The organism is Microlunatus ginsengisoli (assembly GCF_039537205.1).
Taxonomy (GTDB): domain Bacteria; phylum Actinomycetota; class Actinomycetes; order Propionibacteriales; family Propionibacteriaceae; genus Microlunatus; species Microlunatus ginsengisoli.
Genome location: NZ_BAABAB010000017.1, coordinates 115,344 through 173,014, shown reverse-complemented (window position 1 = coordinate 173,014; position 57,671 = coordinate 115,344). Strand labels below are relative to the sequence as shown.

55 protein-coding genes and 1 pseudogene (2 of these 56 cut by a window edge) are annotated in these 57,671 nt (G+C 70.7%); 44 read left to right on the top strand and 12 right to left on the bottom strand.

Features of this window, described 5'->3' with window-relative positions:
- The 7 genes from ABD747_RS13310 to map all read left to right on the top strand — a co-directional run.
- Positions 1-704, top strand: the end of a protein-coding gene (locus ABD747_RS13310; protein WP_344805240.1) for an ABC transporter ATP-binding protein. It extends 1,336 nt beyond the left edge of the window; the window shows 704 of its 2,040 coding nt (coding positions 1,337-2,040); its start codon lies beyond the left edge, outside the window; its stop codon occupies positions 702-704.
- Positions 705-957: 253 nt separating this feature from the next.
- Positions 958-1,788, top strand: a complete 831-nt coding sequence (locus tag ABD747_RS13305) for a VOC family protein (protein WP_344805238.1) — start codon at positions 958-960, stop codon at positions 1,786-1,788.
- Positions 1,789-1,910: 122 nt separating this feature from the next.
- Positions 1,911-3,551, top strand: coding sequence for a molybdopterin-dependent oxidoreductase (locus tag ABD747_RS13300; RefSeq protein ID WP_344805236.1), 1,641 nt, complete (start codon positions 1,911-1,913; stop codon positions 3,549-3,551).
- A 239-nt stretch (positions 3,552-3,790) separates the two neighbouring features.
- The gene (locus ABD747_RS13295) at positions 3,791-4,924 is read left to right on the top strand and encodes an NAD(P) transhydrogenase subunit alpha (RefSeq protein ID WP_344805234.1); all 1,134 of its coding nucleotides are present in this window, start codon (positions 3,791-3,793) and stop codon (positions 4,922-4,924) included.
- A gap of 150 nt (positions 4,925-5,074) precedes the next feature.
- Positions 5,075-5,443 (top strand): NAD(P) transhydrogenase subunit alpha part 2, encoded by a 369-nt coding sequence (locus tag ABD747_RS13290; RefSeq protein ID WP_344805232.1) that lies wholly within the window; start codon positions 5,075-5,077, stop codon positions 5,441-5,443.
- Positions 5,440-6,825, top strand: a complete 1,386-nt coding sequence (locus ABD747_RS13285; protein WP_344805230.1) for an NAD(P)(+) transhydrogenase (Re/Si-specific) subunit beta — start codon at positions 5,440-5,442, stop codon at positions 6,823-6,825. The genes ABD747_RS13290 and ABD747_RS13285 overlap by 4 nt, the downstream gene beginning before the upstream one ends.
- A 59-nt stretch (positions 6,826-6,884) precedes the next feature.
- Positions 6,885-7,649: a type I methionyl aminopeptidase gene (map, locus tag ABD747_RS13280; protein ID WP_344805228.1), complete on the top strand. Its 765-nt coding sequence runs from the start codon at positions 6,885-6,887 to the stop codon at positions 7,647-7,649.
- Positions 7,650-7,769: 120 nt separating this feature from the next.
- Here map and ABD747_RS13275 read toward each other — a convergent pair whose 3' ends face one another.
- Positions 7,770-8,927 (bottom strand): L,D-transpeptidase family protein, encoded by a 1,158-nt coding sequence (locus tag ABD747_RS13275; protein WP_344805226.1) that lies wholly within the window; start codon positions 8,925-8,927, stop codon positions 7,770-7,772.
- A gap of 325 nt (positions 8,928-9,252) precedes the next feature.
- On the opposite strand from ABD747_RS13275, the gene ABD747_RS13270 reads away from it, so the two are divergent.
- The 11 genes from ABD747_RS13270 (at position 9,253) to ABD747_RS13220 (ending at position 17,475) form a co-directional block, all read left to right on the top strand.
- Positions 9,253-10,437 (top strand): pyridoxal phosphate-dependent aminotransferase, encoded by a 1,185-nt coding sequence (locus tag ABD747_RS13270; RefSeq protein ID WP_344805224.1) that lies wholly within the window; start codon positions 9,253-9,255, stop codon positions 10,435-10,437.
- A 343-nt stretch (positions 10,438-10,780) separates the two neighbouring features.
- Positions 10,781-11,494 (top strand): RNA polymerase sigma factor, encoded by a 714-nt coding sequence (locus ABD747_RS13265; RefSeq protein ID WP_344805222.1) that lies wholly within the window; start codon positions 10,781-10,783, stop codon positions 11,492-11,494.
- Positions 11,495-11,878: 384 nt separating this feature from the next.
- Positions 11,879-12,433, top strand: coding sequence for a hypothetical protein (locus ABD747_RS13260; RefSeq protein WP_344805220.1), 555 nt, complete (start codon positions 11,879-11,881; stop codon positions 12,431-12,433).
- 401 nt (positions 12,434-12,834) lie between these two features.
- Positions 12,835-13,215 (top strand): hypothetical protein, encoded by a 381-nt coding sequence (locus ABD747_RS13255; RefSeq protein ID WP_344805218.1) that lies wholly within the window; start codon positions 12,835-12,837, stop codon positions 13,213-13,215.
- Positions 13,216-13,265: 50 nt separating this feature from the next.
- Positions 13,266-13,448, top strand: coding sequence for a hypothetical protein (locus tag ABD747_RS13250; protein ID WP_344805216.1), 183 nt, complete (start codon positions 13,266-13,268; stop codon positions 13,446-13,448).
- Positions 13,449-13,452: 4 nt separating this feature from the next.
- Positions 13,453-13,827, top strand: coding sequence for a TadE family protein (locus ABD747_RS13245; RefSeq protein WP_344805214.1), 375 nt, complete (start codon positions 13,453-13,455; stop codon positions 13,825-13,827).
- The gene (locus ABD747_RS13240; RefSeq protein WP_344805212.1) at positions 13,824-14,255 is read left to right on the top strand and encodes a TadE/TadG family type IV pilus assembly protein; all 432 of its coding nucleotides are present in this window, start codon (positions 13,824-13,826) and stop codon (positions 14,253-14,255) included. Before ABD747_RS13245 ends, ABD747_RS13240 begins: the two co-directional genes overlap by 4 nt.
- On the top strand, positions 14,252-14,674 hold the full coding sequence (locus tag ABD747_RS13235; RefSeq protein ID WP_344805210.1) for a pilus assembly protein TadG-related protein: 423 nt from the start codon (positions 14,252-14,254) through the stop codon (positions 14,672-14,674). Before ABD747_RS13240 ends, ABD747_RS13235 begins: the two co-directional genes overlap by 4 nt.
- A gap of 14 nt (positions 14,675-14,688) precedes the next feature.
- Positions 14,689-15,417, top strand: a complete 729-nt coding sequence (locus tag ABD747_RS13230) for a hypothetical protein (protein ID WP_344805208.1) — start codon at positions 14,689-14,691, stop codon at positions 15,415-15,417.
- Between the two features lie 7 nt (positions 15,418-15,424).
- Positions 15,425-16,207 carry a hypothetical protein gene (locus ABD747_RS13225; protein WP_344805206.1) on the top strand — a complete coding sequence of 261 codons (783 nt, stop codon included), beginning with the start codon at positions 15,425-15,427 and terminating at the stop codon, positions 16,205-16,207.
- A gap of 2 nt (positions 16,208-16,209) precedes the next feature.
- Entirely contained in the window at positions 16,210-17,475 is a 1,266-nt protein-coding gene (locus tag ABD747_RS13220) for a CpaF family protein (RefSeq protein WP_344805204.1), read from the top strand.
- Positions 17,476-17,521: 46 nt separating this feature from the next.
- On the opposite strand, the gene ABD747_RS13215 is transcribed toward ABD747_RS13220, so the two are convergent.
- Together ABD747_RS13215 and ABD747_RS13210 are read right to left on the bottom strand one after the other, a co-directional pair.
- Positions 17,522-19,903, bottom strand: a complete 2,382-nt coding sequence (locus tag ABD747_RS13215; protein WP_344805202.1) for a tyrosine-type recombinase/integrase — start codon at positions 19,901-19,903, stop codon at positions 17,522-17,524.
- Positions 19,900-20,973, bottom strand: coding sequence for a tyrosine-type recombinase/integrase (locus ABD747_RS13210; protein WP_344805200.1), 1,074 nt, complete (start codon positions 20,971-20,973; stop codon positions 19,900-19,902). Before ABD747_RS13210 ends, ABD747_RS13215 begins: the two co-directional genes overlap by 4 nt.
- A gap of 222 nt (positions 20,974-21,195) precedes the next feature.
- On the opposite strand from ABD747_RS13210, the gene ABD747_RS13205 reads away from it, so the two are divergent.
- The 6 genes and pseudogenes from ABD747_RS13205 to ABD747_RS13180 all read left to right on the top strand — a co-directional run.
- Positions 21,196-21,414, top strand: coding sequence for a hypothetical protein (locus tag ABD747_RS13205; RefSeq protein ID WP_425562524.1), 219 nt, complete (start codon positions 21,196-21,198; stop codon positions 21,412-21,414).
- Positions 21,411-22,304, top strand: a complete 894-nt coding sequence (locus ABD747_RS13200) for a type II secretion system F family protein (protein ID WP_344805198.1) — start codon at positions 21,411-21,413, stop codon at positions 22,302-22,304. The genes ABD747_RS13205 and ABD747_RS13200 overlap by 4 nt, the downstream gene beginning before the upstream one ends.
- Positions 22,301-23,191, top strand: coding sequence for a hypothetical protein (locus ABD747_RS13195; protein WP_344805196.1), 891 nt, complete (start codon positions 22,301-22,303; stop codon positions 23,189-23,191). Before ABD747_RS13200 ends, ABD747_RS13195 begins: the two co-directional genes overlap by 4 nt.
- Positions 23,192-23,254: 63 nt before the next feature.
- Positions 23,255-26,608, top strand: a complete 3,354-nt coding sequence (locus tag ABD747_RS13190; RefSeq protein WP_344805194.1) for a LysM peptidoglycan-binding domain-containing protein — start codon at positions 23,255-23,257, stop codon at positions 26,606-26,608.
- 90 nt (positions 26,609-26,698) lie between these two features.
- Positions 26,699-27,268 (top strand): dihydrofolate reductase family protein, encoded by a 570-nt coding sequence (locus tag ABD747_RS13185; RefSeq protein WP_344805192.1) that lies wholly within the window; start codon positions 26,699-26,701, stop codon positions 27,266-27,268.
- A gap of 105 nt (positions 27,269-27,373) precedes the next feature.
- Positions 27,374-28,471 (top strand): annotated as a pseudogene (locus ABD747_RS13180) (MFS transporter); the annotation flags it as partial.
- Positions 28,472-28,713: 242 nt separating this feature from the next.
- On the opposite strand, the gene ABD747_RS13175 reads toward ABD747_RS13180, so the two are convergent.
- Positions 28,714-29,019, bottom strand: coding sequence for a metal-sensitive transcriptional regulator (locus ABD747_RS13175; RefSeq protein ID WP_344805391.1), 306 nt, complete (start codon positions 29,017-29,019; stop codon positions 28,714-28,716).
- Positions 29,020-29,566: 547 nt separating this feature from the next.
- On the opposite strand from ABD747_RS13175, the gene dnaB reads away from it, so the two are divergent.
- The 6 genes from dnaB (at position 29,567) to ABD747_RS13145 (ending at position 37,113) form a co-directional block, all read left to right on the top strand.
- Complete coding sequence (gene dnaB, locus ABD747_RS13170; RefSeq protein ID WP_344805389.1) at positions 29,567-30,913, top strand: replicative DNA helicase; 1,347 nt, start codon at positions 29,567-29,569, stop codon at positions 30,911-30,913.
- Between the two features lie 78 nt (positions 30,914-30,991).
- Entirely contained in the window at positions 30,992-32,707 is a 1,716-nt protein-coding gene (locus ABD747_RS13165) for an RNA-binding domain-containing protein (protein WP_344805190.1), read from the top strand.
- A 336-nt stretch (positions 32,708-33,043) separates the two neighbouring features.
- Positions 33,044-34,651: an MFS transporter gene (locus ABD747_RS13160; protein WP_344805188.1), complete on the top strand. Its 1,608-nt coding sequence runs from the start codon at positions 33,044-33,046 to the stop codon at positions 34,649-34,651.
- Positions 34,648-35,844, top strand: a complete 1,197-nt coding sequence (locus tag ABD747_RS13155) for a sensor histidine kinase (RefSeq protein WP_344805186.1) — start codon at positions 34,648-34,650, stop codon at positions 35,842-35,844. Before ABD747_RS13160 ends, ABD747_RS13155 begins: the two co-directional genes overlap by 4 nt.
- The gene (locus ABD747_RS13150) at positions 35,841-36,464 is read left to right on the top strand and encodes a response regulator transcription factor (RefSeq protein ID WP_344805184.1); all 624 of its coding nucleotides are present in this window, start codon (positions 35,841-35,843) and stop codon (positions 36,462-36,464) included. The genes ABD747_RS13155 and ABD747_RS13150 overlap by 4 nt, the downstream gene beginning before the upstream one ends.
- 13 nt (positions 36,465-36,477) lie before the next feature.
- Entirely contained in the window at positions 36,478-37,113 is a 636-nt protein-coding gene (locus tag ABD747_RS13145; protein WP_344805182.1) for a M23 family metallopeptidase, read from the top strand.
- Between the two features lie 16 nt (positions 37,114-37,129).
- Here the strand turns inward: ABD747_RS13145 and ABD747_RS13140 are convergent, their stop codons facing one another.
- A complete protein-coding gene (locus tag ABD747_RS13140) occupies positions 37,130-37,897 on the bottom strand; it encodes an alpha/beta hydrolase family protein (RefSeq protein ID WP_344805179.1) in 768 nt (255 codons plus the stop codon).
- Between the two features lie 25 nt (positions 37,898-37,922).
- Between ABD747_RS13140 and ABD747_RS13135 the strand changes: the two genes are divergently transcribed.
- Both ABD747_RS13135 and ABD747_RS13130 read left to right on the top strand, forming a co-directional pair.
- Positions 37,923-38,813: a ribonuclease HI family protein gene (locus ABD747_RS13135; protein WP_344805177.1), complete on the top strand. Its 891-nt coding sequence runs from the start codon at positions 37,923-37,925 to the stop codon at positions 38,811-38,813.
- A gap of 121 nt (positions 38,814-38,934) precedes the next feature.
- Positions 38,935-39,687 (top strand): nucleotidyltransferase domain-containing protein, encoded by a 753-nt coding sequence (locus ABD747_RS13130; RefSeq protein WP_344805175.1) that lies wholly within the window; start codon positions 38,935-38,937, stop codon positions 39,685-39,687.
- Positions 39,688-39,703: 16 nt separating this feature from the next.
- Here the strand turns inward: ABD747_RS13130 and ABD747_RS13125 are convergent, their stop codons facing one another.
- From ABD747_RS13125 to ABD747_RS13110, 4 genes are all read right to left on the bottom strand, one after another.
- Positions 39,704-40,186: an SRPBCC family protein gene (locus ABD747_RS13125; protein ID WP_344805173.1), complete on the bottom strand. Its 483-nt coding sequence runs from the start codon at positions 40,184-40,186 to the stop codon at positions 39,704-39,706.
- Entirely contained in the window at positions 40,183-40,521 is a 339-nt protein-coding gene (locus tag ABD747_RS13120) for an ArsR/SmtB family transcription factor (RefSeq protein WP_344805171.1), read from the bottom strand. The genes ABD747_RS13125 and ABD747_RS13120 overlap by 4 nt, the downstream gene beginning before the upstream one ends.
- A 117-nt stretch (positions 40,522-40,638) precedes the next feature.
- Positions 40,639-42,018 (bottom strand): cytochrome P450, encoded by a 1,380-nt coding sequence (locus ABD747_RS13115; protein WP_344805169.1) that lies wholly within the window; start codon positions 42,016-42,018, stop codon positions 40,639-40,641.
- Between the two features lie 213 nt (positions 42,019-42,231).
- Positions 42,232-43,077, bottom strand: coding sequence for an SMP-30/gluconolactonase/LRE family protein (locus tag ABD747_RS13110; protein ID WP_344805167.1), 846 nt, complete (start codon positions 43,075-43,077; stop codon positions 42,232-42,234).
- 198 nt (positions 43,078-43,275) lie between these two features.
- Between ABD747_RS13110 and ABD747_RS13105 the strand changes: the two genes are divergently transcribed.
- Both ABD747_RS13105 and ABD747_RS13100 read left to right on the top strand, forming a co-directional pair.
- Positions 43,276-44,424, top strand: a complete 1,149-nt coding sequence (locus ABD747_RS13105) for an alanine racemase (RefSeq protein WP_344805165.1) — start codon at positions 43,276-43,278, stop codon at positions 44,422-44,424.
- Positions 44,421-45,728: a D-arabinono-1,4-lactone oxidase gene (locus ABD747_RS13100; RefSeq protein ID WP_344805163.1), complete on the top strand. Its 1,308-nt coding sequence runs from the start codon at positions 44,421-44,423 to the stop codon at positions 45,726-45,728. The genes ABD747_RS13105 and ABD747_RS13100 overlap by 4 nt, the downstream gene beginning before the upstream one ends.
- A gap of 15 nt (positions 45,729-45,743) precedes the next feature.
- Here ABD747_RS13100 and ABD747_RS13095 read toward each other — a convergent pair whose 3' ends face one another.
- Positions 45,744-47,066, bottom strand: a complete 1,323-nt coding sequence (locus ABD747_RS13095; RefSeq protein WP_344805161.1) for an RNA polymerase sigma factor — start codon at positions 47,064-47,066, stop codon at positions 45,744-45,746.
- The gene (locus ABD747_RS13090) at positions 47,063-47,437 is read right to left on the bottom strand and encodes a YciI family protein (protein ID WP_344805159.1); all 375 of its coding nucleotides are present in this window, start codon (positions 47,435-47,437) and stop codon (positions 47,063-47,065) included. The genes ABD747_RS13095 and ABD747_RS13090 overlap by 4 nt, the downstream gene beginning before the upstream one ends.
- 399 nt (positions 47,438-47,836) lie before the next feature.
- Here ABD747_RS13090 and ABD747_RS13085 point away from each other — a divergent pair, with 399 nt between their 5' ends.
- From ABD747_RS13085 to ABD747_RS13075, 3 genes are all read left to right on the top strand, one after another.
- Entirely contained in the window at positions 47,837-48,331 is a 495-nt protein-coding gene (locus tag ABD747_RS13085; protein WP_344805157.1) for a DUF3592 domain-containing protein, read from the top strand.
- 141 nt (positions 48,332-48,472) lie between these two features.
- Positions 48,473-49,360, top strand: a complete 888-nt coding sequence (locus ABD747_RS13080; protein WP_344805156.1) for an ABC transporter permease — start codon at positions 48,473-48,475, stop codon at positions 49,358-49,360.
- Entirely contained in the window at positions 49,335-50,144 is an 810-nt protein-coding gene (locus ABD747_RS13075; RefSeq protein WP_344805154.1) for an ABC transporter ATP-binding protein, read from the top strand. Before ABD747_RS13080 ends, ABD747_RS13075 begins: the two co-directional genes overlap by 26 nt.
- Before the next feature lie 40 nt (positions 50,145-50,184).
- On the opposite strand, the gene ABD747_RS13070 is transcribed toward ABD747_RS13075, so the two are convergent.
- Positions 50,185-50,586, bottom strand: coding sequence for a hypothetical protein (locus tag ABD747_RS13070; protein ID WP_344805152.1), 402 nt, complete (start codon positions 50,584-50,586; stop codon positions 50,185-50,187).
- An 88-nt stretch (positions 50,587-50,674) separates the two neighbouring features.
- On the opposite strand from ABD747_RS13070, the gene ABD747_RS13065 reads away from it, so the two are divergent.
- The 7 genes from ABD747_RS13065 to ABD747_RS13035 all read left to right on the top strand — a co-directional run.
- On the top strand, positions 50,675-51,700 hold the full coding sequence (locus ABD747_RS13065) for an LCP family protein (protein ID WP_344805150.1): 1,026 nt from the start codon (positions 50,675-50,677) through the stop codon (positions 51,698-51,700).
- 1 nt (position 51,701) lies between these two features.
- Positions 51,702-53,117: an MFS transporter gene (locus tag ABD747_RS13060; protein WP_344805148.1), complete on the top strand. Its 1,416-nt coding sequence runs from the start codon at positions 51,702-51,704 to the stop codon at positions 53,115-53,117.
- A 255-nt stretch (positions 53,118-53,372) separates the two neighbouring features.
- Positions 53,373-55,442 carry a cytochrome c oxidase assembly protein gene (locus ABD747_RS13055; protein WP_344805146.1) on the top strand — a complete coding sequence of 690 codons (2,070 nt, stop codon included), beginning with the start codon at positions 53,373-53,375 and terminating at the stop codon, positions 55,440-55,442.
- A gap of 34 nt (positions 55,443-55,476) precedes the next feature.
- Positions 55,477-56,076 (top strand): hypothetical protein, encoded by a 600-nt coding sequence (locus tag ABD747_RS13050; protein WP_344805144.1) that lies wholly within the window; start codon positions 55,477-55,479, stop codon positions 56,074-56,076.
- A gap of 71 nt (positions 56,077-56,147) precedes the next feature.
- Positions 56,148-56,915, top strand: coding sequence for a YcnI family copper-binding membrane protein (locus tag ABD747_RS13045; protein ID WP_344805142.1), 768 nt, complete (start codon positions 56,148-56,150; stop codon positions 56,913-56,915).
- On the top strand, positions 56,912-57,493 hold the full coding sequence (locus ABD747_RS13040; protein ID WP_344805140.1) for a copper resistance CopC family protein: 582 nt from the start codon (positions 56,912-56,914) through the stop codon (positions 57,491-57,493). The genes ABD747_RS13045 and ABD747_RS13040 overlap by 4 nt, the downstream gene beginning before the upstream one ends.
- Before the next feature lie 157 nt (positions 57,494-57,650).
- Positions 57,651-57,671, top strand: partial view of a DMT family transporter gene (locus tag ABD747_RS13035; protein ID WP_344805138.1) — the beginning only. It continues 879 nt past the right edge of the window; 21 of the gene's 900 nt are visible here — the first part of the coding sequence; its start codon is at positions 57,651-57,653; its stop codon lies off the right edge, out of view.

The window sequence follows — 57,671 nt, the reverse complement described above, 5'->3', positions numbered from 1 at the left end:
TCGTCGGCCCGACCGGCGCGGGAAAGACGACCCTGGTGAACCTGATCATGCGGTTCTACGAGCTGGACGCGGGCCGGATCACGCTGGACGGGGTGGACATCGCCGCAGTCCCCCGGTCCGCCCTCCGGGCGAACATCGGGATGGTGCTGCAGGACACCTGGCTGTTCCACGGCACCATCCGGGACAACATCGCCTACGGCCGCCCCGACGCGACCGAGGCCGAGATCCACGCGGCCGCGGAGGCGACGTACGTCGACCGCTTCGTGCACTCGCTGCCGGACGGATACGACACCGTCATCGACGAGGAGGGCAGCAACATCAGCGCGGGCGAAAAGCAGCTGCTGACCATCGCCCGCGCCTTCCTGGCCGACCCGGCGCTGTTGATCCTGGACGAGGCCACCAGCTCGGTGGACACCCGCACCGAGGTGCTGGTGCAGCGAGCGATGGCGGCACTGCGCTCGGATCGCACCAGCTTCGTCATCGCCCACCGGCTCTCCACGATCCGCGACGCCGACGTGATCCTGGTGATGGAGCACGGATCGATCGTCGAGCAGGGGAACCATCACGAGCTGCTGGAGGCACGCGGGCACTACTGGGCGCTCTACAACTCCCAGTTCGCCGGCGCGATCGAGGAGGAGATCCCCGCGCCGCGGGGCACGGGCGCGAGCGCCGGTCGGGTGCCCGCCGGGGCACGGATGCGCTGACGTGGCGGGCGGCCTGGTGCCCGTCACCGACGAGCACTGCTCCCTCGTCGAGCCGGAATGATCATGCGCAGCGGGCGGCGGGCGGCCGGTCGGTGACGACGGAGCAACCGTCGTCGGCCCACCGGGAAACTCTGCCCGGCAGCTCGGTCGCTGTGGCCGCCCGGGGAGCCGGGCGCGAACGGCACGCCCGGGAGCGGTAGGGAGCGGTCTGCGACCCCTTCCGGCCCGGGCCCGCGAGTGCTAGGAGACAACCATGAGCGTGATCGTGGACGACCAGCGGCGCTATCCGGCCGGCGTGCCCTGCTGGGTGGACCTGGAGCAGCGCGAACCGGCGCGCACGACCGAGTTCTACGGCGGGCTGTTCGGCTGGCAGTTTCGTGAGGTGATGCCGCCCGGGGCAGCGGGGTCCTATCTGGTCGCCACCCTGGACGGGCACGATGTCGCCGGGGCGACCGTCGGCGACGGCTCCGCGCCGGGCTGGAACACCTACATCGCCTGCGACGACGTCGACGCCACCGCCGCCGCGGTGACGGCCGCAGGCGGCGTGGTCCGGCTGCCACCGCAGGATGCCGGCCCGGGCGGGCGCTGGGCCGGGTGCGCGGACCCCGACGGTGCGGTCTTCCGGCTCTGGCAGGCCCGCCGCCGGCTCGGCGCCCAGCTGGTGAACACGCCCGGCACGTGGAACTTCTCCGACCTGCTCACGCCCGACCCGGCGCGCGCGGTCGGGTTCTATCGCCGCGTCTTCGGTTGGCAGCTGGACGCCGGCCTGGGCGCCGGGATGATCCGGCTGCCCGGCTACGGCGACCACCTGGCCTCGACGATCGATCCGCACATCTTCGAGCGGCAGGCGGCGGCCCCGCCGGGCTTCGCCGACGTCGTGGCCGGCATCGCCACCGACCCCGGTCCGCCGCGCTGGCACCTCCGGTTCACCGTCGCCGACCGCGACCGCTCCGCCGAGGTCGCTGCCGCCCACGGTGCGGAGGTGCTGTCGAGCGTCGACACGATGTGGACCCGCGAGGCCCTGATCGTCGATCCGCAGGGCGCCGTGCTGACCCTCAGCCAGTTCGCCCCGCCGGGCGGCTGAGCTTCCGGCCGCCACCATCGGACCGGCCGAGCGGGATGGCTCGGCGATCGTCGACGGGCCGATCGCTTACGGTTCGCCGACGTCTCATTGCCCGGCTGCCGGCGCCGACGCAGGATGGTGCCATGACGCAGCTCGCGGCCGGCCGCGGCGGTGCGGCGGACGCTCCCGGACCGGGCACCCCACCGTCGCGGACCGCCCCGCCCACGCACCCGCCGACCGGTCCGACGACCGGCGCCGTCGCCCGCCGATGGGCCTGGCTGTGCGGGGCGATCGCCGGCCTCGGCGGGATCGCGGTGGCCGATCTGGCCGCCTGGTTCTTCGCTCCGGCCGGATCGCCGATCCCCGCGGTCGGGTCGAGGATCATCGACCTGCTGCCGGCCGCCCTGGTCAACTGGGGCAAGGAGACTCTCGGCACGGCCGACAAGCCGTTCCTGCTGGCGGTGATCTTCGTCGCCGTGCTCGCGCTCTGCGGCCTGGCCGGAGCGCTGGAGCTCCGCCGGCCGTACGCCGGTGGGGTGATCTTCGGTGCGTTGGCCCTGATCGGCCTGCTCGCGGTGCTCACCGGCGCCCAGGCGTCGGTGGCCGCGATCGTGCCGGCGATCGCCGGCCTCGGCATCGGCTATCTGCTGCTGCGGGCGCTGATCGAGCGGCTCCGCCGCTGGCTGCCGCGGCGCGGCATCCCGGACGACGAGGCGGCGCTGCCCGCTCGCCGGACCTTCCTCGCCTGGACCGTCGTGACCGGCGTGCTGTCAGTGATCGCCGCTGTGGCCGGCCGGGCGCTGACCACTGCGGCGAACGCCGTGGACGACGCCCGGTCCAAGGTGCGCCTGCCGAAGCCGGTCAGCGCCGACCCGGTGCCGGCCGGAGCCGAGCTGGGCATCGCCGACCTGGCGACGTACATCACCCCGAACGAGGACTTCTACCGGATCGACACCGCGCTCCAGGTGCCCCGGCTGGAGACGACCGAGTGGTCGCTCACCATCACCGGGATGGTGGAGCAGGAGGTGACCATCGACTGGGCTGCGTTGACCGCCAAGCCGCTGGTCGAGCATGTCGCCACCCTGACCTGCGTCTCGAACGAGGTCGGCGGCGGCCTGATCGGCAACGCGACCTGGCTCGGCTATCCCCTCCGCGAGCTACTCGCGCAGGCCCGGCCGACCAACGGCGCGGACATGGTGCTGTCGACCAGCGAGGACGGCTTCACCGCCAGCACACCGCTGGAGGCGCTGACCGACCCCGACCGGATGGCGTTGCTGGCGATCGGGATGAACGGCGAGCCGCTGCCGGTCGAGCACGGCTACCCGGTGCGGATGGTGGTACCCGGTCTGTACGGCTACGTGTCGGCGACCAAGTGGGTCCGGGAGCTGAAGGTGACCACCTTCGCCAAGGACCACGGATACTGGACGCCGCTCGGCTGGTCGGCGAAGGGCCCGATCAAGACCGGGTCGCGGATCGACGTACCGCGCAAGCGCTCGGTGCCCGCGGGTCAGGTCGTCGTGGCGGGCGTGGCCTGGGACCAGCACACCGGAATCGCCAAGGTCGAGGTGGGCATCGACGGCGCCTGGCACGAGGCCGATCTGGCCGAGGTGACCGGTCCGGACACCTGGCGGCAGTGGATGTTCCGCTGGGACGCGACCCCGGGTAGCCACCAGGTGGCGGTCCGCGCGACCAACGCCGACGGCGAGCTGCAGACGGACGCGCCGGCCCCGCCCGCGCCGAACGGTGCCACCGGCTGGCACACCGTGACGATCGAGGTCGGCTGAACGGACGCTATTTGTCAGTTTGTCTTGGCATCCACCCTGCGTATCGTCGCGTCGCGTCGCGAATCGACCTCGCGCGGCGGAACGTGGCGGCGGAAAACGCTTGCTGGTTGGCGTGTGGTCCATGTACGACACCCAGCCGACCATCTCGGAGTCATCGGTCCAGCTCACGAGCGGACTCGAGCGCGCCGACCCCGCTCGCGCCCACCGGCGGTGCGGGATGCGCTGATAGGTTCGGCGTCGTGCGGATCGCGGTGGTTCGGGAGGTGGCGCCCGGGGAGGCTCGGGTCGCCCTCGTGCCGGAGGTGATCACCCGATTGGTGGCGGCGGGCTACGAGGTCGCGGTCGAGCCCGGCGCCGGGCGTACCGCCCTGGTCGGCGACGAGGACTACACCGCAGCGGGTGCGATCGTCACCGAAACCCCGGTCGCCGACGCGGCCGTCGTCGCCAGCGTGCAGCCGCTGCCCCCGGACGTGCTGCCGAGCGGCAGCGCCACCATCTCGTTCTTCCCCGCCGGCTCCCGGCTGACGGAGGTCGCCGCCCGGCGCGACCGGCAGATCACCACCTTCGGGATGGAGTACGTCCCCCGGATCTCGCGGGCCCAGTCGATGGACGCGCTCAGCTCGCAGGCCCTGGTGGCGGGTTATCGCGCCGCGATCGTGGCCGCCGGGCGGCTCCGGCAGTTCTTTCCCCTCAACATGACCGCCGCCGGCACCATCCCGCCGGCCCAAGTCGTCGTTCTCGGCGCCGGCGTGGCCGGGCTGCAGGCGATCGCGACCTGCAAACGACTCGGCGCGGTGGTGAAGGGCTACGACGTCCGGGCCGCGGCGGCCGAGGAGATCCGCTCGATGGGCGCCGTCGCGATCGACCTGGAGCTGCCGACCCTGGAGGGCGCGGGCGGCTACGCCCGGGAGATGACCGAGGATCGGGCCGAGCTGCAGCGCGAGCTGCTCACGCCGTACGTCGCCGCCGCCGACGCGCTGATCACCACCGCCGCGGTGCCCGGCCGGCCGGCGCCGATGCTGGTCACCCGGACCATGGTGGAGCAGATGCGGCCCGGGTCGGTCGTGGTCGACCTGGCGGCGGACTCGGGTGGCAACGTGGAGGGCGTCCAACCGGGCTCGGTCGTCGCCATCGGCAACGCCCAGGTCTGGGGCGGATTCAACGTGGCGAGCCAGCTGCCCGCTCCCGCCAGCCGGCTGTACGCCCACAACGTCGGCAACGTGATCACGCTGATGACCCGCGACGGCGCCTTCGCGCCGGACTTCGCCGACGAGATCGTCGCCGGCATGTGCATCACCCACGCCGGCGACGTCCTGCACGGCCCAACCCGCGACGCTCTCGCCGCCGAGGGTGGTGCCCATGCCAACGCCTGACGCCTCCCTCGGGAAACTGTGCGGCTGTTGCAGGTCCCGTCCGCGTGTCGCTGCAGGATCTGCACAGTTTCCGAGGCGGGCGAGCGGGAGACGGCCGGGGCGAACGGGGCCCGGCGGCAACGCGACGATGGATCAAGGGGAGGGTGCTGAGTGAGTGAGCCGCTGGTCTGGCTGACGATCTTCGTACTCTCGGTCTTCGTCGGGATCGAGGTCATCTCCAAGGTCTCGCCGACCCTGCACACGCCACTGATGTCGGGTGCGAACGCGATCCACGGCGTCATTCTGGTCGGCGCCATCCTGGTCGCCGGGTCCGCCGACTCGACCCCGATCCTGGCCCTGTCACTGGTCGCCGTGGTGCTGGCCGCGATCAACATGACCGGTGGATTCGTGGTCACCGACCGGATGCTGCAGATGTTCGCACCGCGCAAGAAGGTCACCGCGGCCGACCGGAAGCCAGCCCTCCCACCGAAGCCCGACTCACCCGACTCACCCGGCGGATCCGGCGGTGCGGGCCGGTGAGCACACCCACCTGGGCTCAGCTGGGCTACCTGCTCGCGGCCGTCGCGTTCATCCTCGCGCTGAAGGGGCTGTCCTCGCCGAAGACCGCCCGGCGCGGCAACCTGCTGGGTGCCGCGGGCGCGGTGCTGGCCTGCGTGATCGTCTTCTTCGCCAACGATCTGCACAACATCGTGCCGATCCTGATCGCGGTCGCCGTCGGCACGGTGATCGGTGTGCTCGGCGCCTATCGGGTGCAGATGACCCAGATGCCGCAGCTGGTCGCGCTGTTCAACGGTGTGGGCGGCGGCGCCGCGGCCATCGTCGCGCTGGTCGAGCTGCACGAGATCACCGAACGCTCGGCAGCCACCCCGCTGTTCACGCTGATCGCGACCGCGTTCACCGTCGTGGTCGGCTCGGTCAGCTTCGCCGGCTCGGTGATCACCTTCCTGAAGCTGCAGGAGTTGATGACCACCCGTCCGGTGATCTTCCCGGGCTACCCGGTGGCGTACGGCCTCGCGATGCTCGCCGTGCTCGGCTTCTCGGTCTGGCTGGTGCTGGCGCCGTCGATGTTGCTCGGCATTCCGCTGGCCGTGTTCGGACTCGCGCTCGGCGTTCTGCTGGTGCTGCCGGTCGGTGGCGCCGACGTACCGATCGTGATCTCGTTGCTGAACGCGTTCACCGGCCTGACCGTTGCGGCCAGCGGGTACGTCCTGGAGAACACCCTGCTGCTGGTGGCCGGCACACTGGTCGGCTCGGCCGGCACGCTGCTCACCCGGCTGATGGCCAAGGCAATGGGCCGCTCGCTGGCGAACACGCTGTTCGGCGCTTTGCGCGGCGGCTCGACGCTGGGTGGTGGGACCGCGAGCGACCGTCCGGTGCGCTCGGCCAGCCCGACCGATGTCGCGATCATGCTCGGCTATGCCGACCGGGTCATCATCGTCCCCGGCTACGGGTTGGCGGTCGCCCAGGCCCAGCACACGTTGCGCCAGCTGGTGGACGAGCTGACCTCGCGCGGAACGAAGGTCGACTACGCCATCCACCCGGTCGCCGGCCGGATGCCCGGCCACATGAACGTGCTGCTGGCCGAGGCGCAGGTGCCGTACGAGCAGCTGAAAGAGATGTCGGAGATCAACTCCGACTTCGACACCGCCGACGTCGCGCTGGTCGTCGGCGCGAACGACGTGGTCAACCCTGCTGCCGAGACCACTCCGGGAGCGCCGATCTACGGTATGCCGATCCTGCACGCCGATCACGCCAGGCAGGTGGTCTTCATGAAGCGCTCGATGCGCCCCGGCTTCGCCGGCATCGAGAACGAGCTGCTGTACGAACCGCAGACCACCCTGCTGTTCGGCGACGCGAAGGAAACGATGGGCAAGCTCCTGGCGGAGGTGAAGGAGCTCTAGGGTCCGCGCGTCCGGGGCGCACCCAGCGTTCGACAACTCCCTCCGTGGAGAATTGGGCCGTGATCGAGTACCGCACCCCGACCGAGATCGAGCAGATGCGCCCGGCGGGCCGCTTCGTCGCCGACGTTCTGACCGCGCTCGCCGAGAAGGCCGACGTCGGCGTGAACCTGCTCGAGCTGGACGAGCTGGCCCATCAGATGATCCGTGACCGCGGCGCGGAGTCCTGCTACATCGACTACCACCCGTCCTTCGGCGCCAGCCCGTTCGGGAAGGTGTTGTGTACGTCGGTCAACGACGCGGTGCTGCACGGCCTGCCGCACGACTACGTGCTGGCCGACGGCGACCTGCTCAGCGTGGACTTCGCCGCGTCCGTGGACGGCTGGGTGGCCGACTCCGCACTGTCGGTCATCGTCGGCACGCCGGACCCGAAGGACCAGCAGCTGATCGACACGACGGTGTCTGCCCTGGCGGCAGGAATCGAGGCGGCCCGGCCGGGCAACAAGCTGGGCGACATCTCGTTCTCCATCGCCCGGGTCGCCTCCCGAGCCGGCTACAAGATCAACACCGATTTCGGTGGCCACGGCGTCGGCCGGACGATGCACGGCGATCCGCACGTGCCGAACAACGGCCGCCGCGGTCGAGGACTGCCGCTGCGACCAGGCCTGGTGATCGCGATCGAGCCCTGGTTCCTGCAGTCGACCGACAAGATCTACACCGACGCGGACGGCTGGACCCTGCGCAGCCGGGACGGCTCGCGAGGTGCGCACTCCGAGCACACCATCGCGATCACCCCGGACGGCCCGCTGATCCTGACTGCCCGTTGAGCCCGCCCGGACACCGGAAGCGGGTGCCGCTGGGCACGTTTCTGATGAGCAGCACGATCCGGAGCGTCATACTCGATGCACCGGCGCCGGTGCTCGGCGTGAGGGCCGGATCCTGAGTCCTCAGCGGTAGACGATCACCTTGTCGCCGACTCGCACCTGACCGAACAGCGACTGGATGCCGGCGAGGTTGCGGACGTTCACGCAGCCGTGCGAAGCGCCGTTGTAGCCGCGCGCCGCGAAGTCGGGCGAGTAGTGCACGGCCTGACCACCACTGAAGAACATCGCGTACGGCATCCGGGTGTGGTAGATGGTCGATACGTGGTGGCGTGACTTCCAGCCGACCCTGAACGAGCCCTCCCGGGTGGGCAGCTCGGCCGACCCGAACCGGACGTCCATCCGGAGCTTGGGCCGGCCGTCCACGACCCAGACCAGCGAGTTCGTCCGCTTGCTCACGCAGATCGCGCGACCGGTCAGGCAGCGGGCATCCAGCCCGGCCGCGGACGGCTTCGGCGCGCGATTGTGGAGTTCGGCGTCGGTCGGCGTCCGGGTCATCGCGCGAAGCCGGTTCAGTGTGCGCTGATCCACCGCTCCCGTGGCCGGAATCTGGCGCTTGGCCTGGAAGCCCCTCACCGCCGCCGCGGTCAGGCTGCCGTAGCTGCCGGTCACGTTGCCGGGATACCAGCCGATCTGCTTGAGCCGGGCCTGCAGCGAGCGCACCGAGCTTCCGGTCGAGCCGCGCTTCAGGATCGGGCGTCCCGGCACCAGCTTGTTGTGCATCTCGGCCTTGCTCGGCGTGCGGGTCATCGTCCTCAGGGCGGTCCAGGTCTTGTCGTCCACCGCTCCGGTCTCGGCGATCTTCCGCTTCTCCTGGAATCCGCGGACACCCGTCACCGTCGACGCTGCGTACGTCCCGGTGATCGTGCCGGCATACCAGTCGAGCTGCCGGAGCCGGTGCTGCAGCTCGCGCACCTTCTCGCCCTTGTCGCCCTTCTCCAGCAGCGCGGCCGGCTCGGCCGGCTTGGGCGGCTCGGGCGGAGCCGCCGGCATTGCCGATGTCGGCCGGTCGGCCGAAGCGGAAGCACCGGGCGGGGCGGGCGTCGCCGATCCGGCGCCCGAGCTGGGGGCCGTGGTGGCCGGGCCGTCGACCACCTGACTCGACGCCGCCGGCTGCGGCGACGCGCCGGTGCTGGCTCGTTCGACGATGGCAGCGCAGCCCGGTCCGGCGACGAGCAGGCCGACCAACGCGGCCGGTCCGGCCAACCGGATCATCCGGGTCATCGCAGTCCTCCTGGGGTCGGAGCCACGTGTGGTCAGGAGTTGACACACTAAATCGACCCGGTGGAGGAAACCAATCGGCCCACCGTGCGATGTCGGACCGTTATCTGTGCGGCGCCCACCTCCATCCCCGCTCGATACCCGCTCGCTGCCGTGCCGCGCCGGACTCCCCGGTGCAGCCCGGTACCCGGCCGTGGCCCGCGCCGCTCGGGAATGGGCGAGGGCGGGCCGGGGCTCACCCCCGCCGGGAGTGGGCCCGGGCTACCCCTGCCGGGGATGGACCGGGGGTCGCCCCGCCGGGCGCGTCGTCTTCTGCTTGCCTGGTCCCATGACGTGGCAGCCCTCGACCCGATCGGCAGTGCCGCCGTTCGCGGTGATGAGCGTTCTCCAGCGGGTGGCGGACCTGCGCGCGGCCGGGCGCGAGGTCATCTCGCTCTGCGCGGGCGAACCGTCCCAGGGCGCCCCAGCGGACGTACGTCGGCGGGCGGCCGAACTGATGCACGGCGGCGTTCCGCTCGGCTACAGCGAGACGTTCGGCATCCGCCCGCTGCGCGAGCTGCTCGCCCGGCACTACCACGCGTGGTACGGGCTGGACATCGATCCCGGCCAGGTCGCTCTCACCACGGGGTCGTCGGGTGCGTTTCTGCTGAGTTTCCTCGCCGCCTTCGACCCAGGTGATCGGGTGGCCCTGGCGCGGCCCGGCTACCCGGCCTACCGGAACATCCTCGCCTCGCTGGGCTGCGAGGTGGTCGAGCTCGACTGCGGCCCCGAGCGGCGCTTCCAGCCCACGATCGAGGCGCTCCGATCGGCCGGACCGCTGGCGGGTCTAGTCGTCGCGTCCCCGGCGAACCCGACCGGCACGATGCTGTCCGCCGCGCAGCTGAGCGAGATCTCGGCCTGGTGTGCCCATCACGGAGTCCGGCTGATCAGCGACGAGATCTATCACGGGATCAGCTACACGGGCTCGCGCGGCGAGTGCGCCTGGAGTCACGACCGGAGTGCCGTCGTCATCTCCTCCTTCTCCAAGTACTGGGGAATGACCGGTTGGCGACTCGGCTGGGCACTCGTTCCCGACGACCTGCTGACCGCCTTCGACGCGCTGGCCGGGAACTACGCGCTGTGCCCGCCCGTCCCGGCGCAGCATGCGGCGATTGCCGCATTCACCCCGTCCTCGTATCGCGCGGCGGATGAAGCCGTGGCCGAGTTCGCGGCGGCGCGCCAGGTGCTGCTGGACCGGATGGACGACCTCGGCTGGGTCGACATCGCACCGGCCGACGGTGCGTTCTATCTGTACGCCGGTCTCGGCGATCGTCTGGTCGGTCATCCGGACTCGGTGTCCTGGTGCGCCGACCTGCTGGAGACGACCGGCGTCGCGCTGACGCCCGGAAGCGACTTCGATCCCGTCGCGGGTGGCCGCTCGGTGCGGGTATCGCTGGCCGCCGGCGCCGAGGCCGTGGCGGCCGCGGTCGACCGTATCGTCGCCTTTCAGGCTGCCGAGCACCCCACGGTCTGACCGCATCCCGGATCCGGCGCCGACGGCAGCGATGTCCGCGCGCCACGACGGCTGAGTCGCCGATCGGCCGTCCGTGCGGGCGGAGGTCCGCGCACTCCGGCTGATCGTCGACGACGCATGTTTTGCTGCCCCTTTCGGTCCGGCCGGGAGTCGAGCTCGCATCCCGTCGGCGGCGCTGCCGACCGGCGATTCGATGTCTACCGGGACGGTCCGACAGTTCTCCGCGCGGTCGTTCTGGCTGCGCCGCGCCGCCGGAAACGGACAACACCGGACGGGCTCGGGACAACACCTCGGCCAACACCCGCGCGCGATTCTCGGAGTACCCGGCCAGTGAGGAGCTCCGATGACCACGATTGCGCTATCTGCCCACCGATCAGGACTGCGCGCGGCGCTGAACTCGGACTGGGCACGGCTGGTCGATGCCGGCCTACCCAGCCGCTGGCACGCCGTCGCTCCGCTGACAGGGTGTCGCGACCTGGACGGTGTGCTGTCCCGCATTCGCGAGCGTCCGGACCCGACCCTGTCGGCCCTGCTCGAACTCTGCGCAGACGACGATCAGCTTGCCGGTCGCAGCGTGCTGCAGGCCATGCTGGGCAAGCTGGTGCGGCTCGCGGGATGTGATCCCAGCGCCGGATTGGACGACTACGTGACAGCCATGTGGTTCCGGATCCGGACCTATCCGCTCGCGGAGCGCCCGCGACGGATCGCTGCCAATCTCGCTCTCGACACGCTCAAGTCGGTCCAGCACCAGTCCCACCAGCCCCGCGGCGTCGACGTCACCCCCTATCCGCCCGATGTCATCGTCGAGCTGTCGGCGGAGCGGGCGGCCATGGACGAGGACGCGATCAGTGCCCGAACGGTGATCGAGGTCGCTGCCCAGTTGGGCGTGATCAGTCTCGACACCGGCGCCGTGCTGACGAGTGTGTACGTCGACGGGCTGAACGGCGCGGCGGCCGCCGCCCGACACGGCAAGTCGCAAGGTGCGGTCCGGGTCCAGTGCCACAAAGCGGTTCGCAGGCTGGCCCAGCACTCCCCGACGCTCGCCCTCGTCGCCTAGCTCGCGGCGCCGGCCTGCCACGCACCCGGACAACACCGTCACTGGTACGGACAACACCTGTGGTGCGCCGGACAACACCTCGGACAACACCCACCGGCGAGTCTTGGACACAGCCGACAGCAGCGACAGCGAGAGGAGCGCACCATGGTCATCCGTCCGCCGTTATCGACCTCGTTGTGCTCGCTCGATCCGGCCAGCGCAGAAATGAGACCTTGGTCACATCGCGCGCCTCGGTGCATGAGGCACTTTGCACCGCACCACCTGGGCGGCGGCCTAGCACACCGATGGCATTCCGGCGGGCAGACCCGCCGCCGCGTCGCGGTCGGATTGGAATTGGCTCGATCGGTATGTCATCGTTGCGCCTCCGACTCAGAGGAGACTCAGGTGGCTCTCAGGAGACGGGCCCCTCTGCTGGTCGGGGCCGTGACAGCGTTGTGCCTCGGCGCTGGCGCCTGCACGCCCACCGACCCTCCGAGCGCCTCCCCGAGCCCGTCCGCAACGCCGACCGAGACCGAACTCGAACGCCAGACCCGGCTCGACTTCGAGGCCGCCGAGAAGGCCTACCGCACCTTCAGCGCCGAGTACGATCGCCTGTCAAACGCTGGCGGGGCCGCCGGACCGAGTGCGGTCATGAAGGAGAACGGCGCTGGTCCGCTGCTTGATGCGGCTCGTGGCGCGCTCCGCGATCAACTAAAACGCGGCGAGCGGACCACAGGTTCTGTCCATATCGTGTGGATTCGCCACGGTGCCTACTCTCCAGCGAAGCTCACACTGAATACCTGTGAGGACGGCTCGAGCGTCCGCATCACCGACAAGAGCGGCAAGGCGGTCGGGAACGGCTCCATCGGCACGGCATCCGTCGAGGTTCGCAAGTTGGACGGTCGCTGGAAGGCGTGGGACCTGTCCGACGACAAGGACGTGACCTCGTGCGACGGCTGATGCGGTGCCTGCTCGCGATCGTCCTCGCGACGGCACTGGGCGTAGCTGCGGCGAGCTTGGCCGAGGCATCACCCAAAGGCTTCCTGAAGCGGCGCGGCAGTACGTTCAATGCTGGGGCAAGCAGTCATGGAGAACGGCCTGGCGGCGCGATCCAAGGCTCATCGTCCGCATCGAGTCACCGCCCATCCTCGGCCAGCGGCGGATCGTCCGAGCCGGGACCCAACGGACCGCTTGCGCCCAACGGAGTGCCCTATCTCCACTGCATGATCGGCGCGTGTCAGCCGGCGGCGCCGGTTGCGACAGTTGCGCCCGAGACCGTCGCCCGGGCAGCGGTCGCCCGCCTGCAGTTGGCCGCGCCCACTCCGACGGTGGGCCCCCCGCCGTCGATCAACAGGTGGAAGATGGCTGCCGTCGGCTACCCGCTGTGGCTCTGGGTCGAGGGCAACACCTCGCCTTCGCCGGTGACCGATACGAACGGTCCGCTCTCGGTGTCGTTGCGGGCCCGCGTCACCGGCATCACCTTCGACATGGGCGACGGGCACACGGTCAGCTGCACCGGTGGCGGCTCGCGGTGGACGCGAGACGTCGCAGCCGGCACACCGTCGCCGACCTGCGGCTATCGCTACCGGAAGCCGTCACTACCCGACGGCCCGTACACCATCACCGCGACCACGCGCTGGGCCGTCGACTGGAACATCAACGGCACGACCGGCACCATCCCGTACAGCCAGACCGCGACCACCTCACTTCCCGTCGGCGAGCTTCAGGTGCTCGTCCGCTGAACCACAACAAGTCCCTTCGACGAAACCCGAACCCCACGGAAGGCCCCTCCATGACCCTCAAGCAGCTCGGCACGTACCTGATCGGAACCTTGTTGTTCGTTCGTCACCACGAGCGCGACGAGCGTGGCCTGACCCAGTCGACGGAGAACGCCATCTTGTTGGCGGGCGCGGTGACTGTTGCGCTCGCGGTGATCACGGCGATCACCGCGTACGTCAAGAGCCACATGCCCTGAGTCCGTGACCTGCACGCGCGATCAGCGCGGACTGAGCGAGTCGGTCCAGCACGCGGTGATTTTCCCGGTCCTGATGCTGATCACCCTCGGCGTCATCCAAGCCGGAATCTGGATCCACGGCCACTCGGTCGCCGGACATGCCGCCGCCGCCGGCGTGGACATCGCCCGGGGCAGCTACGGCAGCGTCGACGAGGCTCGTGCCACCGCAACCGCACTTGCCACGGCGGGCGGCCTGCACGACGTGACCGTCCAGGCGCGCCGGACCGGCGGCAACGCAGAGGTGGTGGTCAGCGGCAGCGCGCCACTGATGCTCGATCTCGGCCTTGCCCGCATCACCGAGCACGCCACCAGCCCACTGGAGAAGGTGACCCGACCATGATGATCCACCGACGCGACGAGCGTGGCGCAGCCACGCTCGAGCTGGTGATCGTCGTGCCCGCGCTGGTGATCATGCTCGGCCTGCTGATCGCCGGCGGTCGGTTGTGGTTCGCCAAGAGCACCGTCTCCGGGGCCGCGCAGTCCGCGGCGCGCGCCGCATCACTGGAACGCGAGTCAGGCAGCGCACGCGAGGCAGGTGTCGACGCGGCCCGAGCCTCCCTCGACACCGGCGGCCTCGCCTGTGGCGCGCGAAACGTCTCGGTGGACACCTCCGGCTTCGCCGTCGACGTCGGCCGGCCGGCCACCGTCCGCGCCACCGTCAGCTGCGCGGTCTCCTTCGGCGACATCCTGCTGCCCGGCACACCCGGCTCCATCACGGTCACCCGCACCGCAGCATCGGCGCTCGACACCTACCGGACCCGATCATGATCGCGACCGAGCAACCCGGCGCGCGCGACCAGCGCGGCCAGTCGGTCAGCCTGCTGGTGCTACTGATCATGGCGGCCATGATCCTGACCGCCGGTCTGGTCATCGACGGCGGCCAGAAGATCGACGCCACCAGCCGCGCCGAAGCGGCAGCCGCCGGGGCAGCGCGCGCGGCCGGAAACGCCGCCGCCACGCAGGAACTTGCGGGCGACCAGGCCGCCTCGGCGGCCGTGCTGGCGGCCAGGAACTACCTCGCCGGCCAGCCCGACGTCGGTGGCACGGTAGCCATCGCGAACGGCGTCGTCAGCGTTCGGACCAGCACCTCCGCCGCCACCATCTTCCTCTCGGTGATCGGCATCGACACCGTCACCGGCACCGGCTCCGCCGATGCCGACATCGTTCCCACCGGCCACGACCGCTGACCCCCAGGCAGATCATGAGCATCGACACGAGACCGAAGAACAGCACCCGAGCGACGCTGCCGCGGCTGCGACGACGGCCCGGCCGCGACGCCGAGGCTCCGGCGGCACCCTACGCGACCGACCGACTGCCCGACGCGGCGCGGCTGGCCGGTCGTCGCAACCCCCGCTGGATCGCGCTGGGCGTCGTCGCGCTCTGCCTCGGCGGCCTGCTGTCGTACGTCATCTACAGTCAGGTCGCCGCACAGTCGACCGTTGTAGCGATGACCCACACGGTTCACCGCGGCGCGGTCATCCAGCAGTCCGACCTCACCACGACCACGCTCAGCGGAACGACCAAGGTCAGCGTGGTCCCGGCGGAGCAACTGTCGAGCCTGGTCGGCAAGCGGGCCGCGTTCGACCTCGTCGAGGGTGCCCTGGTGCCTGCGGCCGCGACCGTCGCCGACCCGCTGCCGGCGACCGGGAGAGCCGTGATCGGGGTCAAGCTGAACCCGGGGCGGGCCCCGGTTGGTCTGCTCACGCCGAGTGCACCCGTCCGCCTCGTCGCCCTGCCGTCGTCGGACCAGGCTGCCGGTCAGGCGGCGGCGCCGACCCAGGCATACTTCGGACGCGTCGTGGACACGGCCGACGGAGTCGACGGCACGTCCACCCTCGTCAACGTCGACGTCGCGGCCGCAGACGCACCAGCGATCGCCCTGCTGGCGGCCCAGGACCGGATCGCGATCCTGCGCGACGCGGACAAGTGAGGTAGCGATGGGAATCTTGGTCCTCACCTCGGCGTCCGGCTCCCCCGGCGTCACCACGCTGGCGGTCGGCCTGGCGCTCGGCTGGCCGCGTTCGGTGCTGCTCGCCGACTGCGATCCGGGCGCCCACCAGGCGGTCCTCGCCGGCTTCCTCGGTGGACGCGGATCGGGCGGCAAGGGTTTGCTCCGGGTCGCGGAGGCCCATCGCGACCGCCGCGCGCTGCAGGAAGTCATCATCGACCAGACCGTCCGCCTGACCGACGAATCCGAACCGAGCCGCCTGCTCCTGCCCGGATTCGGCAAACCGGGCAGCGCGACGCTGTTCGCCGGCGTCTGGCCCGATCTGGTCGACGCGTTCCATCGACTCGACGACGCCGACTTCGACGTCATCGTCGACGCCGGCCGGACGACCGCCCACGGCCTGCCGATGCCGCTGGTCGAGTCGGCGGCGACCATCGCCGTGGTGCTGAACTCGAGCCTGCGCGCGGTCACCGCGGCGCGGGTCCATCGGCCGACCCTGGTCGAGCAGGCGAGGTCGACCACCGCCGAGGATCAGCCAGGGCTGATCGTCATCGGGCCGAACGACCCGTACAGTCCCGGTGAGATCGGAAGGGCCCTCGATGCCCCGGTGATCGCGACGATCGCGCACGACCCGGCCGCGGCGGCCCACCTCTCCGACGGCCGGCCCCGACCGCGCCGGTTCGAGCACTCGGCGTTCGCCCGCTCGCTGGCGGACGCGACCACCTCGCTCGCGGCGGGATTGCGACGCCATGCCGATCGGGTGCGGGTCTGATCATGGACGAGTCGGACAAGAGTTTCCGGGTGGCGCTGGAGGACGTACCGCTGCTCGCCGAGCACGACCAGGACCAGGCCGCAGGCCCGTCGCCCGCCGGGTTCGGGGTCTTCTCCGCCGCCGAGGTCGCCGAACGCACCACGATCCCGGCCGACGAGGTGGACTGGAGCGAGGTGGTCGACCTCCGGCGGCGGGCGTCTGCGGCGATCACCGACGAGGCGCAGGCGCAGTCGCGGCAGGGTGGACGAACCCTCGCCCGTGACGACCGCGTCCTGATGGGCCGCGCGATCATCCGCCGGATCGTCGCGGACCACGTCCGTGCCCTGCATCGGGACGGCGCCCAGCTGTGGTCGACGACGAAGGAGCTGGCGTACGTCCAGGCCGTGGAGGACGCCGTCTTCGGCTTCGGCCGGCTCCAGCCGTTGCTGCAGCTCCCGGACGTCGAGAACATCGAGATCCACGGCTGTGACTCGGTCGTGGTCCAGTACGGCGACGGACGGCGTCGCCGGATGCCGCCGGTCGCCGACAGCGACGAGGAACTGGTCGAGGCGATCCGATTCCTCGGCCAGAACAGCCAGCCGTCCCGACCGTTCGACGACACCCACCCGACCATGACGATCGCGCTGGGTGAGCGTTTCCGGCTGCACGCGATCGGCTTCGGGCTGTCCTATCGGCCCAGCGTCGTGATCCGCCAGCACCTGCTGACCCAGGTGAGCCTTGCCGACCTCGCCGGCACCGGGATGATGCCGATCGAGGTCGCCCAGTTCTTGGACGCGGCGGTGCTCGCGCGGAAGTCGATGGTGATCGCGGGCGACCAGGGTGCGGGCAAGACGACCCTGCTGCGCGCCTTGATCAACTCGATCCCACCGAGCGAGCGGTTCGGGACTCTGGAGACCGACTACGAGCTGATGACCCATCTGCAGCCCGGCCGGGAGAACATCCTGGCCCTGCAGGCACGAACAGGACACGGCGAGATCTCCGGCGGCACCAGCATCGGCGAGTTCGGCATCTCCGACCTGATGCCGGAGGCCCTGCGGCAGAACCTGTCGCGGCTGATCGTCGGCGAGGTCCGCGGCGGCGAGGCGGCGGCGATGTTCGAGGCGATGCAGGCGGGCACGGGCACGATGAGCACGACCCACTCGCACTCGGCTGCCTCGATCATGGATCGGTTGGCCTCGCGGGTGGCCCAAGGTGGTGTGCTGACCATCGACGAGGCCTACCGCCAGATCGCACACAACATCCTTACCCGAGCTGGGGAGTGGGATTAGGGGCCGCTTTGGCTCTCGCCAAGTGTTCGGCTGCTATCTGAAGGCGTCACTCGCTCTCACAGGTTCGGGATCTGATCTCGCCACTGCCGGTCGGCGGTGTGGGTGCTGTCAGATCAGGCATTCCGAGGAAGGTTTCTGAGCGGGTGATCTGCTTCTCCATCTGTTGGAGCTTTTGTTGGGCGCCGGCGAGGCTGACTTTGAGTCCGTCGACTTCTCCGATCCAGCCTGCGGACGTTGCTTCGTCGATCCGATCGTTGAGGTTGTCGATGATGGTGCGGAGCCGGTTGATCTGATCGGGGTCTGGCCGCAGCAGGGCGCAGCGAAGGCAGGCGTGTTCGTGGTGGCAGTCGGTTCCGTAGGCTCGGCCGCAGGTTCCGAGGCTGAGTTTGCGTTGCACGAAGTGCGCTTCGAATTCGGCCCACTCCTGTGGGGTCGGTTCCCGGTATTCGTCGGTGGGTCGCTGCTGTCGGCGGGTGGTGATCAACATTCGGTGGTGGCGGATGACGTCGGCTGGGTAGATCGCGGCGTAGCCCTGGGTCGTGGCGAGGCTTTGATGACCCATCAGGACCTGGACGATGTGGGGCGGAAGGCCGCTGGACAGGGCTTCGGTGGCGAACAGTCGGCGGAGGTCGTGTGGAACGAAGTGGACGGGTTGTCCGGCGATCCGTAGATCGAGGTCGCGGGCCAACCGGATGAAACCTGCTGAGATGGTGGCGTGGCTGATCACGCCGGGGTTCCGCAGCGCTCGGTCGACGAAGAGATGGGGTAGCGGCTCGCCGTAGAGGTGCTCGTAGGGATCCCACCGCTGGACCAGTGGGACAGTTCCGTCTGGTCTGCGCGCGCGTTTCAAGATCTCGGCGAACACGTGGACGAGTTCGGGGCTGGCGACGATCATGCGTTCGCGGTCGGTCTTGCTGGGCTTGATGTGGACCAGAGGAACGGTCTCGCCGGTCGGCTTCATCACGTAGCGCTGAAACGAGAGGTGGGTCAGTTCGAGCATTTCCTCGATCCGAATGCCGCTGTGACGGAGGGTCTCCAGGCACGCCCACGTCCAGAACTTGCGACTTTCCTCACGTTCGATGCGTCGATGATGGGCACCGTTCTGCAGCAGGAGAAGTGATTGAGGACTCGCTTTGTGGACGGTCCAGGTCTCGCGGTTGATGTCGATGCGTCCGCCGGGGCCGACCTCTCGGACGCGTTCGAGCAGGGCGGTGACCTCCGTCAGCTGGTCCTCAGCTCCCTTGACGAAGCGGGGGAGCAAGCTGGCCAGATCGCGGGTTTTCTGTTGCTGAACGGCGATCTGCTTGACACGTGCCTTCCTGAAGCCGCCCACCTCGGCGCGGGTGATCGGGCTGGCTGCCGCCCATTGCGCCCAGTAGGGCTCGATGTGCGCCCATTGGGCAATGTCGAGATAGAAGCCGCGCACGATCATCAACGTCTGCAGCTTCTCCATGTCGCTGCGTGGTCGGCCGTTTATCTTCGTGTTGAACCGTTGCCGCCAGCTGTCGATCTGCTCGCGGGTCAACTCGAGACTGGCCTGATCGGGGTTGTGCTTGACGATGTCGACCCAGAACGTCTTGATGAGGCGGAGTGCCAGGTTGTTCAGGCTTGCGTAGTCCATTCTGGCGGCCCGCTGCTTCAAGTACTGCACGAACATGTCTCGCATCGGTTCGGCGATGTTGTGTTTGTCGACCAGCTCTTCAGGGGTGCACTGCCGGACGCGTCGGGTCGGGATGAAGCGGGGTGGGGTGGGAGCAGCCTCGAGCCACTTCAGTTCGACCATGAGCTGCCAGGTCGTCCGTGGGCCAATGATGTCGTTCTTCCTCGGCTTGAGCACCTCCCAGTAGGCCTCGATGTCGGGCAGCGTGATATCTCGCGGTCGTCTCCCGGTATGGGCGCAGAGCTTCCCGAGGGTGACCTGGACCTCGGTCTGTGACGCGATTCGTAGTTGACGGAGCCGGAGACGTTCTTTGAACGCTGCAGCGTCCTCCTGACTTCGGCAGGCGGCGATTGTGTCGATCCCGCGTAGTCCCCGTCGGTGCATCCATTCGTAGGAGGGACGGATCACGTCCAGTGCGGCCAACTCGACGAACGCCTTGGACAAGTGCGTGGGCCGCACGGTGGAGCCAACCTGACGGCGCCACTCGTCCATGGATTCGGAGACTGTCGTTCGTTCGAGGTCGAGCCATCTTTCCGCCCAGGTCTCACCTTCGCGGACGAGGAGGGCATCCAGTAGCTGTATCGCTGCATCGACGACCTGGGTGTCACCCGTCGAACCGACCCGCTTGACGATCTGGGTGATGGTGGTGTTCCCGAAACGGTAAGGCACAGATGATGCTGCCGGATCCGCGGACGACTCGTCCGGCTCGCCATTGGGCGCGGGCTGATAGTCGAGCGCAGCCGAGCCGGCCTCCAAGACGGTGGTCACGACTCACGCCCACCGAACAGGGAGTCGAGCTCGCCCGGGTCGTAGCTGACCGGGATGCCACCGGAGTCGTCGCCCTGTGACCGCGAGAAGGTGGCGCGATGGTGCGCGACGACCTCTTCCGGGCGCGGGCGGGCGTAGATGGTGGTCGTCTCCAACGAGGCGTGGTCGAGGAGGTTCTGCAGGATGTGCAGTGGCATGCCGCCCTCCAGCGCGCGGATGGCGAACGTATGGCGGAGATCATGGGTGGACCAGTTGGTGTGCAAGACGCGGTTGGCACGGTTCAGCACCGAGCGGAAGGTGTCGTAGCTCATCTGCCTGTAGGGCTCGCGGCTGGTCAACCACACCGGCTGATCGCGGCGCGCCACGCCCCGTTCGACCTGGTAGAGCCGCAGCCAGACGAAGGCCTGCGGTGCGGCGGGCAGCCAGCGGAGCTGGCCGCCCTTCCGGATGACTCCGATCATCTGGTCGCCATAGTTCACCCGGTCCCCAGTTAGGCCGAGCAGCTCGGTAGCTCGGGCACCGCTGGACACGTAGAAGGCCACCAGTGCCCTGTCCCGGTTGGTCCCGAGCCGACGGAACAGCTCATCGAACTTGTCGTCGGGGATGGCGCGCGGGTCCCGGATCGGTTCCTTCTGACGGAGCTGTCCGCGACGGAACACGGGGTACGGATCGTCCGGTCGGTGGTGAGGGTGGCGTCGTTCTCCGGCGCCTGGGACCGGGTTGATGATCGGCCCGGCCTGACGTTGCCGGTGGAACTCGTAGAACTCGCCAACCGCGGTCAGGGTTAGATTGATCGTCGACGGTGAGTACTTGCTTGTCTGGTTCGCCTTGCCAGTGATGATGTTGACCCCGCTGCGCGGGGCAGGCTCACGACGCCGGCCGACGAACTTGTCGGCCCGTCGGCCCCACAGCACGAAGTCGCGGACGTCGACCTCCCGAGCCCGGTCCCACGGCACTCCGATGGCCCACAGGTAGCGCATGAAGCGGAGCAGGGATAGGCCATAGGCCCGGATCGTGTTGCGGGAGTTGTCGTTCGCGTAGGTCTGGAGCAGCCAGGCTGTCGCAGGCACGAACTCAGACCCATCCGGGCTCAACAGACGCCAGTACGGCGGGGACTCGATCGGCACCGCCGAACCAGCCGCAGGAACCTCAATACCTTCTCGACCCGAAGAGGCGAGCTCGGTCGTCATGACCCAACCCTCAACCCCGCGCCGACGTTGCACGCGTATCGACACGCGCCATATCCGTTGCATCTAGTTCAGGTAAGTAGCCATCTGCTGATCTTCGTCACCTTGAGCGACGAGACCTGGAAGGGCGGGACCCGGCGCCGCTACGTGTCCGAGATCCGACAGGTGACCAGCGCGATCGAGTCCGGTCGTCCTGTCACTCATCTCACCTACCAGTCGTCACCCGGGCGCGGACGTCCCGCCGGATTCTTCCCCGACGCCGACTTCGAGGCGGAGCTGTTGCCGTTCCACCGCGACCTTCCAGGCCGGGGAGGACGTTCGTGACCCCGATCGCCGTCGTCGCCGGCATGCTCGTTGCGGGCGGTCTGGTACTCCTCCTCGCGGGCCTCCGCCGCGGCTGGGCCGCGCCCTCATCGTCGTCTCGTGCTCCCGAGTCCTGGGCTGCGCGCTGGAGCCGGCTGACACGGCGACCACCGGGAGCCGCCGGACGCCGGCGAGACCTGGTGATGATCGGCAGTCTGGCCGCCGGCCTGGTCCTGGCCGTGGTCACCGGCTGGACGTTGCTGATCCCGCTGGCACCACTGGTCGCGTTCGGTCTGCCGGCCCTGCTCAGGCTTCCGGTGCAACGTGACGTGGCGCTGATGGAGGCGCTCGACCGTTGGCTGCGGAATCTCGCGGCCACCCTGGCCACCGGCCGGTCGATCAGCGACGCCATCAGGGCGTCGCTGCGGACCGCGCCGGCCGGGATCCGGGACGAGCTCGCCGCCCTCGTCGCACGATTGAACAACCGCTGGGAGACCGACGACGCACTGCGACGGTTCGCCGATGATCTCGACTCTGCCGACGGCGACGCGGTGGTCTCCGCGCTGATCCTGGCCTCGCAACGCGGTTCGGTCGGCGCGTCCAGCACGATGCTGGCGCTGGCCGACTCGCTCCAAGACCAGCTCCGGGCTCGGCGGATGATCGAGACCGAGCGGGCGAAGCCGTACGTCGTGGTGCGCCAGGTCACGGTGATCACGATGCTCACGCTGGCTCTGGTCGTCGTGTTCAACCCGGGCTTCTTCTCCGCCTATCGCACCCCGCTGGGCCAGCTCATCTTGGTGGTCCTGCTGACGATGTACGTCGGTTCGCTGCTGCTGATGCGCCGGAAGGCGCGGCAACACCCACGCGCCCGGATCCTGGTGGCTCGGCAGCCGACGGGTGGAGCGACATGACCGCGCCCTATGCGGTGCTTGCCGGCATGCTGCTTGCCGCCGGTCTGCTCGCCTTCGCGATCGCGGTGCTGCCCGCCACGCCACGGCTGGCCGACGCCCTGGAACGGCTCGACCCGGACGGCGCTCAACTGCGCGCCGACAACGCCGACCTGGTCGCCGTCGGGCGGTCGGACCGCGTCGGTCGCTGGCTCGTCCACCGGCTCCGTCTGCGCATCTCCGAGCGCACCAGGACCGCACTGCGGCTGCAGGGTCGCACGGTGGCCGAGTTCTACGGCGACAAGGCGGCGCTCGCGGCAACGGGCTTCGTGCTCCCGGTGCTGTTGGGCTTCGTCGCGCAGTTCTCGCTCGGGATTCCGGTGTACGTTCCCGCGATCGCCGCCCTGGTCGGTGCGATCGTCGGCTTCTTCGTGCCCGACCTCCAGCTGGCGCGCTCGACGAAGACGGCCCAGTCCTCCGCGGTCGAGTCGCTGCTCACCTTCATCGATCTGGTCACGCTGGAGCGGCTCGCCAACGCCTCCGCGACGGAGGCCCTGCACAACGCTGCTCGGGTCAGCGACGCGCCGCTGTTCCTCCAGATGCGGTCCGCCCTCGAGCGTGCGCGGCTGGAGCAGCACTCGCCGTACGGGGAGCTCCGGCGACTCGCCGGCGAGCTCGACCTGCCCGAACTGAACGACGTCGCCGATGTCATGCAGCTGGACGAGTCCGGGGCTGCCCTGTCCGGCGCCCTGCGGGCGAGGGTCCGCGAGCTCCGCGACGCGCACCTGTCCCGCGAGCAGCTTGCCGCCAGCGCCGCCGCCGAGGGGATGACCATCTACATGACACTGCCCGCGCTGATCTTCGGTGCGATCTTTATGATCGCGGCGCTGCTGCGGCTGGTCGGAACCTGACATGGCGCAGCGTCGTCCGGCAGCTGTCGCCGCCATCCGCCACCAGCCCGAAGGGAGTTCTCGATGACACGCGTCGCCCGCGGCCTCGGCGCCCTGCTCGGCCTGCTCCTCGGGCTGGTCGGGGTGCCGGCGGCGCTGCTCGTGCTGGGTGCGTCGGTGTGGCCAGGCTCCTGGTCCGCGACCGCCGTCGTGGAGGCGCTGCTCCGGCCCGACGACGGGCGGATGCTGGCCGCACTGCTGACCGTGGTCGGATGGGCTGCTTGGGCGGTGTTCGCTGCATCCGTCCTCGTCGAGGCGCTGCAGCTGATCGGCCGCGGTCGGCCGCGGATCGCCATCCCCGGCCTGGCGGCGCCGCAGCGGCTGGCGGCGGCCCTGTTGCTGGCGGTGATCGCCCTCATGCCCACCGCACAGACCGTGCACGCCGCGCCCCCGCAGCCGACGGCCGCGCCCAGCGCCCCGGCCACGGATCCGCCGCCGGTCGGTGTGACGGCTCCGGACGAGAATCCGTCCACGCCCACCACCGACCCGCCGGCCGCACCGTCGGCAGCCGCGCACGCCAAGCCGCACGCGGCGCCGTCCAGCGTGGTGCACCGCGTCCGCGAGGGGGACGACCTGTGGTCGCTCGCCGAGCACTACTACGGCGACGGGATGGACTGGCGCAAGATCGCGAAAGCGAACCAGCACGTGCTGACGGGCGGACCCGACCGCCTGCTGCCCGGCTGGAAGCTGACGATTCCCGGAGTCACCGCCGCCGAGCCGGAATCGCGCCGCACCGCCGTGGAGTCGGATCGACGAACCGTCACGGTGCACCGGGGCGACACGCTCTCGTCCATCGCCGAGCGCGAACTGGGAAGCGAGGCCCGCTGGCCGGAGCTCTTCCGGGCCAACCGGTCGCTGCTCCAGGACCCGGACGAGCTGGAGGTCGGCACGACCTTGGTCGTTCCCGGAGCGACCGCGGACCGCACGACGAGTACGTCGCCGGGCGGCAGGCAGACGATCGATCCGTCGACCGACGAGCAGGCCGGCAGCGACCAGCCGCAGCCCGACCACACCACCGGGACCAACCAGCCCGCGCCCGACCACACCACCCGAACCAACCAGCCCGCGCCCGACCACACCCGGGCCGACCGGGACGGCGAGCCGGAACCCGCCGCCGATCGTCCCTCCGACGATCGGGTGCGCGGAACCGACACCGCGGTGGACCCGACGGCCCAGCTCGATCAACGGTCCCGATCCGTCCGAGATGCCGGTTCCGGCGCGAAGGCCGGGCCGGACGATCGGACCGCCTCCCAGCCGACAACCTCCCAGCCGACAACCTCCCAGCAGACAACCTCCCAGCAGACAACCTCCCAGCAGACAACCTCCCAGCCGACAATTTCCCAGCCGGCGTCGGACGTACCGCTGCGGGCGCCGGCGGCGGAGCGAACCGATCGCCCGGCGGCTCAGGCCGATGCGAAGGCCGTCACCGAGGACGACTCCGCGGTGCCGGTGCCGATGGGTGTCTACGCCGGTGTCGGCGGGCTGCTGGCGGCCGGCGTCATCGGCGGGCTGGCGTACCGGCGGCGCTTGCAGCTGCAGGCGCGACCGGTCGGCCGGCGCATCCTGCACGCAGAGCCGCAGACCGCCGCCGCGGAGGTCGCGCTCGGGGCTGTGCAGCGCCCGCTGGACGCGCAGTCCATCGATGTCGCACAGCGGGCGCTCGCCGCGTACTGCCGGTCCACCGACACACCGGTGCCCGAGCTGTCGCTGGTCACCTTGGACGACGAGTCCCTGACGCTGCGTCTCGATCGCGGAGCCGGCGAGCCGCCGCTGGGGTTCCAGCAGCAGCCCGATGGCTGGCGCGTCGACCGGGGCGACGCCGCCTACCTGGCCAGCCTGCCCCGGTTGGTCGACGCTGTCCGGCCCTATCCAGCGCTCGCCGAGCTCGGCCGTGCCCGCACGGGTGAGCGCGTGCTGGCGAACCTGGAGCAGCTCGGCCTGCTCAGCCTGCGCGGTGATCCGGACCGGGCCGCGGAGCTGCTGTCCGCGCTGGCCGTCGAGCTTTCCTTCGGACCGGCCGCCGACGAGCTCATCCTGACCATCGTCGGGGACGGATCGGGGTTGCCGGATGCACTGGACAAGCACAACGTCACCGTCACCGCCGACGTGGATTTACTGCTCGACCGGCTGGAGGCACGAGCGCAGGCGCAGCGGGACCAGCGCCCCGACGGTCCGGCCGGTCACTTCCGGATCGATCCAAATCTGAGCGATCCGTGGGCGCCGGAGGTCGTGCTGTTCCGCGACGAGCTCCGGGACGACCAACAGCGACGACTTCTCCGGTTGGTGCAGCTCGACCCGCCGCCGACCCTGGCGGTCGTGGCGGCGGATGCGATTCCGGGCGCTCCGTGGACCCTGGTGCTGCCGGCCGGCGCCGAGTCCGAGGCCACCCTGGAGCCGCTGGGTCTCGAGTTGGTGCCCCAACGGCTGTGTGCCGACGCAGAGCAGGCTGTGGTCGGGCTGGTGGCCGCCTCCGGCAGCCTCGACACGACCCCGGCCCCATGGTGGGTCGACACCGACGATCCACCGGGCCCGCCGCCGGACAACCTCGCCTACCTGGCGAGACGGTCGGCGGGGTGGGCAGACGGCATCGACACACAGAACGGGCAGAACATGACGCAGAATCCGGAGATCGGGCGGGACGTACCGCCGGATCATCCCGTGCTGCTCATGCTCGGTCCGATCGAGCTCGTCGGCGCCCAGGGTGAGCTGCCGAGCCGGGCCGCCAAGCAGTGCCTGGAGTACTGCGGCTGGCTGCTGGAGCATCCGGGCACCACCGCGCAAGCGATGGGTGCGGCGCTGCTGGTGGCCGAGGGCACTCGGCGCTCCAACATGAGCCGGCTGCGCAGCTGGCTGGGGGCGGGTCCCGACGGGCAGGCGTACCTGCCGGACGCCTACAGCGGACGGATCCTGCTGCACGCCACGGTCAGCTCGGACTGGCTGCGACTGCAGATCCTGACCGCGGGCGGGGTGAACCGGTGCAGCGACAACGGTCTCCGATCGGCCTTGGACCTGGTCCGCGGCGCCCCGTTGGCCGACGCGGCACCGGGGCAGTGGCACTGGGCGGAGGAGCTCCGAACGGACATGATCTCGGCGGTCCGCGACATCGGCGTCGAGCTGGGCCGGCGGGCGAACGAGGCCGGCGATCTGGACCTGGCCCGGTGGGCCGCCGCTCGTGCCCTGGCGGCAGCGCCCGGCGACGAGCTGTTGATGGCGACCCGGATCCGGACCGAGCACCTGGCCGGCAACCGTGCCGAGACCGAGCGGCTGACGCTGCAACTCGCGGCCCAGGCGCGGACCCTCGGCGTCGATCTGGATCAGGCGACGGTCGAGCTGTTGCAGGAGGTGATGGAGGGCCGGGTCCGCGCGCGACTGGCCTGACCGCACGCCAAGTGACGCGGCACCGGTCCCCGGGAGGCAAGCCGGCTCGGTCGATCGACGACTGTCGGTGCGGTCTGGTCTGCTAGGACGGTGAAGGTTCAGTACTACACCGCGACCAGCCTGGACGGCTTCATCGCCGACCCGGACAACTCGCTGACCTGGTTGCTCGAGCTCGGCGACGAGGGCGACACGGGATACGAGGACTTCATCGCCGATGTCGGCGCGCTGGCGATGGGCTCGACGACGTACGAGTGGGTGTTCCGCGAGCTCGACCTCGCCGCCAATCCGGACGCCTGGCCCTACCGTCAGCCGACCTGGGTGTTCAGCAGCCGACGGTTGCCGGCCGTGGCCGGCGCGGACCTGCGATTCGCCTCCGGTCCGGTGAGCGCGGTCTACGAGGAGCAACGACATGCCGCGGACGGGCGAAACCTGTGGATCGTCGGCGGCGGTGACCTGGCCGGCCAATATGCCGATGTCGATCTGCTGGACGAGATCATCGTCGATGTCGCGCCGGTGACCCTGGCCGGTGGTGCTCCGCTGCTGCCGCGGCGGATCGCCACGCCCGCCCGGCTCCGGTTGCGTGAGGCGCGAGTCAACGCGGACCTGTTCGCCCGGCTGCGCTACACGCTGGAACGGCCGGCCGACACGGTGCCGGGGTAGCAGCACCCGCGCCGGCCCGCCCGATCGTCGCGACACGCCGGCGATGGCGCGATTCCTACCGATCACGACCCGAAATCCCACGGCCGGGCCACGCCGACGCGTGCGATGCTGCCGGACGTGACTGCCACCGAGCCCCGCGCGCGGACCCGCAGCCGGATCCATCCCGCCTGGTGGGTGGCCGCAGTCGCGTTTCTCACGTTGCTCGGCGCGGCCGGGTTCCGTGCAGCGCCGAGCGTGCTGATGGTGCCGCTGGAGGAGGAGTTCGGCTGGCCGCGGACCGCGATGTCGGCGGCGGTGAGCATCAACTTGATTCTGTACGGCACCATGGCGCCGTTCGCAGCGGCATTGATGGACCGGTTCGGTGTCCGGCGCGTGGCGACGATCGCGCTGCTGCTGATCGCCGCCGGCAGCGGGCTGACCGTGTTCGCCACGGCGAGCTGGCAGCTGATGCTGACCTGGGGTCTGTTGATCGGCGTCGGCACCGGATCGATGGCCATGGTCTTCGCGGCCACCATCGCGAACCGCTGGTTCGTCGCGAAACGCGGACTGGTGATGGGCATCCTCACGGCGGCCGGCGCCACCGGCCAGCTGATCTTCCTTCCGGTCCTGGCGCACACCGCTACCCAGCTCGGCTGGCGGTACGCGTCGCTGATCGTGGCGGCGTCGGCACTCGCGGTCGTCCCGTTCGTGCTCGTGGTGATGCGCGATCATCCGCGCGACCTCGGCGTCCACCCGTACGGCGCCGGTCCGCTGGCCATGGACGAGATCACCCCCGATCCCGCCGCGGAACCGGTCGGTGCCGGCCGCCGCGCGATCCGGGCCCTCCGCCGGGCGGCCCGGACCAGGACCTTCTGGGCGCTGGCCGGCGGCTTCGCCATCTGCGGCGCGACGACCAACGGCCTGGTCGGCACCCACTTCGTGCCGTCGGCCCACGACCACGGCATGGCCGAGACCACCGCCGCCGGCCTGCTGGCTGTGGTCGGCGTCTTCGACATCGTCGGCACCATCGTGTCCGGCGCGCTCACCGACCGGATCGATCCCCGGATCCTGCTCGTCGCGTACTACTTCTTCCGCGGTGTGGGACTGCTGGTGCTGCCATGGCTGCTGGCACCAAGCGTGCACCCGAGCATGGTCGTCTTCATCGTGATCTACGGACTGGACTGGGTGGCGACCGTGCCGCCTACCGCCGCCCTGTGCCGCCACGCATTCGGCACGGAGGGCACGATCGTGTTCGGCTGGGTGTTCGCCTCCCACCAGATCGGCGCCGCCGTCGCCGCCACCGTTGCGGGGGTCATCCGCGACACGACCGGCCAGTACACCCTGGCCTGGTTCGGTGCGGCCGCACTCTGCGTGGTCGCCGCGGCACTCTCGCTCGGCATCCGTCGCCGCCCGCGCAGGCGTGACCCTGGCCGTGCACCCGGAGCACCGGCGCGACCGTCCGCAGGTCAGGACCGGACCAGTCGCGCTATCGCCGCCGACGCCTCCTTCAGCTTGGCGTCGGCGTCATCGCCCCCGGCGACCGCACCGCGGACGCAGTGGTTGAGGTGGTCGTCCAGCAGCCCGAGCGCCACCGACTGCAACGCACTGGTCATGGCCGACACCTGGGTCAAGATGTCGATGCAGTACTTGTCGTCCTCGACCATCTTCTGCAGCCCACGCGCCTGGCCCTCGATCCGGCGCAACCGTCTCAGGTAGTCCTGCTTGCCGTTGATGTAGCCGTGGTGCTGCGCGGGTCGCTCGACCGCCGGCAGGTCGGCTGTCGCCGCCGTCGAATCCTCCACCCGGACCTCCTCGCCCGTTCCGATACCCCCCGAGGGTACACGCCCCCGGCGGCCGAGATTATCCCCAAGCCCTGTGGACAACCGGGTCGCCACACCCGAGCGCGGGTTACGTGGAGGCCCGTTCGGCAACCGGCCGGGCCGATCCGAAGTTGTTGTCCTCCACCAGGTGTCGACAACGAAGTGCCCGGTCAGACGGCCATTACGCGCGAGTAGCCGAAGTTGTCCCCAGGCTCATGCCCAGCCGGTGCACAAGCCGTCCGCGTGTCCTTCACAGCCCGCCCGCCGTTGTCCACATAGCCTGTGGACAACTCGCCCAGGGTCATTAGGCGACACGCCCGCCGTCCGCGTACGTTAGCCCGAGCCCAACCCGCGAAGCGCCACCGCGACACGTCGAGACTCAGGTGTCCGCGGCGTTGCGTGCTGCCTTTAATCGAACTACAGTTCGATCCAGAGGCGATCGTCGGACCGGGTGCGCCGGCAGAGAACGAGTCGAGGAGGGTCTGTGAGCGTCGCCGAGGTGGCTTCCTACGCCGAGGACTCCCCCCGATCGTTGGACCGCACCCCGCCGCAGGATCTCGCCGCCGAGCAGTGCGTCCTCGGCGCCATGCTGATGAGCAAGGACGCCATCGCCGATGTCGTCGAGGCCCTCCGCGCCGCCGACTTCTACCGGCCGGCGCACGAGATGACATTCAACGCGATCCTCGACCTGTACGGCCGGGGTGAGCCTGCCGATGCCATCACGGTCAGCGACGAGCTGACCAAGCGTGGTGAGCTGACCCGGGCCGGCGGCCTGACCTATCTGCACACGCTGTTGTCCACAGTTCCGGTGGCGACCAATGCCGGCTACTACGCCGACATCGTCCGGGAGAAGGCCGTCCTGCGCAGGCTGGTCGACGCGTCGGTGCGGATCAACCAGATGTCGTACGCGGCGGAGGGAGACGTCGACGAGATCGTCGACCGGGCCCAGGCCGAGGTCTATGCGGTGACCGAGCGGCGGGTCAGCGAGGACTTCAAGCCGCTGGCCGACCTGATGCAGCCGACCCTGGACGAGATGGAGGCGATCTCCTCCCGCGGCGGCCAGCTGGCCGGCGTGCCGACGGGCTTCGCCGACCTCGACGACCTGACCAACGGTCTTCACCCCGGTCAGATGGTGATCGTGGCGGCCAGGCCCGGCTGCGGCAAGTCGACCCTGGCCCTCGACCTGGCCCGATCGGCCTCGATCAAGAACGGTCTCGCCTCGGTCATCTTCTCCCTCGAGATGAGCCAGATCGAGATCACCATGCGGCTGCTGTCGGCGGAGGCCTCGATCCCGCTGTCGCACATCCGCGGCGGCAAGATGAGCGACGACGACTGGGCCCGGGTGGCGACCAAGATGGGCCAGGTGTCGGAGGCGCCGATGTTCATCGACGACTCGCCCAACCTGACCATGATGGAGATCCGGGCCAAGGCGCGGCGGCTGAAGCAGCGGCACGACCTCAAGCTGATCCTGATCGACTACATCCAGCTGATGACGTCGGGCAAGAAGGTCGAGTCGCGCCAGTTGGAGGTGAGCGAGTTCTCCCGCCAGATCAAGCTGCTGGCCAAGGAGCTGGAGGTGCCGGTGGTCGCGCTCAGCCAGCTGAACCGCGGTCCGGAGCAGCGCACCGACAAGAAGCCGATGCTGTCTGACCTGCGCGAGTCCGGCTCCCTCGAGCAGGACGCCGACATGGTCGTACTGCTGCACCGACCCGACCTGTACGACCGCGAGTCCGAGCGAGCGGGCGAGGCCGACATGATCGTCGCCAAGCACCGCAACGGCCCCACCGCCGAGATCACCGTCGCCTTCCAGGGCCACTACAGCCGGTTCAGCGACATGCAGGGCTGACCCAGCCGGCGTGACACATCCAGAGTTTTGGATGAGTTTCTGTCTGCGATGTGTGCACATCGATGCTAGAAACTAGGTATGAAACTCGATCCGGTCGGCGAGGCTCTCCAGCGGGTGTTCGACGGAGCTCGAGCGAGTTCCGTCGAGACTGAGACCCTGGACTTCAAGCGCGACCCGCACACCGTGTCCGGACGTGGCGCACCTGGCAACCCGTTTGCCCGATTGGTGGAAGAACTCGTTGACAGTGTCGTCTGCTTCGCGAACGCGGGCGGCGGCCGCATCGTTCTCGGCGTTGACGACAAAACTCCCGGACCGGATGCCTTCCTCGGCACTCAGGTCGACGCCACCGCCCTCAGGGATCGGATCTACGGCAACACCCGGCCGCAATTGACCGTTCCAATCGAGGAGATCGCGTTCAACGGGTCGCGCTTGCTGGTCATCACCGTTCCCGAGGCGATGGATCTCGTGACCGATGGCAAGGGAAAGGCACTCAAACGAGAAGGTGCCGATTGTCGACCGATGAGTGAAGACGCTCGCAGAACGATCGCGCACCAGCGCCGGAACCCCGACTTGACTGCGCGCCCTTCCGACCGGACCTGGGCAGACATCGATCCGACAGCGATGAGCCGGGCGCGAGACCTACTCGCTCAACTGGTCGACCTTCGAAGCCAGATGGCCGATCTCGACGATCGAAGTCTTCTACGAGCGCTCAACGTCCTCGACCGCGATGACCGTCTGCTGACAGCCGGCGAGATCCTGTTCTGCGAGCCGAGCCAACATGTGCTCGACGTCCTGACTCGACCAGCTGCTGGCGCCGAGCCGTCCGTTCGTCGGCTGAGGCAACCCTTGGTTCTCCTGCTCCCGGCTGCACTGGAAATCACCCGTTCCGCGATCGACCCGGAGGTTGCTCATATCGCGTTGCCTGGCGGGCAGGAGATCGCGCTGCCCGATCTCTCGCCAATCGCAGCCGACGAGGCGGTGACGAACGCCTTGGTTCACCGGGACTATGCGCGACCAGAACGCGTCGTGCTCGACCACTCACCCAACGCGCTCCACGTCTGGTCACCGGGTGCTCTGCCGTTCGGAGTGACCGAGGACCGTCTCCTCAGCACGGTTTCGACTCCGCGAAACCCAACACTCATGGCGGCGATGCAACAGCTCGGCCTCGCCGAGCGCGCGTCGCGAGGAATCGACCGGATGTTTAGGGAGCAGGTGCGCGTCGGTCAAGAGGTTCCTGGTATCCGGACCGACGAGTTCTCGGTGGAGGTCTACTTCACCAGTCGAGCTCCGAACCGAGCATTCGCCGGCTACGTCGCGACGCTTCCTCGCGACTTGCGGGACAACGTGGACGTCATGCTCGCGTTGACCAGCCTCTGTCAACGCCCGACGATCAATGTCAAGGACGGGGCACGGTTGCTGCAGGTCAGTGATGCGGAGGCAAAAGACCGCCTGGATGCGCTTGCGACCGGAAAGGGCGCCCTCATCGAGCGCGATGGGGACTCGCGACGTGGCGTTCGCTGGCGACTTCGGCAGAGCACCGCGTCGGCGCTCGGCACAGCTGTTCAGCATCGCGCCCGCGCAGGCTCGGCCCGCCCGAGGGTCGAGGCTCATCTGAGGGAGTACGGCTGGATCACCAACAAGACGATCCGCAACATGTTCGACCTCGATGTGCAACAAGCGACCCAAATGCTCAACGACCTCCGCGCCGCAAATGTTGTCATCAAGGATCCCGACGGCCCTCAACGAGGACCATCGATCCGTTGGCTCCCGGCGAAGACGTCCACTGCCCGCTGAGCTGTACGAACGTCATGCCGAGCGGGCGGGCGAGGCCGACATGCTCGTCGCCCCAGCACCGCGACGGCCTGACCGCCGAGAGCACCCTCGCGTCTCGGGGCGACAAGCGGTCCAGTGACGTGCCGGCGCGAGCGCACCGATGCTAGGCACCGGCGTCGCCCGCGGTCCAGACCAGGTCTGGCACAGCGAAAGGTCCTCATCCTCCCCGCCCACCCGGCCACCGAAGGGCACGTGTCGTCCGATCGGAGGACACGAGGTCGGACCGGTCGTCGGTCCCGACGGCCGGCGCGCACGGCGAGAGTAGAGGCATCCCTTCCTGACAAGGAGAAGTACGCAATGTCTCGCTCGACCGTGAAGGCCTCCAGCCTCACCCTCGCCGGCCTGATCGTCGCGGTCTCGATGACCACGATCGACCAGACCATCGTGGCGCTGTCCGCGCCGACCATCCAGGCCGACCTCGGCCTCACCCACAACGCGATGCAGTGGGCGGTGAACGTCTATCTGATCGCCACCGCTGCGACGTTCCTGCTCGGCGGCCGGCTGGCCGACGTGTTCGGGCACAAGCGGATGGTGCAGATCGGCATCGCCGGCTTCGGCATCACCTCGCTGCTGTGCGGGCTCGCCCCGACCGGGGAGTACGCCGGAGCGTGGCTGATCACCGCCCGCGCGCTGCAGGGCATGGCCGGAGCGATCATGTTCCCGGCCGCGATCGGCATCGTGGTCAGCACCTTCCCGCGGGAGGGCCGGGCCAAGGCGATGGCCAGCTTCTTCGCGATCACCGGCGCGATGACCGCGATCGGGCCGATCGCGGGCGGCTACCTCACCCAGTGGACCTGGCGCAGCGTCTTCTTCGTCAATGTGCCGCTGGCCATCGCCGCGTCGGTGATCGTCGCCATCTCCGCGCCTCGCTCGGCCCGCCGCGACGAGCGGATCGACCTGCTCGGCGCACTCGCCATCGCCGCCGGCATCGGAGCCGTCGTCTTCGGGTTGCAGCAGGCCGGCAGCTGGGGCTGGTCCAGCCCGTACGTCGTCGGTGCGCTGGTCGCCGGGTTGGCCCTGGCTGCGCTGTTCGTGCTGATCGAGTCCAAGACCACGGAGCCGCTGGTCAAGCTCGCGGTGTTCCGCGACCGCGGCTTCGTGATCGTCACGCTGGCCACCCTGTTCGCGTCGATGGCGTTCTTGTCCACCTTCTTCTTCCTCAGCGTCTACGGCCAGGTGTCGCTAGGACTGACCGCGATCAACACCGGCCTGCTGTTCGCGAAGTTCTTCGTCGGCTTCGTGATCGCCGCGCAGATCGGGTCGCGCCGGTTCGACCAGGTCGGCGCCCGCTCGGTGCTGATCCTCGGTGGCCTGATCGGCGCCGACGGGTTCGGCTGGCTCGGGGTCAGCGTGACCGAGATCCCGTCCGACCCGGGGGCCCTGATCAACCCGCAGACCTGGCCGATCATGCTCGCCGGCGCGGGCGTCGGGTTCATGATCAGCGCGGCCTCCACGGACGGAGTCAACCGGGCGATCGGCGCCTCGTACGGTGAGGTCACCGCGATCTCGCAGACGATGCGGAACTTCGGCTCCGCGCTCGGCCTGGCGGTGTTCGGCACCCTGGTCACCAATGCTCTGATCCGCAACCTGACCGCCTCGTTCGCCTCGCTCGGGGCGACCAGTGCGGACGTCCGCGAGGTCGTCACCAGGATGAGCGGCGCGCACACCGGGCAGCCGCCGACGGAGCTGGCGCACTACCCCGCGGCGGTCCAGGAGCAGTTCCTGCACACCGTCCAGCTCGGCTACGCCCATGCGGTGGCCTGGGCGTTCGCAGGTGCCGCGGTGGCCATGCTGATCGTCGCCGTGCTCGGCCTGCTCTATCCGAAGGGCGTCGTCTCCGCGAACTTCGACGAGGCCGGCGATGCCGTGGCCGACGGATCGGACCCGGCTACAGTCGCCGCATGAGTGGGGGCCAGCGGATCGACGTCCGGTCGATGTCGTTCGGCGGTTGGGCCCTGTTCTTCGCGCTCGTCACGGTGGGCACGGTGCTGCTGGTCCTCGCCAACCCCACCGGCTCCCCGACCGGCACCGCGGTCTCCGCGGTGCTGGTCGGGGTGCTGGAGGTCGTCTACTTCGTGATGGCCCGGCCCGGGCAGGCCGGGATCCGGGCCGACGGCCCGCGCGCCTGGGCGTTCGCCGCGACCGCGCTGGTGCTGTTCACCACCGCCGCCACACTCAGCCCATGGGCCGCCTTGCTGCTGTTCGCCCTGACCCCGCAGGTGTTCCTGCTGCTCAGCCCGCGGCCGGCCACGATCGTCACCGTCGCCCTCAACGTGGCCCCCCTGCTGCTCCGGCTGCTGACCCAGCCGACCACTCCCCGCGGCATCATCCAGGACGTCGGCAGCACCGCGTTCGTGATCACCTTCTCGCTGTTCTTCGCCAGCCGGATCCTCAGCATCAGCCGGCAGAACGAGGAGCGGCGGCTGCTGATCGAGCAGCTGCGCGAGCGGGAGGCCGAGATCGCCGCGCTGTCGGCGGCCCGCGGGGCCGAAGCCGAACGAACCCGGATCTCGCGCGAGATGCACGACACGCTGGCCCAGGGGTTCGCCTCGATCGTCACCCTCGGCCACGCCGTGCAGGGGGAGCTGGAGCGTGATCCGGACGGCGCCCGCCGCCATGTCGAGCTGATCACCAGCACCGCCCGGGAGAACCTGGCCGAGTCGCGGCGGATCATCGCGGCGCTCGGTCCGGGCCGGCTGGAGGGTTCTTCGCTGCCCGAGGCGGTCGGCCGGACGGTGGATGCCTGGCGCGCCACGACCGGCACGGACGTACGGCTGGAGGTCTTCGGTGAGCCGCTCGGCACGCCGCCGGCGACGGACGTCGTCGCGCTGCGGCTGGTCCAGGAGAGTCTGGAGAACGTCCGCAAGCACGCGCGGCCGGGACAGGTCGACGTGTCGCTGCGCTACGTCGAGCAGGAGCTGGAGGTCGAGGTGCACGACGACGGCGCCGGGTTCGACGCGTCAGCGCGGACCGCGGGCTACGGCCTGGCCGGGATGCGCTCCCGGGTGGCCGAGGCCGGCGGCTCGCTGGAGCTGACCACCGCGCCCGGCCGCGGTACGACGGTCCGGGCCGTGCTGCCGATCGGGGCAGCGTCGTGATCACCGTGTTGCTGGTCGACGACCATCCGCTCGTCCGGGAGGGGATCCGCGGAATGCTCGCCGGCTACGACGACATCGACGTGGTCGGGCAGGCCGCCAGCGGTCCGGAGGGCGTCGCACTCGCCGCGAAGCTCGGCCCGGACCTGGTGCTGATGGACCTCCGGATGCCCGGCGGCGACGGGGTCGCGGCGACCCGGGAGATCACCGCGGCGGGGACCGCGCGGGTGATGGTGCTGACGACGTACGAGAGCGACGAGGACATCCTTCGCGCGATCGAGGCCGGCGCGGCCGGCTATCTGCTGAAGGACATCGCGCCCGACGCGCTGGCGGCCGCCATCCGCGCCGCCGCCCGCGGCGAGACGGTGCTGGCACCGGCGGTGCAGTCGGCGCTGCTGACCCGGATGCGGCAGCCCGGGCCGGCCGTGCCGGCCCTGTCGCCGCAGGAGATCGCCGTGCTGGCCGGCGCAGCGCAGGGCCGGACGAACGCCGCCATCGGCGCGTCGCTGCACATCAGCGAGACGACGGTGAAGACCTACCTCGGCCGCGCGTACGAGAAGCTCGGGGTCGGTGACCGTACGTCGGCGGTCCGGCGGGCGATCGAGCTCCGGCTGATCGACTGACCGGGAGCGAGGGATGACTCCGGTGCTGCTCGACTTCCCGTTCCGCGGCCGATGGCTGGCGCAGAACAGTCCCGCGCGCCGGGTGCCCAGCCACGGCACGGACCTGTTCGGCGTGACCTACGCGATCGACTTCGTCGCCGTCGACGAGCGCGGCCGGTCCGCGCCCCGGAGCTGGCGGTCCGTGCTGGCGGTCGAGCCGCCGGAGATCTTCCGCGGGTTCGGGCTGCCGATTCTGGCTCCGGCCGGCGGCACCGTCATCCTCGTCCACGACGGCGAGCCCGATCATGCGGCCCGGCGATCCCAGCCGGCCCTGCTGGCGTACGCCCTGTCCCAGGCCGGCAGGGTGCGAGCCGGAATCGCGGCCGTGGCCGGCAACCACGTGGTGATCGCCGCATCCGGCACCGGACCGTACGTCGCGGTCGTGCACCTGCGGTGCGGCTCGGTCCGGGTCCGCCCGGGCGACGTCGTGGAGGCCGGTGACCGGGTCGGCGCCTGCGGCAACTCGGGCAACAGCACCGAGCCCCACGTGCACGTCCAGGTCACCGACTCGGTCGACTGGCCGACCGCCCGGGGCCTGCCGCTGGCCTTCCGCCGAGGGCCCGCGTCCGTGCCGTGGCTGCCGAAGGAGTCGGAGGTGTTCGAGGTCTGAGCGCCGAGCGAACCGATCAGCGACCGTCCGGATCGAGGTAGGGGTCGACCCAGGCGCTGATCAGCATGGCTGCTCGCTTGGCCTGGTTGCGGCCGGTGAGCAGGTGGTCGGCACCCTCCAGCGAGACGAAGCTGCGTGGGTGGCGGGCCATCCGGAAGATCTGGCTGGCGTTGGCGATGCCGACGGTGTTGTCGGTGGGCGAGTGCATCACCAGCAGCGGCCGCCGTAGCGTCCTGATCTGCTCCCGCAGGTCCGCGGTGCGGACGTCTTCGATGAAGTGCCGGCGCAGGGTGAGCGCCTTGCCGCCGACCGGAAACGGCGCCTCGCCCTCGGCCATGATCCGCTCCAGCAGCGCGTCGTAGTTGTGCTCGACGTGGCCCGGATCGTAAGGCGCCCCGACGCTCGCCACCGCCCGGACCGACGGCGTCTGGTGCGCGGCGGCGAGCACCGCGGCGCCGCCGAAGGAGTGGCCGACCAGAAGCCGGACGTCCCGGCCGGAATCGATCATGAACTGAACGGCCCGCGCAGTGTCGTCGACCTTGTGCGAGAACGATCCGTCGCCCCAGTCGCCCTCGGAGCCGCCGAGGCCGAGGTTGTCGAACCGCAGCATCCCGATGCCCTCGCTGGCCAGCTGCTTGCAGATCCTGCTGGCTGCGGGTGAGTCCTTGCCGAGTGTGAAGCCGTGCGAGAAGACGCCCCAGCCGCGGACCGTGCCCTCTGGCAGATCGATCAGGCCGGCCAGCAGCGGACCGGTACTGCTCTCGAACCTCACCCGCTCGGCCACCGGCCCAGTCTGGCACCATGCCACGGTGACTGTGATCGCGGCGGCCGACGGATCAGCCCTCGGCAACCCGGGGCCGGCCGGCTGGGGCTGGTACGTCGACGCCGACACCTGGGCCAGCGGCGGCTGGCCGCACGGCACCAACAACATGGGCGAGCTGACCGCCGTACTGGACCTGCTGCAGCAGACCGCGGACAGCGATGCGGACCTGCTGGTCTATTGCGACTCGACGTACGTCATCAACTCGATCACGAAGTGGATGCCCGGCTGGAAGCGCAAGGGTTGGCGCAAGGGTGACGGCAAGCCGGTGCAGAACGTCGAGATCATGAAGGCGCTGGATGCCGCGCTGCAGGGCCGCCGGGTGCGGTTCGAATGGGTGAAGGGGCACGCCGGTCACGAGCTGAACGAGCAGGCCGACCGGCTGGCCAACGCGGCCGCGCTCGCGTTCAGCACCGGCGGCTTGCCGGACCCCGGTCCGGGCTTCGGCGCCGCCCGGCGGCCGGACGCCCACGCCGGGTATGCCCCGACCCCCAAGCCGGCCGAGCCCGACGACCTGTTCTCCACACTGGACGAGCCGGAGCCGACCGACGAGGAGCAGGTGATCGAGCTCGAGCGTTCGCTGTTGACCGACGAGGTCCGCGGCGACCCGGCGGCGGTCGCCGCACTGCTGCATCCGGAGTGGGCCGAGATCGGCCGGTCCGGACGGCTCTGGTCCCGCGAGGAGATGCTCGACGCCATCGGTCCGACCGGCGTGGCGACGAGTCTGGACGTGGTGTCGGTGAGCCGGGTTAACACCGACGCGATCCTGTTGGTCTGGCGGGCGATCAGCGACGAGCGCAACACCCTGCGGAGCTCCCTGTGGCTCCGCGACCGGGGCCGGTGGCGGCAGCGGTTCCACCAGGGCACCGACGAGTCCTGACCGCCGGCCCGAAAATCCGCACCTCGTGCGTCGCTGCCGACGGCATCGACGCGGGACGGCTTGTCGGCAGCGGGAACGAGGGGAGGATTTTCAGGGTTCGCCGAGATGACAGGCTGGCTGGGTGAGCCACGAACTCCCGCCGCCGGTCGAGCGCGTGGTCGACCTGGTCGCCGGCCTGTCGGGCGTGGTGGCCGTCGTGCTGGGCGGTTCCCGCGCGACCCGGTCGGCGACCGCGGACTCCGACTGGGACCTCGGCGTCTACTACCGCGGGGCGCCGGACCTGACCCGGCTGGCCGCGATCGGCGAGGTGCACGCCCCGGGATCCTGGGGACGGCTGATGAACGGCGGCGCCTGGCTGAGGGTGGACGGGATCCGGGTCGACGCCCTGCTCCGCGACCTGGACGTGGTCGAGCACTGGACCGCAGAGGCAGCGGACGGCAGGTTCGAGGTGGACGGCCTGCTCGGATACCTGGCCGGCTTCCCGACCTACACGCTGACCGCCGAGCTCGCGTCATCCGTCCTGCTCCTGGGCGAGCTGGCCGTCCCGACGGACTATCCGGCAGCACTCGCCGCCGCGGCACCACCGAACTGGCGGTTCCGCCGGGACTTCGCCCTCAGCCACGCCCGGCGCGCCGCCGAGCTGGGCAACGACGTGGCGGCCCTCGGTCAGCTGGCCCGCGCCTGCGTCGAGGAGGCCCATGCCCGGCACTGCGAGCGCCGGACCTGGGTCCTCAACGAGAAGCGGATCTTCGCCGGCACGGGATTGTCGCCCGTCCTGCCCCTCGGTGACGCCCGCAATCTCGGCACTGTCGGCGATCTCGGCACTGTCGGCGACCTGGTCCGGACGGTCGCCGATCGGTTGCGATCGGGATGAGTCGCGGCCGGTGGGCTCAGCCGACCCGGTCGAGCCGCTCGACCACCGCCTGGTAGCGCTCGAGGTAGAGCGGCCAGCCACCGGCGCTCTGCAGTCCGAGGAAGCCCTCCCACCCGTCGCCGTGCCGGTCGAGATGCCGGTGTTCGAGATCGACCCGGGTCCGCTCGGGCGCCTCGGCGGTGAACCGGACCTCGACCTCGCTGGTCCGGGCCGGGTCGGTCTCGAGCTGCCAGCGCGGGCTGATGTCCCAGCTGAACACGACCCGGGTCGGCGGTTCGTACTCGAGCACCCGACCCCAGGCGCAGACGCTGCCGTCCTCGCCGATGTCGTGGATCGTGCCACCCACCAGCGGCTCGAACACGGTCCTGGCGATCGGGCTGGAGAGCAGGTTGTGCTCGTGCGGCTTGATCTCGTCGAAGTGCTCGGTGAACACCGCAAACGCGTGCTCGGCGGGTGCGTCGATCGTCACGGACAGCCGGAAGCTGGTGTCCTCGGTCATTGGTGAGGCCTCTCGGGGTCGTAGGTCTGCTCGCTGAGCCGCTTCAAGTTCGCCAGCGTGCCGGACCAGAACTCCTCCAGCTCTCGGCGGAGCTGGTCGAGCCCTTCTTGGCGCAGTTCGTACAGTCGGAGCCGGCCGCGCGCCCGGACGTCCACCAGCCGGGCGTCGTGCAGGACCCGCAGGTGCTGGGACACGGCCGGTCGGCTGACCGGCAGCTCGCGAGCGATGTCGGTGACCGAGCGCGGACCGTGCGCGACGGAGGCGAGCACGCGACGCCGAGTGGGATCGGCCATCGCCTGCCACGGATCCCCCGCCCGGGCCAGTGTTGCGGTCACAATGCGTGAGCTATCACTTACGTATTGAGCGGGAAAGACCCGAAGCCGCACGGTCTGGCCGGCCGCGCGGGACCAGAGTCTGCAGAGACTGTGCGAACTGCTGCTGGGCGGGGCCGATCAGCGCGGCCGTACGTCCAGCGGCAGTCGACCGGTCGGCATCAAGGTGATGGCGGCATGGACCGGCGTGGCGGCCAGCGGCGAGGTGACCTCGAAGGCCTGCAGCACCGTCGCCACCGTGATCTGGACCTCGGTCAGCGAGATCGGCCGGCCGATGCACGCGCGGGCGCCGACCCCGAACGGCAGCCAGGCATACCGATGGCCGCCCGGATGCTCACCCTCGGCGAGGTCGAACCGGCTCGGGTCGAACCGCTCCGGGTCCGGCCAGACCCGGGCCGAGTGGTGTGCGCCCCAGATCGACACCTCGACCCACGAGCCGGCCGGGATCCGGTGAGCCCCGAGGGTCTGCTCGGTGGCCGTGCTGCGGCCCATGCCGTGCGCCGCCGGGAACAGCCGCAACGTCTCCCGGACGACCCGGTCGGTCCACGGCAACCGATCCAGGTCGGCCGCGCTCGGCGGCCGGCCCCGCAGCGCGTGGTCCACCTCGGCCCGCAACCGCCGCTGCCATTCCGGGTGCTGGGCGAGCATCAGCAGCACGCAGCTGAGCGTGACCGCGGTGGTGTCGTGACCGGCCAGCAAGAAGAGCATTGCCTGGTCCGCCACCTCGCGGTCGGTCAGCCGGTCGGCCTCGTCCTCGGCGTCCCGGGCGGCACAGAGCAGGCCGAGCATGTCGGTGGCGCGCACCGGGTACGGGCCGCGCCGGGCGGTCACCAGGTCGTCGGCGATCGCCCGCGCCTCCCGCAGCCCGTGCCGGATCCGGCGGTTCCCCGGCGTCGGCGCCCAGCCCGGCGGCGGGTGCGGCGAGACTGCGCGCCGCAGCAGCTGGTCGTTGACCACCCGGAACCGGGTCAGCAGCTCCGCCGCCGCCGACATGTCGGCGCCGAACAGGATGCGGCCGCTGACCCGCGACGCCATCCGCACCATCTCCGGATACGCGTCCAGCGTGACGCCGCGCGCCGCGAGCCCCCGCCAGCGCTCGACCAGGCGCTGCGCCTCGTCGGTCATCACCGGCGCGTACTGCTCGGCCAGCCGGCGCCGGGTGAACATCGAGGCCAGAAACCGCCGCTGCCGGTGCCAGGTCTCGTGCTCGCTGGTGAGCATGTTGTCGCCGAGCGCGGAGCGCAGCTCGCGATAGCCCGGGTGGTGCTTGCCGAACCGGTCCGGGCTAGCGAGCACCTCCTCGATCAGATCGGGTGCGGTGACGCTGTAGATGGTCAGCCGCCAGCCGGGCGGACCGGCCACGATCCGCGCCAGGCCGCCGATGTCGCGATCGGCTCGCGAGATGGTGCCCAGATAGTCGGAACGCAGACCGCGCAGGGAACCGACCACCGGCCAACCCGAAAGGGTCGGCACCTCCAGACCCGCGGTCTGCGTGGTCACCCTTCGAGGCTACGCCGCGCGGCGCAGGATGTACTCCGCTCCGAACACAGGCCGTACCGGAACCGCTTCACACCGCTCGCTGCCGCCCCGCACCCTCCACAACTCGGACCCTCCACAAGGGGTGTGGGGCGACAGCCCGGGGCGTACAGCGCGTCAGCAGTGAGGCGGCCGACCTGACCGAGGTCGAGGCGTCCCGCGCGACCGCAATGCCGGCTACCAGCCCGGGTAGCCGGCCCGCGGCGCGGGTGCGCCGACCGCCAGCAGCTGGCCGCCGCTGGCGGTCAGATCCGGGCCCCAGGCGTTGGCGGTGATGTAGAGGGTGGGCGCGGACGTACCGCCGAGGATGCAGGCGAACGCGCCCCGGTCCAGCGGTACGTCGGCCAGCACCTGGCCGCCCTCGGCCACCCGGACGCAGTGCGCGCTGCCGACGTCGGCGAGCCAGGCCGCGCCGTCGGCATCCAGGGTGATCCCGTCCGGGTGGTCGCCCGGCACGCTCGCCCAGACCCGGCGGCCGGACAGGCCGCCGTCCTCGGCGATGTCGTACGCGGTCAGGCAGTCGGCGTACGACTCGGCGACGATCAGGGTCGAGTTGTCGGCCGTGACCGCCATCCCGTTCGGGAAGGCCAGCCCCTCGGCCACCCGCCGCACGGTCCCGTCCGGGCGGACCAACACCACGAACCCGGGCGCGAACTCGCCCTCCGGGAACGCGAAGCCGATGCTGTTCACGTACGCGTTCCCGCGGCCGTCGACGACGATGTCGTTCCATGGGTGGGTGCCTTCGGGGGCGAGGTCGGCGAGCGGCTCCAGCCGGCCGTCGCTCCGCCGCCGCAGCAGCGCCCGCTCGGTCGAGGACACCACCAGCAACGTTCCGTCCGGGGCGAAGTCGAAGCACAGCGGCAGCGACGCGTGCTCGACCACGACCTCGGCCGCGCCACTCGCCTCGTCGACGGCCACGATCCGGCCGGCCATCCAGTCGGCGAACCAGATCCGGCCGTCGTGCCAACGCGGCGACTCCCCCATCGCGATGCCGTCGAGAACCAGCCGGGGCAGACCCGCCATCTCGTGCCTCCTCGCATCCTGCCGCTGACGTGCTGGCTCTGACCTGGCAACGCCGCCGATCTCATCGGGTCGTGGGAACAGCTTCACACCGCCCGCTGCCGCCGCACACCCTCCACCCGGGGTGTGCGGCGGCAGCCAGAGGTGTGAAGCACCCTTCGGGGGGCGTCCGGCCGAGCGCGGCCGACTAGGGTTGCCGCCGTGGAACAGGGGATCGCGAGGCTGCAGGCCGCAACCGCGGATCTCGAACCGCCGTTCGCGGTGGTGGACTTGGAGGCCCTGCGGGCCAATACCGACGACCTCGCCCGGCGCGCCGCCGGCGTACCGATCCGGGTGGCGTCGAAGTCCGTCCGCTGCCGCGTGATCCTGGACCGCACGCTCGACCGTCCGGAGTTCGCGGGACTGATGGCGTACGCGCTGCGCGAGGCCGGCTGGCTCGCGGGCCAGGGGCACGACGACGTCATGGTCGGCTACCCGAGCGCGGACGTCGGCGCCATCGCCGCGCTGGACGACGAGCTCGCCGCCCGGATCGTGTTGATGGTGGACAGCCCCGAGCACGTCGAGCTGATCCGGCGGCACGCCCGGGTGCCGGTCCGGGTGTGTCTCGACGTGGACGCGTCGCTACGGCTCGGGCCGATCCATCTCGGCGTCCGGCGATCGCCCGTGCATACAGTGGCGCAGGCGCGGGCCGCCGCCGAGACCATCGCCGCGGAGCCCGGCGTGACGTTGGTCGGGCTGATGTTCTACGACGCCCAGATCGCGGGTCTGCCGGACAGCTCCGCGGCCGTACGGCTGGTCAAGCGCCGGTCGGCGGCCGAGCTCGCGCACCGCCGTGCCGCCGTGGTGGACGCGGTGTCGGCGATCGCCCCGCTGACCCTGGTGAACGGTGGCGGCACCGGCAGCCTGCACATCACCGGTCGCGACCGGGCGCTGACCGAGCTGGCCGCGGGCTCCGGGCTGTATGCGCCCACCTTGTTCGACGGCTACCGCGACTTCAACCCGCGCCCGGCGGCGTACTTCGTCTCCGCGGTGACCCGCCGGCCGAGCCGCCGGCACGCCGTGGCGTACTCCGGCGGCTATGTCGCGTCCGGGCCGCCGGGCTGGTCCCGGGTCCCACGCCCGGTCTGGCCGGCGGGTCTCGGCCTGCTCGGCAGCGAGGGTGCCGGCGAGGTGCAGACCCCCCTGCGCGGTCCGGGCGTTCGCGATCTCCGGCTCGGCGACCGGGTCTGGTTTCGGCACGCCAAGGCCGGCGAGCTGTGCGAGCGGTTCGACCGGCTGCACCTGGTCGACGGCGACGGCTCGGTCACCTCGGTGCCGACGTATCGGGGTGAGGGGAAGAACTTCGGATGAGCGACCCGCGCTGGCGCAACTGGGCCGGCAACCAGCGCTGCGAGCCGTCCGACACGGTGCACCCGGCGACGGTGGACGAGCTGGCGGCCACCATCACCGCCGCCGCCCAGCGCGGGCTTCACGTGAAACCGGTGGGAGCCGGGCACAGCTTCACCCCGATCGCGCTGACCGACGGGATCCAGCTGGACCTCGACCGGCTGACCGGGATCACCGCCGTCGTGCCGGAGTCCGGTCGCGGCACGACGCTGGTGACGGTCCGCGGCGGCACCCGGCTGGCCGAGCTGAACGCCACCCTGGCCACCCTCGGGCTGGCGCTGGAGAACCTCGGCGACATCGACCGGCAGACGATCACCGGCGCGCTGGCCACCGGGACTCACGGCACCGGGGCCCGGCTCGGCGGGCTCGCCACCCAGGTCGCGGCGCTGACCCTGGTCACCGCCGACGGCAGCGTGCTGCGCTGCGACGCCGAGCAGCACCCGGACGTGTTCGCCGCGGCCCGGGTGGGCATCGGCGCGCTCGGGGTGGTCAGCGACGTCACGCTGCGCTGCGTGCCGGCGTTCCGACTCCGGGCCATCGAGCGGCCCGGCCGGCTGGCGGAGACGCTGGAGTCGTTCCCGGAGACCGTGCAGGCCCACGACCACGCCGAGTTCTACTGGTTCCCGCACACCGACAGGGTGCTCACCAAGGTCAACGACCGGGCCGAGGACGGCCGGCCGCTGAACCGGCTGCGCTTCCTGCTCGACGACGAGGTGCTGTCCAACGGCCTGTTCCGGGTGGTGAACGAGATCGGCCGGCTGCGGCCGAGCGCGATCCCGACCATCAACCAGGTCTCCGCCCGCGCGCTGTCGGCGCGCACCTACACCGCGCCGTCGTACCAGGTCTTCACCTCCCCGCGCCGGGTCCGGTTCAGCGAGAGCGAGTACGCCGTCCCGCGCGCCGCGCTGCCCGACGTGATCGGCGCCCTCCGCGGCTGGCTGGACGGCCACGACGAGACCGTCGCCTTCCCGGTCGAGGTCCGGGTCGCCGCCGCCGACGACATCTGGCTGTCCACCGGCTTCGAGCGGGAGAACGCGTACGTCGCCGTGCACCAGTTCAACAAGCGCCCGGACCAGCGCTACTTCGCCGCGTTCGAGTCGATCGTCGCCGAGCACGCGGGCCGGCCGCACTGGGGCAAGCTGCACACCCTGGACGCGGCCCGGTTGGCCGCGCTGTATCCGCGGCACGCCGACTTCGTCGCGGTCCGGGACCGGCTGGACCCGGGCCGGACCTTCGACAACGGCTATCTCCGCCGGGTGCTCGGCTGACTTCGTCGCCGCCGCTCAGTCGGGCAGCCGGGTGCGCAGCAGCGCCTGCTCGGCCGGGTTGCCGGTCAGCGTGAGGGCTCGTTCGTTGGCGGCCCGGGCTCCGGCGGAGTCGCCCAGCCGAGTCAGTAACGCGGCCCGCGTGGCGTGGAACAAGTGGTAGCCGGTCAGCCGTTCGCCGAGCTCGTCGACCTCGGCCAGCGCCCCCGCCGGGCCGTCCACCTCGGCCAGCGCGATCGCCCGGTTGAGCCGGATCACCGGCGACGGGTCGAGCGCGAGCAGCATGTCGTAGAGGATCAGGATCTGCAGCCAGTCGGTGTCGGCCGCGGTGCCCGCCGAGGCGTGGCAGCCGGCGATGGCCGCCTGCAGCTGGAACCGGCCGCGCCGGCGCATCGCGGCCGCGTGGGCCAGATAGCCGTCGGCCCGGGCGATCGCCACCCCGTCCCAGCGGGAGCGGTCCTGCTCGGCCAGCGTGAGCAGCCGGCCGTCCGCGCCGAACCGGGCCGAGGCCCGCGAGGACAGGAACGTGAGCAGGGCGAGCAGCCCCCAGGCCTCCGGCTCGGTGGGCAGCGCCCGGGCGACCAGCTCGGCCAGCCAGATCGCGTCGTCGGCCACCATGGTCGCCGCCGGGTCGAGATAGCCGGCGTTGTAGGCCACCGCGACCACGGTCAGCACGTCGTCCAACCGGCCGGCCAGCTGCTCGCCGGCGGGCACCGCGAACGGGATGCCGGCGGCCGTGATCTTGCGCTTCGCCCGGACCAGCCGCTGAGCCATCGTCGGCTCGGGCACGAGGAAGGCACGGGCCAGCTGCGGCGTGGTCATCCCGACCACCGCCCGCAGGGTGAGCGCGAGCCGCGACTCGGCCGCGAGCGCGGGGTGGCAGCAGGCGAACAGCATCGGCACCCGCTCGTCGGAGCCGCCGAGCGAGTCAGGGCCACCCGGGAATCCCGGCCCGTCGGCCGAGTCGGGGCCGGAGCCGGCGGCGCTCAGTGGGTCCTCGCCCAGGGTGTCGATCAGCCGGCGGTTGCGCGCGCCGGTCCGCAGCAGGTCGATCGCCTTCCGCCTGGCGGTGACGGTCAGCCAGCCGCCCGGGTTGGCCGGCACGCCCTCGGCCCGCCAGACCCGCAGGGCGGTGATGATCGCCTCCTGCACCGCCTCCTCGGCGAGGTCGAAGTCGCCGAGGCGGCGGTGCATCGAGGCGACGATCAGACCGGCCTCGGCCCTGACCACCTGGGCCAGGGCCGCGTCGGTCACGCCGCCGGGCACACCGCCGGTGGCACCGCCGGGCACGCCGTCGGGCGGCACACCGTCGGGCAGGGGCGCCCCATCGGGCGAGCTCACATCGGCATGTCGTCGGAGTGGTCGACGATCGGCCGGATCTCCACCGCGCAGCCCGGCAGCACCAGCATCGGCCACTCCTTGGCCATCCCGATCGCGACGTCGAGATCGTCGACGTCGACCACGCTGAACCCGCCGATGCTCTCCTTGGCCTCCGAGAACGGCCCGTCCACGACCACCGGCGCCCCGTCGGCCGCGGCCGACTTGACCGAGGTCGCGGTGGTGGGCTCCTGCAGCTCCGCGCCGCCGTCGGCGAACGAGTCGGCGTACTTCCCGAACCACCCGTAGATGGCCTGGTACACCTCCTGCTGCCGCTCGGCCGGCACGTCGGCCATCAGCTCGGGGGTGCTCGTGTACATCAGCACGTATTTCATCGGACAACTCCTCCTGGAGGGACTCGGACACTCCTCCTACGCACGGGCCGGCGCAGAATCGACACCTGGACGGCAGGATCTTCGCCGAGCCTCCCATGACGCCACCCTGCCCGGCCCCGCTCACCCAACTCTCCGCTCGGCGCACCCCGACGCACCCTCGCGTATCTCGACCGCGGCTCGGCTCGCCGACTCACCACTTCGCTCACCGAACCGCGACTTCGCAGACCGGCGACGGTGAGCGAAGTCGCCCCAAGCCGAGCGAACTGGGGCCCGAGTAGCGCGGCAGCGACCTGGAACCCGACCAGAGCGGGCAGCGACCTCCAGTTCGAGCAGCGACGTGACGCTCCGGACGCACGGGCGCAGGCTCCGGATGGCCGCCGTACCTCCTATGCTCCAACTGTGCGCTGGCTGAGGTTCCCGCGGCTGCTCGGCGTCATCGCCTGCGTCTACCTGATGGCGCTGGCGGTGCTGTTCGGCCACCTCTCGGTGCAGAACTATCGCTTCGTCCACCATGCCGTCCAGGCCACCGGCACGGTCGTGGCGCTGGACCCCCGGCCGCCGGCGGGCTCCACCCGGACCCTGCGGGACGCGACCCTGGCGCCCAAGGTGAGGTACGAGGTCGGCGGCGAGACCTACTACTACACCGCAGCGCACGGGACCTACCGGCCGCGGCACCGGGTCGGCAGCACGGTCGTCGTGCTGTACGACCCGGCCGACCCCGCAAAAGCTCGGCTGCGCGGCGAGGGCCGGCTGATGGTGCCGTTGATCACATCGGGCTTCGCCACGGCGGCCCTGATCGTCGGGTTCGTGCTGGTCCGGACGCGCAACCTGGGACGGGCCCCGGGAAACGATTCCCCGGCGCGGTCGAGCGATTCGGTGCCGACCGGACCATGACCGCACCGGCGCCGGCGGTCCGTACGATTCGGCGCGCTTCGGCCGCCTCGCGGCGCGGTCGACACGCTCGGCCGCGGGCGCGATCGTGGCAGACTATCCCCTGCTCAACAGCGAAAAGGCACGACGACGAGGAAGGCGGTGATGGCCGTGGCACTGGTGGAGGGTAACGAGACCGAGACCGAGTTCGAGCCCATTTACCACCATTACACCCCGCACAAAGCGGGGTTGCCGCCGCTGATCCCGTACTTCCGCGAGCTGTGGCACCGCAAGCCGTTCGCCAGCGAGATGAGCCGCGCGACCATGCGCGGCGCGAACACCTCGACCTTCTTCGGGCAGGCCTGGCTGGTCATCAACCCGCTGCTGTCCGCGGGCGTGTACTACCTGCTGGTCACCATCCTGCGCGGACAGCACGACCCGACCCTGTTCCTGCACCTGACCGCGACGCTGTTCGTCTTCGGCATCATCCAGACCTCGATCACCCAGGGTTCGACCTCGGTCACGGGCTCGGGCAAGCTGCTGATCAACACCGCGTTCCCGCGCCTCCTGATCCCGCTGTCCACGGTGCGGACGGCGTTCTTCCGGTTCCTGCCGACCATTCCGGTCTATCTGGTGCTGCACCTGCTGCTGGCCAAGCTCACCAGCTGGCACCCGATGATGCTCGGCGCGCTCTACTTCTTGGCCATGATGGTGCTGTTCAGCATGGGGCTGGCCGCGTTCTTCGCCGCGTTGCAGGTCTACTTCCGCGACACCTCGCAGTTCCTGCCCTACTTCGTCCGGCTCTGGATGTATCTCGCGCCGGTGCTGTGGTTGCCGGAGATGATCAGCCACTTCAACCACACCCTGCAGCTGATCATCAAGGCCAATCCGCTCTACTCCTACCTGTCGGGCTACTCGATGCTGCTCCAGGAGCACCGGGTCCCGCCCCCCTGGATGTGGATCGCGGCGGCCGCGTGGGCCATCGGTGCGGTGATCGTCGGCTTCTGGTACTTCATCTCGAGGGAGCGTGAGTTCGCTGTCCGAATCCAATAAGTCTGCGCCGGGCACCAGCTCGCTCGCGGTCAAGGTCGACGACCTGCACATCACGTACAAGACCACCTTCGAGCGCAAGCCCACGCTGAAATCGGCCCTGATGCGGTTCGGCCGCGGCGAGCGCGGCGTGTTCGAGGTCGAGGCCATCAAGGGCGTCAGCTTCGAGGTCGCCAACGGCGTCTCGATGGGGATCATGGGCTCCAACGGCGCCGGCAAGTCCACCCTGATGCGGGCGATGGCCGGCATCCTGCCGCCGACCAAGGGCTCGATCGAGGTCTGGGGCAAGGCGAGCACCCTGCTCGCCCTCGGCGTCGGTTTCAACCCGAACCTGTCGGGCCGGGAGAACATCATCCTCGGCGGGCTGGCCACCGGGCTGACCCGGGTCGAGGTCGAGGAGCGGGCCGACGAGGTCGCCGAGTGGACCGAGCTGGGCGAGTTCATCGACATGCCGATGCGGACGTACAGCTCGGGCATGTCGGCCCGGGTGGCGTTCTCGGTGGCCGTGCACATGAAGCCCGACATCTTGATGATCGACGAGGCCCTGTCCACCGGCGACGCGAAGTTCCGGGAGAAGGCGAACGCCAAGATGGCCGAGCTGCGCGACAGCGCGCGGGCCATGTTCCTGGTCAGTCACGGCCTGAACAGCATCCAGGAGATGTGCAACGAGGCGATCTGGCTGAACAAGGGCGAGCTGATGATGCGCGGCGAGCCGGGCGAGGTGATCGACGCCTACATGAGCTTCCTGAAGGTGAAGAAGACCGCCACCGCGACCGAGGAGATCTGAGGGCCGTGTCTCCCGGCTCACGTACGCGCGCCGGGGAGGCCTAGTCCACCCGGCCCTTGCGCTCGAGGGTCCAGCGCAGGAAGTCGGCGAGCGGGCCGGACTCGCCGTCGCGGCCACCCTTGCCGATCTCCAGCGGCGGCGGGCTGGGCTGCAGCCGGACGCCGCGGAGGCGCTCCTTCCAGCCGCCGGGCACGGTCAGCACGAAGAACGACCCGTCCTCGCCGACGGCGAGCGACTTGTTGCGGCGGACGTACCAGCCGGACTTGTCGGTCTTCACCGTCGCGCCGTCGAACAGGGTGGCCTGCAGCGGCTCCGGAATGAGCCCGGCCGAGCGCGCGTCCGCCACGAACTGGTCGATCAGCACCTGCGCCTTCGCCGCCTCGCCGCGCTGGGCGTTGGCCGCGAGCTCGGCGCGCCGCGCCGCCTCCTCCGCACGACTCATGTGACGAAGGGTATACTCGGTCGTTTGGATTCCGTCGGGGCCGACCCCATACACTTGATCGGACATCCGACCGAAGGAATCTCACACTTTGTCCGCCGTTGACAGTCCCGTCAAGCCTGCGCCCGGTGGCTCGCCCGAGCCGTCGCCGAAGAAGCGCCGAGGCCTCAAGGTCGTCCTGATCGCGCTCGCCGTCCTGCTGGTCGGGACCGCGAGCGCCGGCGCGATCTACGCGTACACGATCAATCGCAGCGTCAGCCAGAACATCCAGCGGGCCGACACGCTGCCGACCGACGGAACCGGCGGCACCACCACCGGCCAGCCGACGGTGACCGAGACCGGCACGCTCGACTACGTGCTGCTGGGCTCCGACAGCCGCAACACCGACCCCGGCGACGGCCGCAGCGACTCGATCATGGTCGTCCACCTGGACAAGAACCGGGACAAGGCGACCATCGTCTCCTTCCCGCGGGACATGTACGTCGACATCCCCGGCTACGGCATGAACAAGATCAATGCCGCCTACTCCTTCGGCGGCGCCAAGCTCACCGTGGAGACGCTGCAGAATCTGCTCGGCTACAAGATGGACCACGTCGTGCTGATCGACTTCCAGGGGTTCATCGCCTTGACCAAGGATCTCGGCGGCGTGACGGTGAAGAACAAGACGGCGTTCACCTCGCACGGCTACAGCTATCCCAAGGGCAACATCACCATCTCGGGCCAGAAGGCGCTCTGGTTCGTCCGCGAGCGGCACGCCCTGCCGGGCGGCGACCTGGACCGCGCCGCCAACCAGCGGAACGTGATCAAGGCCATCGTGGCCAAGGGTCTGAGCGTCGACAACGTGGCCGACCCGGTGAAGTTCACCGCCTTCTTGAGCAACGTGGCGAAGAACATCACCGTCGACCAGACGCTGACCGACGCCGACATCCGCAACACCGCCCTGTCGCTGCGGCTGGACGCGAGCGACATCGAGCTGCTGCAGGCACCGCTGGCCGGGTTCGAGACGGTCAACGGCCAAGACGTCGACGTGGTCGACAAGACCAAGCTGGCCGAGCTCGCCAAGGCGCTGAGGACCGACACGGTCGACACGTACCTGAAGAAGTACCCCAAGGGCTGAGATGGTCGGACCGCGGAGGGACTCCGAGGACGGGGCCCCTCCCGCGACGAGTGCGTCGCCGGCTCCGGCCGGCGACGACCACTCCGCACCGCGCGCCGCCGGATTCCTACCGGCGCTGCGCCAGCTGTGGCGGCACCGGTACTTCCGCCGGCTGATGGCCATCCGGGTCGCGACCCAGACCAGCGACGGTGTGCTGCAGATCGCGCTGGCCTCGTACGTCCTCTTCTCGCCGGAGCGCCAGCCGGACGCGGCCTCGGTGGCCGCCGTGCTCGCGGTGACGCTGCTGCCGTTCTCGCTGATCGGACCGTTCGTCAGCGTGGTGCTGGACCGCTGGTCGCGCCGCCAGGTCATCCTCGTGGTGGACACCTCACGGGCGGTGCTGGCCCTCGCCCTGGCCGCGCTGGTCGCCACCGGACTGCGGACCGGTCCGGTCGAGGCCGTGTTCTACGGCGGCGTGTTGCTCGCGATGAGCCTCAACCGCTTCCTGCTCGCCGGGCTCTCCGCCGCGCTGCCGCACACCATCGAGCGTGGCGAGTACATGGTCGCCAACTCGGTCGTGCCGACCATCGGGCCGGCCGGTGCGCTGGTCGGGGCCGCGATCGGCACGTCGCTCCGGCTGCTGCTCGGTGCGCACCTGCCCGACTACGTCGCCAACGCCGCGGTCTTCGCTGTCGCCGCGCTGGGCTTCGCGGTCAGCGCGACGCTGTCGCTGCGAATCCCGCGCCGTCGGCTCGGCCCGGACGAGCTCGAACCCACCTCGGCCGGCGACGTCGTGCATGGCCTGGTCGCCGCCGTCCGGCACCTGGTCGAGCGGCGGCCGGCCGGTCTCGGCCTGCTCACGATCGGCGCCCAGCGGATCGTCTACGGCGTAGTCACCGTCGCCACGATCCTGGTCTATCGCAACTACTTCCACCCGGTCACCGAGGTCGAACCCGCCATCGCCGATCTCGGTCTGCTGGTCGGCTTCACCGGGGCGGGTTTCGTCCTCGCCGCGGTGGTGACCCCGCCGATGACGGCCCGGATCGGGGTCCGGGCCTGGGTCATCAGCTGCCTGTTCGGCTCGGCGCTGTTCCAGCTGGTACCAGGAGCGATCTATACCAAGGTCTGGCTGATGGTCGCCGCGTTCCTGCTCGGGCTGACTGCCCAGTGCGTCAAGATCTGCGTCGACACCCTGGTCCAAGCGCACGTCGACGACGACTTCAAGGGCCGGGTGTTCGTCATCTACGACATGATCTTCAACGTCGTGCTGGTCGCCGCCGCCGGCATCGCCGCGCTGATCGTGCCGACCAACGGCAAGTCCGTCTTGGTGCTCGCCGCGATGGCCGGCTGCTACCTGCTGGTCGGCGTCTGGTTCACCCTGGTCAGCCGCGGGCTCGAGATGGACGCCGGCACCGAGTCCATGCGCTCCGCCGGCTGACCCTTCACCCGGAACCCGCTAGCTCGCGCCGGCTTGCCCGCGCCAACTCGGATCCCAGTCTGGGGCAGTTCACCGCGGCCCGTTGGCAAGGACGGTTTCCCTGAAATCGTCCCCCCAGTGCCGCCCCGCAGGGCGATTCGGCGGCCCCGGCACGCGCTGCAGGGACGAAATCAGGGGTGGCGCGGTTCGGGGCCGTCCTGGGCCGGCTCGAGCCGACGGCCCGACCCGGCGTTCGCGGGTCCTTAGACTGTCGGCATGCGGGCCGACCAGGCCCCGGCGGCTCCGGGGACGATGACGCGCGGGCCCGCGACCTCCCGGCGCGAAGCACTGCTCGTCGCCGGGGTGGCCCTCGCCGCGGGCATCGCGGTCTCCCTGCTGGCCCTCGGGCTCACCGGCGGGCTGTCCCCGGACGAGGGTCCCTTCGACTCCGGTGCCCTGGTCCGCTACGGCCTGCCGATCGCCAAGACCGTCCGAGACGTCGCCGCGGCCGCGACGGTCGGCTTCCTGATCACCGCGACCTGGATCGTCAGCGCCCGGCCGAGTACCGACCCGGACAGCCTCGGTGGCGCCCGGCGGCCGCTGGCCAGGGCGGCCATCGCCGCATCGGTGAGCTGGGGCCTCGCCGCGATCGTCACCATCGTGCTCACCGCCGCCGACGTGTCCGGCTTTCCCGTCGGCACCCCCGGCTTCGCCTCCGTCGTGGTCTCCTTCGTCGGCCAGATCGACCTCGGGCGCGAGCTCGGCGCGAGCCTGCTGGCCGTGATCGTCACCGCCAACCTGGCGATCCTGGCGACCCGGCTGACCACGCTCGCCTGGGCCGCGGTGTTCTCCGTGATCGCGCTGCTGCCCCTCGCCCTGACCGGGCATGCCGCCGGCGCGCGGGACCACATGAACGCGGTGGACAGCCTGGCGTTCCACCTGGTCGGCGTGTGTCTGTGGGCCGGCGGACTGGCCGCGTTGCTGCTCGTCGCCGGCCGGCTCGGCGATCAGCTGCCGACCGCGGCGAGGCGCTATTCGACGCTGGCCGGCTGGTGCTTCCTGACCGTCGCGCTGTCCGGGATCGTGAACGCCGCGCTGCGGCTCGGGTCGATCGCCGGCCTGGCAACGCCGTACGGCCTGCTGATCGTCGGCAAGGCGCTGGCGCTCGGCGCCCTCGGTCTGGCCGGGCTCGCGCACCGGCGCTTCACCCTCAAGCGATTGGATCGGGCCCGCTCGGAGGGCGGCCGGATCGAGCACGAGGGGCACTGGTTCGCTCGTCTGGCGACCGTCGAGCTGATCGTGATGGGCGGCACCATGGGGCTCGCGGTGGCCCTGGCGCAGTCGGCGCCGCCGGTCCCCGACGAGCCGCTGGACCCGGTCTCCTCGCTGCTCGGCTACCCCGCGCCGCCGCCGCTGACCACCTGGACGTACTTCACCGAGTTCTATCCCGATCTGCTCTGGCTGACGGTGGCCGTGGTGTTCGCCGGCTGCTACCTCGCCGGGGCGATCCGGTTGTGGCGCCGCGGCGACGCCTGGTCCAAGCCGCGCACGGCGTCCTGGCTGGTGGGGTGCCTGGTGCTGGTCGCGGTGACCAGCGGCGGCATCGGGGTGTACGGACGGCTGCACTTCAGCACCCACATGCTGCAGCACATGCTGCTGATGATCGTGGTGCCCTTCTTCTGGGTGATCGGCGCACCGATCACGCTGGCGCTGCGGGCGCTCCGCAGCCGGACCGACGCCAGCCTCGGCCCGCGCGAGACCCTGCTCCGGATCGTCCACTCCCGGGTGCTGCGGGTGCTCGGCCACCCGCTGTTCAGCGAGGCGTTCTTCATCGTCAGCCTGATCGCGTTCTACTACAGCTTCCTGTTCTCGCTGGCGATGTTCACCCACGGCGGCCACGTGCTGATGACCGCCCACTTCCTGCTGGTCGGCTATCTGTTCATCTGGTCGCTGATCGGCACCGACCCGGGTCCGGCCCGGCCGCCGTACGCCTTCCGGCTCGTGCTGCTGCTGATGGCGATGGGGTTCCACGCGATCTTCGGGATCACCTTGATGAGCTCGGGCGCGCTGCTCGCGCCGGACTGGTGGCATGCGCTGGGGTACACCGACGACGCGGCGTTGGTGGCGGACCAGCAGAAGGGCGGCGGGATCGCCTGGGGTGCCGGCGACCTGCCGTCGTTCGTGCTCGCGATCGCGCTGCTGGTGGTCTGGTTCTCCAGCGATCAGCGGGAGAGCCGCCGGCGGGATCGGCAGGCCGACCGCGACGGCGACGCCGAACTGAAGAGCTACAACGAGAGACTCGCCGCCATGCACCGCCGCGACACCGGTGGTTCCGATGGGTCCTGACCGCGCCCGGGCCGTCAGGATCGGACACCGACTGGTGCCGGGCCGGCCAAGCCCGCTGGCCGGGCCGCGGCGGCTGGCCCGGATCGGCGCGCTCGGCGGTGCGTCCATGCTGCTGGCCACCGGTGCCCACGTGGCCGCCGGTGGCCGGCTGCCGTCGCTCGCCGTGCTGCTCGTCACCGGCTTTCTGGTCGGCCTGGTCGCGACCACACTGACCGCGCGACGCTGCCGGCTCGGCCGGCTCGTCGTCGCGCTCGCGATCGAGCAGGCGCTGCTGCACCTGGTCTTCGACGCGATCTCGATGCCGGGCGGCTGCCCCGGCGGCATGGCCGGCGGCCACGCGGCCGCGATGACCGGCTGCCTCACCGGCGGCCAGGTCGCGGCGGCCGGACCGGACCTGGGGATGCTGCTGGCCCACGGCATCGCGACCCTGGCCACCGCCTGGCTGCTGGCCCGCGGCGAGCGGCTGGTGTGGGACCTGTGCGAACGCGCCGTCCGGGCGGCTGGCGCCGCGCCGACGGTGCGAGTCCGCCGACCCAGGCCGGGCCGAGCGGTGCCCGGCCCGGTCCTCCGGTCGACCCACGTGGCGGAGGCCGCCGAACCGCGCGGACCGCCGGCGCACGCCTGGTCCGCCTGACCTGGCCTCGGTGAGGTCGGGCGGACTCCGCGTCAGCACCGCCCGTCCGATCTCTCCCCGAAGGAATCACCATGTCTGCATCACCCCGCGTCCGGCCGGCGGCCCGGACCGCGGCCGCCGTCCTGCTGGCCGGCGGCCTGCTGCTCGCCGCGGCGACGCCGGCCGGCGCGCACGTCCATGTCGAGGCCGACGACGCCGTCGCCGGCGGCTTCAGCGTGCTCACCTTCCGCGTCCCCAACGAGTCCGACACCGCCGGCACCGTCGCCGTCGCGGTCACGCTGCCGACCGAGACCCCGTTCCTGTACGTCAGCAGCAAGCCGGTGCCCGGCTGGTCGGTCTCCGCACCGAAGGAGACGTTGCCCAAGCCGGTCGACTACGAGGGGACGACCATCACCAAGGCGGTCCGGACGGTCACCTGGACCGCGGCGAACCGAACTCGGATCGGGCCCGGCGAGTTCGGCGAGTTCGAGCTGTCGGTCGGGCCGCTGCCCGACCCGGGCACGATCGTCGTCCCGGTCGCCCAGACCTACTCCGACGGGAAGGTGGTCCGCTGGGACCAGCCGACACCGGCCTCCGGCGACGAGCCGGAGCGCCCGGCCCCGACCTTCGAGGTGGCGGCGGCCGCCGCGGACGATCACCACGACCCGGGTACGCCCGCCTCGGCATCGGCGTCCCCGGTCGAGTCGGATCACGGGTCTGCGGCCGACGCCGGATCCGGTGGCGACCCGGCCGCGCGGGTGCTGGGCGGCGCCGGGCTGCTCCTCGGTGCCGCCGCGCTGGTCGTCGCCGTCAGCAGCCGTCGCCGGGCCGGGTCCGGCGGACCGCGGGGAACCGCGTGAGGACGTACGTCCGCCGCGCCGGTCTGCTCGCCGTCGCCCTGCTGGTCGCCCTCGGCGGCTGGCTGGCGGCGGCGAGCCCGGCCTCGGCCCACAACACGCTGCGCTCGACCTCGCCGGCGGACCGGTCCACGGTCGCCGCGGTACCTGCCGAGGTGGTGCTGACATTCGACGAGCCGGCGATCGCGATGGGCACCGAGATCGTCGTCACCGGCCCGGCCGGGGCGGTCGGCGACGGACCCGCCCGGCTCGTCGACGAGACCGTCGGCCAGCCGATCAGGGCCGGCTCGCCGGCAGGCGACTACACCGTGCAGTGGCGGGTCACCTCCGCCGACGGTCACCCCATCACCGGCACGTTCACGTTCACCGCCAGCGCTCCCGGCGGCTCCTCCGCCGGCCCGTCGACCGGGCCGTCAGCCGGCGCCTCGAGTGGAACCGGCAGCGGTTCGTCGGTGGGGGACGGCTCGGCAGCCCGCACCCGCGTACCTACCTGGGTCTGGCCGGTGATCGCCGTCGCGCTGCTGCTGTCTGCCCTCACCTCGGCCGGCGTCGCCCGCCGCCGGAGCCGGCGCTCCCGCTAGCGTCGTGTTCACCGGGTTCCTCGGCGGTTGGCACTCCCGGCCCCCGGAAAGTGTGCCGACACCGCACTCTGAATCGCTTCAGAGCTGCGAGTGGCGCCCACTTTTCGGGGTCCAGGGCCGGCGAAAACTGTCGGCGGCACGGCGTACCGTGTGGCCGGTGACGAGACGTGGCTGGCTG

Bases quoted from the DNA above. Each gene is read 5' to 3' on its own strand.
- ABD747_RS13230 (WP_344805208.1), top strand. From the start codon at position 14,689: ATGAGCATCGACACGAGACCGAAGAACAGCACCCGAGCGACGCTGCCG.
- ABD747_RS13235 (WP_344805210.1), top strand. From the start codon at position 14,252: ATGATCGCGACCGAGCAACCCGGCGCGCGCGACCAGCGCGGCCAGTCG.
- ABD747_RS13070 (WP_344805152.1), bottom strand. From the start codon at position 50,586: ATGAGTCGTGCGGAGGAGGCGGCGCGGCGCGCCGAGCTCGCGGCCAAC.
- ABD747_RS13160 (WP_344805188.1), top strand. From the start codon at position 33,044: ATGTCTCGCTCGACCGTGAAGGCCTCCAGCCTCACCCTCGCCGGCCTG.
- ABD747_RS13265 (WP_344805222.1), top strand. From the start codon at position 10,781: ATGACCACGATTGCGCTATCTGCCCACCGATCAGGACTGCGCGCGGCG.
- ABD747_RS13300 (WP_344805236.1), top strand. From the start codon at position 1,911: ATGACGCAGCTCGCGGCCGGCCGCGGCGGTGCGGCGGACGCTCCCGGA.
- ABD747_RS13055 (WP_344805146.1), top strand. From the start codon at position 53,373: ATGCGGGCCGACCAGGCCCCGGCGGCTCCGGGGACGATGACGCGCGGG.
- ABD747_RS13190 (WP_344805194.1), top strand. From the start codon at position 23,255: ATGACACGCGTCGCCCGCGGCCTCGGCGCCCTGCTCGGCCTGCTCCTC.
- ABD747_RS13155 (WP_344805186.1), top strand. From the start codon at position 34,648: ATGAGTGGGGGCCAGCGGATCGACGTCCGGTCGATGTCGTTCGGCGGT.
- ABD747_RS13045 (WP_344805142.1), top strand. From the start codon at position 56,148: ATGTCTGCATCACCCCGCGTCCGGCCGGCGGCCCGGACCGCGGCCGCC.
- ABD747_RS13240 (WP_344805212.1), top strand. From the start codon at position 13,824: ATGATGATCCACCGACGCGACGAGCGTGGCGCAGCCACGCTCGAGCTG.
- ABD747_RS13165 (WP_344805190.1), top strand. From the start codon at position 30,992: ATGAAACTCGATCCGGTCGGCGAGGCTCTCCAGCGGGTGTTCGACGGA.
- ABD747_RS13220 (WP_344805204.1), top strand. From the start codon at position 16,210: ATGGACGAGTCGGACAAGAGTTTCCGGGTGGCGCTGGAGGACGTACCG.
- ABD747_RS13110 (WP_344805167.1), bottom strand. From the start codon at position 43,077: ATGGCGGGTCTGCCCCGGCTGGTTCTCGACGGCATCGCGATGGGGGAG.
- ABD747_RS13195 (WP_344805196.1), top strand. From the start codon at position 22,301: ATGACCGCGCCCTATGCGGTGCTTGCCGGCATGCTGCTTGCCGCCGGT.
- ABD747_RS13145 (WP_344805182.1), top strand. From the start codon at position 36,478: ATGACTCCGGTGCTGCTCGACTTCCCGTTCCGCGGCCGATGGCTGGCG.
- ABD747_RS13255 (WP_344805218.1), top strand. From the start codon at position 12,835: ATGGCTGCCGTCGGCTACCCGCTGTGGCTCTGGGTCGAGGGCAACACC.
- ABD747_RS13225 (WP_344805206.1), top strand. From the start codon at position 15,425: ATGGGAATCTTGGTCCTCACCTCGGCGTCCGGCTCCCCCGGCGTCACC.
- ABD747_RS13080 (WP_344805156.1), top strand. From the start codon at position 48,473: ATGGCCGTGGCACTGGTGGAGGGTAACGAGACCGAGACCGAGTTCGAG.
- ABD747_RS13305 (WP_344805238.1), top strand. From the start codon at position 958: ATGAGCGTGATCGTGGACGACCAGCGGCGCTATCCGGCCGGCGTGCCC.
- ABD747_RS13060 (WP_344805148.1), top strand. From the start codon at position 51,702: ATGGTCGGACCGCGGAGGGACTCCGAGGACGGGGCCCCTCCCGCGACG.
- ABD747_RS13270 (WP_344805224.1), top strand. From the start codon at position 9,253: ATGACGTGGCAGCCCTCGACCCGATCGGCAGTGCCGCCGTTCGCGGTG.
- ABD747_RS13250 (WP_344805216.1), top strand. From the start codon at position 13,266: ATGACCCTCAAGCAGCTCGGCACGTACCTGATCGGAACCTTGTTGTTC.
- ABD747_RS13125 (WP_344805173.1), bottom strand. From the start codon at position 40,186: ATGACCGAGGACACCAGCTTCCGGCTGTCCGTGACGATCGACGCACCC.
- ABD747_RS13090 (WP_344805159.1), bottom strand. From the start codon at position 47,437: ATGAAATACGTGCTGATGTACACGAGCACCCCCGAGCTGATGGCCGAC.
- ABD747_RS13100 (WP_344805163.1), top strand. From the start codon at position 44,421: ATGAGCGACCCGCGCTGGCGCAACTGGGCCGGCAACCAGCGCTGCGAG.
- ABD747_RS13275 (WP_344805226.1), bottom strand. From the start codon at position 8,927: ATGACCCGGATGATCCGGTTGGCCGGACCGGCCGCGTTGGTCGGCCTG.